The following is a 57,671-nucleotide window of genomic DNA, read 5'->3' on the forward strand; positions in this document are numbered from 1 at the left end:
AAGATGAAAAGAGCCAAGGGAACTTCTTTGGCGGCGTTAAAAACCCCTTCTTAGAAGCTAGTGAATGGGGCTGGGAAATCGACCCTGTTGGTTTACGCTTAGCTCTGTGTAACTTATATGGCCGTTACGGAGTGCCTTTATACATCTCAGAAAATGGTCTGGGAGCAATCGACACCCCTGATGCTGATTTCACTGTTAATGACGATTATCGAATTGATTATTTACGTAAACACATTGCCGAAATGGAAAAAGCCGTTACGATTGACGGTGTCGACCTCTTCGCTTATACTCCTTGGGGCTGTATTGACTTAGTGAGCGCCTCAACTGGGGAAATGTCAAAACGTTATGGCTTTATCTACGTTGATCTCGATGATGAAGGTCATGGTACGATGAACCGTTACAAGAAAAAATCATTTGACTGGTACAAACGAGTCATTGATACTAACGGAGACAACTTAACTGATATTTAAACAAATAGACCAGAATGTGGAACACTCTCCACATTCTGGTCTTTATCTATTTTAGTCAAAAATTAATAATTGAAGGGCATTTAACGTCTTTGCTTCTTCATCGACTTGCCAGTACTTTTTATTTTTGGCATTTTCACTGAGTGTTAACGTGACTTTTTGTTCTTTTTCCACGACTTCTAATTCATTAACAGCAGCGACAATCACATCTGTTAAGTTTTTGGAGTTACTTTGAAACTCCTCATTAATTTCTAAAATACGCTCATAATCCCCTTGTTTAGATAAGTTTGCTAAGTCATCTAAGGAGGTTACCCCTTCAATTCCCGCGGCTTTAATTAAAGCCAATAATTTCTCTTGCGATTTTTTCTCAACATTAGTAGTAAATTTCTTCATGTCAAAGCCTTGGACAGTTAATTCAATCACAGCTTGTTTTTTTTCTTCTGATAAAACTGTCGCTGTAATTTCTGTTTTTTCAGCCATAATTTCAATTAAAGCTTCAACAACTTGAGCTGAGTCGCCTTTCTCAATGCCGATTGCCGCCAAATCTTTAGCGATTTCTTCTTTAACTAAGCTTTCACTCTCAGCATCTACTTGAGAGCCAAAAGCCGTTTCATACTTATCGAAGTGCTTTAAATAGACTTCCGTATTAATAAAGGCATCTGCTGCCTCTTGACTACTGACCTTTTTAGCACATCCTCCTAAAGAGATTACTAATGTCACGATTGCCGCCATCACAACTAATTTCTTTTTCATCATTTCTCTCCATTTCGACTAATATAAATTAAATATACCATAATAAAATTAAAAACTCTGGTTATTTCATAATAAAAAACAATTAGTCTTGGGATTTTAAGACTAATTGCTCAATTTTATCTAAGGCGTTCTCAATCGGTAATTTATCCACCTCTTGATAATTAAATCTAAGGGGAACTTGGTTAATTTCTGGCTTAGTCCTCATTGAACTAGCCAGTCTTTGGCGAACTCGACGACCATCTGGCAACCGTTGAATGTTGCGATTGTCATCAATAGTTTTTAGTCGATCTAACAAAGTCTGCCGATCTATATCCATTGGTCGTTTTTTTCGATAACTTTTCTCACTATTTTTTTTATTTAAGTCTGCTAGCTCTTTGCCTAACTTTAAAAATAAACTTTCCTCCACTTGTCCACCCTCTCAAAACCTATGTTTATTGAACAACAATAGATAAAAAAGAAACACTCATAAATATATTTATACAAGTGTTTCTCCCCCCTATTTCTTGATGACATCTACATGAAATAAAATATGGATTTTATTCGGATCATCGATTTGAATCACTTTTTTGCCTTTATTGTAGTAAAACGGCACATCAAACTCGTTTAAATGAGTATTTAGGGCCTCTAACGTGGCTAAATCAGTGACTTTGAAAGAGATATAATCTAAACCAAAATTATCATCGTCATGGTCCCCTAGAGTCACTTGATTAAAGGTATTCATGGCTATATGCTGATGGTAATCAGCCACAGCTAGATATCTTAAACTTGGGAAAGCTTTACTCATTAAGTTCAAACCTAACATTTTCTCATAGAAATATTGACTCTTTTCTAAATCCACAACGTTTAAGTGGACGTGGCCGACGTAAGTTCCCCCAGGTAGCTTTTCAAAAACTTCTTGGCTCTCTTTTAGTAAACTTTCAGAATCTAAACGATTTAAAATACTATCCATCGACCCTTCAGTATGGTAGTCCCACTCAGATTGAGGTTTATCACAATAAATTTTGATGCCATTGTACTCACTGTCTTTAATAAAAATCGCTTCACTATGGCCTTGATCGCTAAGACCAACAATCGGATAATTTAATTTAAGTAAATGTTGATAAATTTCACTTAAATCTTTGCGACTAGGTACTAATAAGGCTAAATGATATAAGCCATTCCGTGAGTCTTCATTTACTTTGCCAGCTTCTTGCTCAATTAGGCATAATAAGGTTTTTTTAGTTGCTTTCACTCCCATAAAGGCCATACCGTTTTCTTCTCTTAAAATATCTAAGCCCAGGACCTCTTGATAAAATTTTATCTCATTTTCTAAATCCATTACTTTTAGCGCTACCATATCAACGTAACTACCTTTTGTCAGTTTAAAACTCATCTTATTCACTTCCTCATTACAACGTTTCAACGTTGTTTTTTCTAAATTAATCGTACCACTTTTTCCACACAAATGGTACTTTTATGAATTTATTAATATAAATAACCTACTATTAATGAAAATTAAGCTAAAATTGGTTTTTGGCACCCTTTCACTCACTAATTTTTTTAAAACTTACTTGCTGATTCTTCACTTTAAGTCCCTTATTAGGGGAATGAGTCTCCCAGAGAAACACTTAACTAGCTGACTGTTGTAAAATAATAATTGCTTCCTTTCCTTAAAAATAGTATGCTCAATTAATAACTAAATTTACTAGCAATCATAAAGGAGTTTTAATTAAATGAAAAAAACACTGTCTTTTGCTTCATATATTACGATAGGCTCAATGCTTTTTGGTTTGTTCTTTGGTGCAGGTAACTTAATATTCCCTGTACAAATGGGACAATTAGCCGGCTCAAATACCCCTTTAGCTACTTTAGGCTTTATCTTAACTGGAGTCGGGCTACCTTTTCTAGGGGTCTTAGCTATTGGCTTCTCCCAAAGTAACGGCCTTTATGATTTAGCCAAACGGGTTCATCCAGCTTTTGGTCTGTTCTTTACCGTCGCTTTATACTTAACGATTGGCCCCTTTTTCGCTTTACCCCGAACAGCAACTGTTTCTTTTGAAGTTGGGATTGCGCCTTACATTAGCGAAACTTGGCAAACACTCTGCCTGCTGCTTTTTTCCTTAACATTTTTTATTTTAGCTTGGGCCTTCTCTTTGAAACCAGCTAAAATCATGACTTGGATTGGTAAAATTTTAAATCCGTTATTTTTAATTTTTCTCTCATTCTTAATTATTAAAGCTTTCAGCCAGCCTATGGGAAAGATTGCTAATCAAGTCATTAGCCCCGCATACGTTGAAAGCCCCTTAATCACCGGCTTTATTGAAGGCTATAATACGATGGACGTCTTAGCCTCATTAGCTTTTGCCATTATTGTCATCAATAGTATTAAGAGGTTAGGTGTAACTAATCCCCTAGAGATTGCTAAAGACACTCTCAAGGCTGGGACAGTGACTTTGATTTTAATGACAGTCATCTACGGCAGTTTAGCCTACATGGGAGCAACTAGTCTCAGCCGCTTACCAATTGCTGAAAACGGTGGGCTAGCCCTTAATCAAATTGCTAATTTTTATTTTGGTCCGATCGGTAGTTTACTACTAGCAATTATTGTGACTCTTGCCTGCTTAAAAACAGCGATTGGTTTAATTACTGCTTGTAGCGAAACGTTTACTGAGCTTTTCCCTTTAATTAGTTATCGTAACTTTGTCCATCTCTTTAGTCTTTTTGGCTGCTTAATTGCCAATTTAGGCTTAACTTCCATCATTAAATTTTCTCTACCTGTCTTAATGTTTTTATACCCACTATCAATTGTTTTAGTTTTCTTAGCACTGCTCTCACCTTTATTCAAACATCAACCAATTGTTTACCAAATCACGATTGGCGTGACTTTTGTTTTAAGTATTTACGAAGGCCTGAAAGCTGGTCCTAGCTGGTTACAGCAACTACCACTAATCAAACCAATCATCACCTTTCTAGACACTCTCTTGCCCTTATCTGACTTGAATATGGGGTGGGTACTGCCGGCTATCTTAGCCTTTATTGTAAGTTTTATTTTAATGATTTTTACTAAAAAAAATATTTCCCCTTCTTGGTAGTCGGGGAAATATTTTTTATTACTTATTTTTTATTACGTTTAGCAATAATTGGTAAAATTAAACCTAAGGCAACTAAGACAATCGGTGTTAAGATGTTTAAAGTAAGTTCAAAGAACCAAGCTTTTGGATCAGCAGCAAATTCTTTTTTCGGTACCATTCCTAAGAAACATGCAAAGGCTGTAAAGGCAAAACACCATAAGCCAATTAAGTAACCAATTTTATTATTTTTAACAAATTTGTAATCAGATGGGAAACGTTCTGAATACTTATTGATCCACATAAAGGCTAAGAAGACCCATAAGTAACGTAACGGCATCACAACTGAGTTTAAGTTTAATAACCAACGGTAAAGCTCAGTCATATTACCCATTCCTAATGATGGAATAATAATTAAGATACTAACTAAGACACCTGTTAAGGCATAACCATTCGTTGGTGTGCCTTTTTTATTTAATTGTGATAATTTTTCTGGAATAAAATCAGGATCAGCATCAGCTAATAAGATTTTTAGTGGTGCATCAATTGAGAAGGCTAAGGCTGAAATTTGGGCCAAAGCATTAGCGACAGCGTAAAAGATTAAGAAGACATTTCCTACGCCGTAAAAAGCGCCTAAGCGTTGGAATGCTTCATAAGCACCATTAACCATTAAATCTTCAGGAATATTATTAGCATCAAATAGCATCCCCATAGCGATTGAACCTAGTAAGGCACACAGCGCAACCATTCCGGCTAAGACAATCATGCCTTTAGGGAATTCTTTAGCTGGATTTTTTGTATTGTTAACATAAGGGGAAATTTTTTCTGCTCCACCAACAGCAAAGACTAACATTGAAATTGTTGTTAAGTAAGCAAAGTTAAATTTAGGAATATACGTTGCCACACTTGTCATGTTTGGTGTTGCCACTTGAGCTCCTGTCATAGCTGGTGCTGAGACCGCTAAAATAATAAAGAGAATGGACATCACAAACATTGCCGTTCCAGCCATATTTCCAATCATCTTCAAGGTCGTTAAGCCTTTTGAGGCAATCCACAAGAAGAATAAGAAAATTACAAGACAGATCACTGAAATAATTTTGGCATCTACGGTATTAACGAAGGAGCCATTGCCTTTAAATAACCAACTTAAAGCAACTAAAATCCCCTGTGGCTTTTGAGCTAAATAAGGAATATGGACAACCCAATACGTCCAAGCGGCGTAATAAGCCAAACGTTTCGTTGAGGTAGCTTTAATCCAAGAGGAAACTCCACCGTTAGACTCTTTAAACGTTGAACCTAATTGACCGACACTTAATGCGTAAGGCACAAAATAAAGTAACATAATTAAAACCCATGAGACAACAACGGTTAAGCCTTGTTGTGCATAGTTATTCACAACATTACCTAAGCCCCAGACTGAGACAAAAGCCATCAACGAGATGTTATACCAACGTAACTGTTTTTCATTCATTCATTTTTTCTCCTTTAAAAATAAAATAGTTTAATAAGTTCCTCTCATAGCTTACTCTTTTGTCTTTAAACGGGTCAACCACTCTTTATGCTTTTTCATGAATATTTAATCAGACCACCTTGCTATTTTAATATTCAAAAAAAAAACGAGTAAGATAACAAACATTCTGTTATATTACTCGTTTTTCATCTCACAATATCAATGAATTGATTTTCTATGAACAATTCAACTTGTTTTCTCGTCACAATTGGACTGTCACCTAAGGTCGTATGGGATAGCACAGCACTGACTGTTGCTAATTCAACCATAGCTGCTTCTTGCCAGTCTTCTAGAACAGCCGTAATAATACCAGCTGCAAAGGCATCACCAGTCCCCACTCGATCAAAGACGTAGACTGGGTACTCAGGTGAATAATAGAGACCTTTCCCTGAGGCGACAAAACCAGTTAAGTAACGTTGATTCTCCCGGTTTGAGCGATTCGTTCCGACAAAATAAGCAACTTGATACTCTTTAATAAAGTTGGCAGAGAGGCTTTGAAAGTCGGCGCCTTCCACCCCTAAAAGTTCTCTAAGGTCCCGTTCCCCACCGATCACAATATCGGCAAAAGGGAGAATTTTCTCGTATTGCTCTCGGACCCAAGCAAGCTCGTTCGTTGTATTCAGACTTGGTCGGTAATTAAAATCAAAACAAACTTGTTTATTTTGCGCTTTCGCAAGCTTCGCCAAAGTGAAAGCCGCTTGCCGGGTCTCTTCTGTTATAACTAAAGAAATACCACAAATATGAACGAGATCAACTTCAGCAATGGCGGCTGCCATCTCAGCCTGACTCCACTGACTGATTCCGAAAGAACTATGAATTCGATCTAAGTAAGTCACTTCTGAGGGGCGATTACCAAAACCTTGTTCTAAAATATAAATCCCAAGATGATTACCAGCCTGTTTACAATAACGGTCTGAAATGCCTAATTTACGAATTTCAGCTTTAGCTGCTTCACCTAAACGGTTATCAGGTAATTGAGTCAAAAGTAAGGTCTCGTGACCAAAATGACTAATACCACTTAACACATTAAGGCCCGTACCAGTAAAGTTTAGACGGGCATCTTTCGTTTGTTCTAACATTTGATAATTATCCATCGCGATTCTTAACATGACTTCGCCAAAAGCTAAGACCCGTTTTTTCTTTTCCATCTCTGCTCATTCCTTTAGTTCTATTTTAAAATCTTTTTAACCGTTTCGTATAAGGTAACGACATCTGCTGGACGAGTATCACCTGTTTCAGAGTCAATGATTGAACTATAAATATGAGGGATAATTGTTTTAACTCCAGCATCGACTGCAATTTGCACAATCTTTTCAAAGTTTTCTAAATCAATCCCACCAGTTGGTTCTAGAGCAAAGTCATTTTTAGCACACGCTTCAGCTACGGCTTGGTATTCGGCTTTATGAGCTAAGCCATTCATTGGGAAAAATTTAATTGAGGTGCCACCCATGTCTTTTAACATGGCAATCGCTGTTTCGATAGGCACTTCCCCAGCGGTTGTTTGACTACTTAAAGGTCCTGTTGCGACGTTAACTAAGCCAACTTTGCCAGTTGGTGAAATTAAGCCATTAACAACCGTTTCAGATTGCCCTAATAAAGCTCTTGATGGGCCAACGCCAGTAAAGACTTGATTAACATGTTGAGGTTGCAGAACCCCTGAGAGACGACTAACCATTTGACTTTGATTAGGGTCGCCAGCTCCTAAGCCTACGGATAAGGCATTGTTAGTAGCAGCTTGATATAGTTTCATATCAGCAATTGCGGCTTCATCTGTCTCATAATTTTTAGAGAGCACCCCTAAAATAATATGACCTTCGGCAGCTTCATAACAGGCTTTAGCATTTTCAACTGAGTTTGCTAAGACATTTAAACTAATTTTTCCTTGATAATAATTTGGTGTCTTTTTCATAATTTTTCCTTCTTTCTATCCATTATGCCATAATTTCAGTCAAACGAGTCACGATTTGACCCATTTCAGTTTCGTTAACTGAACGAATATCAAATTCAATAATGCCATGATTGGCCCGATATTCCCGTGTGTAAATAGCTGGACTTTCAGCTTTTAATTGCTTGATGACTTCAAGAGCAGTCTGTTGCCCTTTAACTTGGACCTCAGCCCGATAAATTGCCCGACCAGCCCCATCTTGCACCTCTTGGGCCTGAATACCTGGGATTTGGTTTAAGTTCCTTAAAAAGGGCCCTAAGCGCCTTTGCATTGCTTCGCCAGTTTCTGATCCTTGACTTAGATAGTCTTCAATGGCTTGAGTAAAGCCTAAAATATTTTCTTTACCAATTTTCATTGACCGGCCAAGGCCTTTACTTTGCAGTCTCGTCCAAGCCACGTAAGCTTTTTTACCAATCACTAAGCCTGAACTTGGGCCTTCAATGGCTTTAGCACCGCTATAAATGACTAAATCGCCACCAAGCTGGACGTACTTTTGTAAATCTTCTTCCGCTGCTGCATCAATAATTAGCGGTAAATTATGTTTTTTAGCCACTTGGCTTGCTTCAGCCACTGTCAGCATACTTTTTTGAACTGTATGGTGACTTTTAATATATAAAATCGCCGCAGTTTGTTCAGTAATCATCATTTCTAACTGTTCAGGAGAACACATATTAGCGTACCCAGCTTCAACTAACTCGCCACCACCTTGGGCAATCATCACATCGACCCCTGTCCCGTAATCAACGTTATGACCTTTAGCTATGACAATTTCCCGTTTCTCTTGTCGCTTTTCGTAAGGATGATATAAATGATAGACATCCCCTTGGCCAATTATACCAGCAATCGACTGAGCAATTCCAGCTGAGGCACTGGCGACAATTACCGCATCTTCCACACCGATTAGCTTAGCAATGTAAGCCCCGGTTTTTTCGACTAAGTCAGCCATTTCAAAAAAGGTCTCACCTGCCTGAATTTGAGCCGCTTGAACAGCTTTAGAAACTTTTGACACTCCTAAAATCGTCATTCGCCCTGAAGCGTTAATCACTCTTTTTAAATGATATTTTTCATAACTACTTAATGACATAGACATTTCCTCCTACAATGGCTTGCTCTGGGATAACTTGCATTTTTCCAAGGCGTTGATTGCCGTTAGAATCGACTAATTGTCGCTCCCCATGCTCAACCTTGAAAATCGTGAGATCCCCGTCGTAATCAACTTTCAGTTGGCCTTTATTAGCTAACTTAAAAATAGCTGCTGGTTCTATCGTGATTTTGGAAATCAGCTCTTCTAAAGAGTAGCCAACTTCTAACATTTTTTCTAAGGTTGTTGCTAAATTATGAACTGGACCATTTTCACGGTTACGGTGATAAATATCTGTGCTAATTGTCCGAGGGACCATCTTCTCTTGTAAGGCTATCTCAGCTACATGGAAATTAAAACTATCTGTCCCGTGACCGATGTCGAAAACCACGCCCTTTTGATAGGCTTCCCAGACAAATGACTTAATACTATCAGTACTACCGAGGATGCCATTACTTTTGCCGTTAAAACAATGAGTCACTACATCCCCTGCTTCTAAGCAACTCAAAACAGCTGAAAGTTCCGGTGGGGCAGAACCAATGTGAACCATCAATGGTGGATTCTTTAGTTCCTTTTGAATCTTTTTAGCCATTTCTAAAGGAATGATATCATTTTGACCGACAACCGTTTTACTCATCCGCGCTTTCAGACCAACAATAAATTCCGGATAAGCTTGAAAGGCTTGATGAATCAATTGACTGTTAATTTTAGTTAAATCAGCTAACTCATTTTGAGCAACAATGCCCCATTCAGAAATATTTAAGAGGGCCAAGACATTCGTCCGACTGTTCCGACTACATTCATAAAAGTCACCAACATTAGCCGGTCCAGTTGAGCCAGCATCTATGACCGTCGTCACTCCTGTTTCGACACCGACTTTGTCTGGCTCGTCATAATACAATGTCATTTTTTCGAAACAATGAACATGACTGTCGATCCAACCGGCTGAAAGATAACTAGCTTGTGCCAGCTCAATCGTCTTTTTAGTTGTTCCTTGTAAATCAGTCCCAATTGCCACGATTTTCCCATTCCGAATAGCGAGATCAATCACTTCACCAGTTACTAATTTCCCTTCTTTAATTAACAAGTCATACATAAGTATTCATTCCTTTACACTAGTCGGAACTTACTCCAAGGTAAGATAAAATCTAACAATAATAATTCTTCTGCTTGGATATGCCCGACTAAATTTTTGCGCTCATCTTGATGAGGTTCTAAGACAATTTGTAACTCATTTTTATACTTACCAAACTCATCGTTTCCAATCACAACTGCCCCCCGTTGGAAAACCCCTTGTTGATCGTGAGGCGGATTAGCTAATGGTTGGTATTTTTTACGGACTTCCGTGGAACGAATCACTTGACTCGTAATATCCCCTCGACGGAAATGTTGTGGCTCAGTAACGATTCTTTTTTCAACAGTTGAACAAGTTGGTAAGAAATCTACAGCTAACTCCACTTGATAAGGATTGACAGCTGCCATGGCCGCTAGTTCTTCATCTGAAGCATAGGCATTGCCGATAATCACGTCGTCAATTAACCCTGTCCCAAACAAATGCTTCGTTTGGACTTCAACTGGTAAATGACGGTGAATTTCTAAAGTTGGTAAGCCATCATTAATGTCCCAAGGGCCAATTTGACCGACTTGTGAATTGACAAAGGCGGCTGTTCTTAAGCCTTGCTGTTTAAAGCGTTGACTACACTTAACAAAGAAATCGTATGGCAAGGCTGTTCCTGCTTGGGGGTAAAAGTTGTGACAACCGTATAAGAAAGGTTTATTTGCTTGATACGTGAGAATATTATCAAGATAAGCCACGTCATTACTCATGTTTAATTCAATTCCTAAATTATACTCGTTAAAGGTCAACATCGCTTCTTTATTACCATCAAAGCCCACATCTAACCGAATACCATCTGCTCCTAGCTCATGGAAGAAACTCAAATCATCGTAAGATATGGCTAATTCTTCAAAGATTGAAGGGGCAATATCTAGAATAACTTCGTAACCTAACTCCTTGCCTAAGCCGATAATTTTCTGAAATTTTTTCTTAACGGCTTCTTTGCCTTCAGTCACTTCCAGCATACTCATAAAAATTCGTGAAAAGCCTAAATTTGCTGCTTTAGTTAAATAATTAGCATCTTGCGTAAAATCGCTATGATCTGGATAAATTGATACACCTAATTGTCTTTTCATCGTTCCATTCTCCGATCGATTCCTTGGCGATACCTTACAACTAGATAACTAGCACAAAAAATCGTTCCTGCCCCACAAAATAATCTGAGGACTGGTAGCATCGCCCCTGTCAAACCTAAACCGCCAATTATAAAAACTGACACTATCATGACGAAAGGAAACTTTTTTTGATCTAATTTGTCAATCAGTACTAATTTTAGCGGCCGCTTTTCAATTAAATATAAGCTACTACTAAAGATAATTAACATAAATACAAAACTAGCACTAGTCATAAGTTACCTCCTTATTTATATTGAAGTGAATATTTTACAAAAAATCTATGTTTTATAAAGTTTATATTATTCATTATAACGTTTTTGTCTAATTTATACTAGATTTGCTGCTTCATTTTCAATTGCTAATTGTTGTTTTTCAAAGGCTTTGAAAAATGGGTAGTAGATAGCTAAACTAATTAAGAAGTTTACAATAACTAATCCCCCGGCTCGTAGACTATAATCAGTACTCATCCAAGCCGCAATAGGTGAAGGGATCGTGAAAGGCATCCGATTAACCATCATTGGAACAATGTTGGAAACAGTCAAGAAATAAGACAAGGTTGTCGTCACAAGTGGCGCAATAATGAAAGGAATCCCTAAAATTGGGTTCATGACAATCGGTGCACCAAAAATGACTGGCTCATTAATATTAAACAAGCCTGGTAAGAATGACAAACGACCTAAACTTCTTAAAGAATCAGATTTAGAAAACATCATTAAGATAACTAGAGCCAAGGTCATTCCTGCCCCACCAATCCAAACGTACCACTGTAAAAACTGCTCCGTAAAGATATTTGGCATATTATTAGCACTGGCTCCATCTAAAAAGGCTTCGGCATTTTCAGCAATTGAGATGTCCCAGAAAGGCCGAATGACTGGTCCCATAATGGCTGGCCCGTGAATTCCTAAAACCCAGAAGAAAGTAATTAAGAAAACCGTTAACAAACCGCCAAATAAACTGTTACCAGCGAGAATATCTTTAGCAGGTAATAATAAGTTACTTAAAAAAGCACTAATATCAAAGTTCAAGACGTAACGAATAAACCAGAAAAATAAAATCACGACAACTGTCGGTAATAAAGCAATAAACGAATTTGAGACTTCTGGTGGTACACCAGGAGGCATTTTAATCGTGATGTTGCGTTTTTTCATAAAATTAAATATTTCCACGGCAATAATAGCTGAAACCATTGCTCCAAATAAGCCAGCAGCACTTAAATTAGCCACATTCATGTAACGGCCAGCAGCCACTACACCAGGAATTTCTTCAGTAATATGAACTGGTTTAACTGAGGAAATCAAAAAGGCTAAAACTGCTAGAAAACCACTGGACATTGTATCTAATTGATAACTACTTGCTAAATTTGTTGCGATACCATAGGTTGCATATAAAGACATAATACCAACGGTGTATCTAAAAGGTGTATCTAACATCGGTTTGAAAGGCTCTATCCAGTCTGCAATTGCTGGAATTGGGAAATTTAAAAATATTGTAAAAAAAGACCCCACAATAATTAAAGGCATCGTTGCAATTAAACCTTTTCTAATTGCCATCATGTGCCGTTGAGAACCAATCACATTAGCAATTGGCATGACTTTCTCCTCCAAAAAATCCATTAACTTATTCATAAGTCTGCTCCTCTTCTATTTGTTTTATTTCCACTACAAATAGATTATAACATTATAATGTTTAATAGTAAATATTTATCATAAAGAAGTATCCTATCACTTGATTTGTAATATTTTAGTTATTAGAACTTATTGAACAGCTACAGTTGCGCCTTTTTGAACGGATTATTAGAGAAAAGTTCAGAAAAAAAGCAATGACAACTGTCACTGCTTCTTGGCTCTAATAGAGCTTTCCCTATATTTCAAACTCAATTTCATAAGGATACAAGTTAGTGTTATAGACTGAAACTGACACTTCAATCACCTGATTATCACGATTAAAGCCACGACGGACTCGTTTCATTCCATGACTCTCTGTGGTTTTTAGCACATTTTTTTCAGCTGCGCCAAGAACAGTTACCGAAAATTGGTCTTGAAAATGATCAACTAAAAAGTTCTCATCTGCTAAGATTCGGTACATAGACGTTGTCGCTAATCTTTCTTTGGTCTGTTGATAGACACTTCCTGGTAAATAATGATTAAAAATAATATAAGGTTGCTCATCAATATCATACATCCGTGTGATTTTAGTTACCGTTTCACCAAAATACTCATAATATTTATGCTCTTGATCGATTGCTAACTTATCAATCTCAACTAATCTTTTAGCAATCTTAAAGCCTTTTTTTTCTAATACTGTTGAAAATGAATCACCTTTTGAGAGTTTATTAAACAAACGATTACTTAAGACTGTTGTTCCTTTGCCGCTCTTTTTTTCAACGTAGCCTTGTAAAGATAAGACTTCGATCGCTTTGCGAATCGTAATTTTACTGACTTTAAACATCTCTTCAAACTCAGTTTCAGTTGGCAACATTTCCCCAACCAGATAAACATTATTTTGTATATCGTTCTTTATGCTCTCCGATATTTCCATGTATAAAACACTTTTTCTTTTCATTTTTTAGCCTCTCACTTTACCTGTAGTTTGTCTAATCCCTTCTATTATACAAAAAAAGAGAGAAATATTCTCTCTAAATGTGTTATATTTTAATTTTTTATTCAATTTCAGTTTGAACATGTTCATCAATAATTCGTTCTAGCATCTGATTTTCTGATTGAATCACATCAAAATAAGCAGCTTTTTCAACTAAATTTTCATAATCACCTGATAAAATAACAACACGAGGTTTCATCCATAAAAAGCCTTGACGAATTTTAACCCGATCATTAATCATTTTGCACTCGTCCATCATCACAAATAGTTCGATGTCTTTAGGGGATTGTTTTAAACGATTGACTCGTTCTCGTTCATACTTCATTTCACTTTCACCAATTGTTAAGCGCTCACTGATTACAATTAGCCGTTGATTTACTTGATAAGTGTGTTCTAAATATTTAGCTTTTTGATACAGTTGATCGTATTCGATTAAATCGATATGCTTTTTACGATACCAGTCTTCAGATCGTTCAACATAAGGAATTTCACCTTCAATAATATCAAGGCTATTTTCCATTACTTGACGTTCTAACCGACTAACTAAATGTTCAAGTTTTTCATTCGTTACTTTGATTCGCTCTTTAGCATCACGTTCCCGGCGTAAAGCTTCTTCATAATACAAAGCTTGCTTATTGAGAACTGTTGTATTACCAGAAACAGCTTCCTGACCATAAATTGCCATCCCTTGATTATTAAGCATCTCAATTTCTTTTTTTAATTGTTCATTTGTAGTTTTCAGACGTTCATTTTCAGCAGCTAATTGATTATCATTTAAAGCATAGCTGTCTGCTTGTACATCCTCCGAATATTTTGCTTCTTTAGTCTTTGGTTGAAACGACTTTGCTTCATCTGGAGCAACAACTGGTTCAGAAAAATTATAGATAAAAGATTCAGTTGTCCTTAGTGGTTCAACTACTTCATCGCCAACTTCGTCCATTTCCAAACCGCTCTTTAAATAATCTTCGACAATATAAAAAATTTCTTGTTCCCACGCAGAGACAGGATCTTCTTCACCAGGTACTCCTTGTTGAATTAAAGATTGAGATAAAATAGTCCCAAAGGGGAAACCTTGTTCATTTTCCACTAAAGGAATAAATTCAAAGGAATATTCTGAAATTTGTGAATCAATTTTTTTCACTTGTGTCCAAACCATTTGAGGATAATAGCGTTTTAATTTTTCTAATAAGTCTTCCCATTCAATGTCACTTTCTAAAAGTACAATGCTCAAACTTTTTTCTAATGAAACAGCTTGAAGAAGTTGAGTGAATTGACGCTCAACTTCTTCAGCTGGATAAGTGTAAATTGAATTTTTTTTCTCATATAACTTTCGACATTGCTCTAGTAGCGTCGCTAAGGGATTGACTTGAAAAACAAAATTGCCTTCCTCAAAGGTTGGATGTTGGTAAACTGATACTTCAATTTTGCCTTTCATCCACCTCGTCCTCTCACTTTAAATATATGTTATATAAGGACTCGTAGTTACTAATATTTGTCCTTCTGTTAATATCGTATCTTCTAAATTATTCCACTTAACTAATTGTTCCACAGGAATACCAACTTTATCAGCAATGTCACTAATATTTTCACCTTTAGTTACATAGTGAGTTTTATCAGTTTTGACTTGCTTGCCAGCAACCTTAAGGGTTTTAGCTTCAAATAAAGCTGAAGGTACTGCGTTTTTCATAGCATGACCTAGTTGACTAACTTTTAATAGGGCAACTTCTTTAGCTTCTTTAGTCACTAACTCTTTGTCAGTGGCTTTTTTTCGTTTACTTGCAGCTAAGCGATCTGTTTTCTCTTGAACTTTTTTGTCAGTCGATAATTTTTTCTTATCAGTAATTTCTTCAACGAGTTCACGTCTAACAACTATGGTTGTATTAGCTTTTAACAAAAACTCATCTTCCGACATTTTATTTAATTCTTTAAGTCGGTTGATTGTTGTTCCATAATGTTTACTAACGTCCCAAAGACTTTCACCTTCGGCAACTTTATGGCGAGTCACTTTAACCCGTTTTTTAACTTTTTTCACTTCATCAAACTGTTGTAAATCATAAGTCTCAATTAAGCCATTCAACTTCTGGTTGTAGCGAGAATCCGTCGCATAACGACCAGTTAAATAAGTCGTTGCGTCACGATAAGACTTAGTCTTACTTTTCCATGTCCCTTGATAAAAACTTGACGTTGAGTTAGTGCCACCTTTAATTAATAAGGCGTAATCTTCTAATGATTCTTTGTAACTTGGGTATTTTCTAAAGTTAGCGGTAATTGAATACATCTTACCTTTACCATTATCTTCTAGTGTCGGCATACCAACACTTTTCCCTTTATAACTACCTTTGATACCAAACAAGTTAAAGTTAGGGTCCCGGGCTAATGTACTATTCCCTGAAGCACTTTCTAAAATTGCTTGAGCAATCATTACTGAAGCATAAATATCATTTTTCTCACCAATCCGACTAGCTTGTGGGCCTATTTGATTGATGAACTCTTGAGTCGATTGGTTTTTACTATAAGTAATACTACCTTCATTCAAGAGTTCTTTGTCCGTTTGCTCTTTGTTACTACTAGAAGAGCTACTCGAACTTGAATTATTTGAGCTACTTGTGCTCGGTTTAGATGAACTTGAGCCTGGTTTAACGGTACTATTACTTGTCGTTGATGTGCCTGGTTTTGACGAGCTAGTACTTGGCTTAGTTCCACTAGAATTTGTGCTACTTGTTGACTCAACTGGCTTTGAACTACTTGAAACTGGTGGTTGACTCTCAGAAGACTGTTGGCTGCTACTAGAAGATTCAATAACATTACCTGACGACGTATCTATGGTCGGCTGAGGCACTTCTTCTAAGCTACTAGAAACTAGCGTATTACTAGTTCCACCAGTGGATGTCGAGCTAGCTTGTGATTTAGTTGTTTCGGCATATGCCAGTGTTTCTAAAATTGGTGTCGTTGCTGATACTAAGATCAACCCCGCACTTGCTTGGGCTCCTATCCGTCTTAGTAGTGCTCCTTTTGACTTTTTATTAGACATTCATCATTTCCTCTTTTCTAACTACCTATTCTTCCTCTGGACGTTCAACGTCAGAAAGGATTGTTAATTTTCTTAGTAGTTCTTCGAAAATCATTTCTGAATCACTCTTCGTCGCGTAAATCTTTTGATACAACGTCCGAGCATCTTGGGAGATATTTTCTAAATCTCTTTCAGCATCACTAACAATTCTTCTTGAATCATAGTTTGCTTGATCAACAATTTGACGAGCTTTTGATTTTGCTTCTAACATAACTTCTGCAATATCTTCTTTCGAAATCGCCCCTTCTTCAATTAAACGGCTATTCGTTGCTAATAATTCATCTTTAGCCGCTGTTAATTCTTGACGTAACTCACGTACTTGTTTTTTAAGTAATTCTTTTTCTTGCTCTGTTTCAGGATCTGGCAAGGCGGCTGTTTGAACATTCAACATTTTTTCAGTTAATTGATCTAATTCCGTTTGTTTTACATTAATTTCTCTTTGGAATTGTCGAGCACTTGCTTCAGCACGACTAACAACTTCCGTATTTTGTTGAATCTCTTGTGTCATACGAGTATTTTCTGAGCGTAAAGCTGCTAATTCAGCTTTCATTGCCGTTGAGTCTTCCTCTAATTGTTGATAGTGATTAGGTAAGGCTTGCACTGACGATAACTTCATAGCAAGTTCTTCTTTTTCACGTTTTAAGTTAGCTAATTCACGGTCTTTCTCTGATAAAAGACTGTCAAAATTATTTCCTTTAGGAGCAGCACTACTTTTAGGGGTTGAACCACTTGATTTAGTCTTTTCTGGCTCTTTATCCTCTTCGTAATACTCTTCATAATAGTAGTCATCATAATAATCGTCATCATCATAGTAATAGTCATCATAATAATCTTTGGCTTTTTTACTTTTTCTAAACACAGTTGTTCCACCTCTCTATGAAATACAGGGTATTTTCAATAATTAACTTTTGTCTACACAATAAAAGAACTTATAAAAGAACTTTTGTTAGTAAGCCTTGATAATAACCTGTTCGCTTGATTTCCAATTAAACAATTAGCTCTTATCTTTGTTAAAACCTACTCAAATATACACTCTAAATTATACCATATCCGTTTTAATATGCAACCTTTTTTGTTAAAACTCCCCTTTAATTACATAGCTTTTGTTCGTTAAATAACGAAGAAAAATATTTAGACACTGAGGTTCTTCACTTACGTTTTTTATATTTCATGGTATACCTTATAAACTTCTTGTTTTTTTATCCCTCTTATTTTAGCGACATTTTTAACTGCATCTTTTGATGATTCACCTGAGGCTATTAATTTTTCAACGTGTTCAAGAATTGATAAGTCTCGCCACAAGGCTTCTGTCTCAGCCTTGATAGCCGCTTGGCTTTTACCAGCCACTAGAATGCAGCACTCCCCTTTAATCTCATGATCTTCTAAATAGGCGATTATTTCATTTAAACTGCCTCTGATATATTCTTCATGAAGTTTCGTTAGTTCACGACAAAGAGCGCCTTGACGCTCACCACCAAAAACTTCAGCCATGTTTTTAAAGGTGCCTTTTAATCGCCGAGGCGATTCGTAAAATATCAACGTCTCTTCTTGACTTTCCAAAGGGGTTAACAAGGCTAATTGTTCGTTCTTTTTACGACCGATAAACCCATGAAAACTAAAGGTTTCAGCTGCTAAGCCTGAGGCAATCAAGGCCGTCACACCAGCCGTTGCTCCTGGCAATGAAATGACAGGTAAATCGGCTGCTAAACAAGCTAAAACTAGCTCATGTCCTGGATCACTAATTGAAGGCATACCAGCATCGCTCACTTGTGCAATATCAGCGCCAGCTTTTAACTTTCGAATTAATTCAGGTATCCGTTCATTATAATTATGTTCGTGAAAACTGATTTGGGGCGTAGTGATTTCAAAGTGATTGAGTAATTTTTGGGTGTTGCGGGTATCTTCACTAGCAATTAAGGTCGCTTCTTTCAAAGTCGTAATTGCTCGGAAGGTCATATCTTGTAAATTGCCAATCGGTGTAGGAACTAAATAAAGTCGCCCAGTCTCAATTGTCTTATCATAACTTTTTTGCTTTAGCATCGGTTTGACTCCTTATTTTAAGTAATTGTTCACAAGTAATACTAAAAAACTGGTAGGATTTCTCCGACCAGTTTACTTACGTTCGCCATAGATAACATCTAAACAAAAGGCACACTCTTCATCATTTTCACGGCGTGAACCGTAACAAACGTTACAGACATGAAAGCCTTCTTCATAAATTTTTTCTAAATTCAAACGAGATTTAGACAGTTCTTGTTTTTCATCAGAACTATTTTGAATCGCCTCTAGCTCCATTAAACGGGCTCGTAAATGGCGGTTTTCGATTTCTAAACTAACATTTTGCTCAGTTAACTTGTCGACTGCTTCTTTCATATCACTTAAGCGAGTTAAAATATTTTTGACTTCTGTTTCTAAATGACCAAATTCGTCATGTAGTGTTCGTTTATCCATCAGAATCTTCCTTTTTATCCGTTGTCACCTGAGCTAAGCCGTTCTTTTCAAACTCTTTTAGTTCATCGTAATCATAATCAACGGTCATTTCTTTACCAAAGAGGCGGACTTTAACTACTCGATCTAATAAATTTAAACCAATTACTTTGCCTAAGCCTTCTGGTGTTTTGATTTCTTTGCCATAATCGGGTAACTCACGACGAGCATCTTCATACATATCATTTTCATATTTCAAACAACACATTAAACGGCCACATAAGCCAGAAATTTTCGTTTGGTTCAATGACAAGTTTTGATCTTTAGCCATTTTTATTGAAACAGGAATAAAATCCCCTAAAAAAGTTGAACAACATAGTTGACGACCACAAGGACCAATTCCGCCTAAGATTTTAGCTTCATCTCGGACACCTATTTGGCGCAGTTCAATCCGCGTTTTGAAAATACTTGCTAGATCTTTGACTAATTCTCTAAAATCAATCCGACCTTCAGCTGTAAATTGAAAAATCATTTTTGAGCGGTCGTAAGCATATTCGACTTGAATAAGTTTCATCTCTAATTGATGTTCAGCGATTTTAGTCTTCGCAATCGTAAAGGCTACTGCAGCATCTTCGCGATTTTTATCTTCTTTTTTTATTTCGTCACTTGAGGCTGTTTTCAGAATCGGTTTTAAGTCATCTGGTAAATCCGCTGGTTCAACAATTTTCTTCGGAATTGCAACAGCCCCTAATTGTTTACTCTGTTGTGTTTCAACTAGTACTTTTTGATTGTATTTATATTCTTCTTTGCCTGGTGTAAAGTAATATATTTGTCCCGCTGGTCTAAATCTGACACCAACAACTTCTACCATAATAACCTCCTTATCCCTCCAACAGATGCAATGTAAACTGTTCACATACATTTTGGAAACTGACGTTTGCTTCGATTTTTTTACGACAATTCAGTGTTTCTTCAATCCCTTTTAACAATTTTTGCCGCGACCACTTAGTCGGAAACTGTTGAGATTTCTGACCTTTGATTGTCAGTGATAAAACACCTCTTAAATAAACTAATAACATATCAAAGAGAAGCCCTTGCTGCTCTTTTTCTTTAAAGACTTTAATGATCTTTTGTTGGACATAAACAAAAGAAAAGGGATTGTTTTCAAGGATATAGACTAACCACTTGTCCACAGTTTCCTTACTTTCATTAAACCACTCCTCTTGATAAATTTCAATAGCTTTATCAAGACTATGAGTCAATTGGGCCAGTAAGTCGCCGTCAATTTCAGAAATCCCTTGGCTTAACAACTCTGATTTTAAGTTTTTTTCTGATAATGGTAAAAAGTGTAACGCTTGGCAACGGGATTGAATCGTTGGCAAAATCCGGCCTTTAGCACTTGTTAGAAAAACAATCACAATCTTGCCTTCAGGTTCTTCAATAAATTTTAACAAGCTATTAGCAGCGCTAGCCGTCATCTTTTCGGCATCATGAATAATCAAAACTTTTTGCTGACTCTCCATCCCACTTTTAACGAATGTTTCTTTAATTTCACGTATTTGGTCAACTTTAATTCGTTGGCCGTCAGGTAAAATATTGATGACATCTGGGTGTTCTTCATTACTTATCCTTTGACAATTATGACAACTACCACAAGGTTGATCACTTGTTTCTAAACAAAAAATTCGTTGACTCAACCAGAGGGCCATTTCTTTTTTACCAGTTCCTTGCTCCCCTTCAAACAAATAAGCATGAGTTAAACGATTTTTAGCGACACTTGCGGCTAATTGTTGAAAGACAATCGGTTGTTTTTGTGAAATTCCCATCTTAATAGCGGTGGAAGCCTTCAACTGGCATCACGAAAACTGTGGCACCACCGACTTGAACTTCTACAGGATAAGCCATATGACTATCGACAGCCGCATCTAAACTAACTGGGGCAGTCACGTATTGTTCCCGGGCTTGGCAAATGTCTTTAATAATGTCTAAGGCGCCTTGAACACGCTCATCTTCAATCCCGATAATAAAGGTTGTATTACCGGCTTTCAAAAAGCCTCCTGTTGTCGACAATTTAGTCGCTCTAATGTTAGCGTCGATAAACTCGTTAGATAGACGGTTACTATCTTTGTCTTGGACTATAGCTAAAATTAATTTCATACATAACTCCACCTTTCTTTAATTGAATAACTCAGGGAACTGTTCACTGATTGCTGCAAAACAATGCTCAATAACAACTTCTAAAGATTCTCGAGCATCGATCATTACGATTCTTTCAGGATTTTCTTCCGCTAACTTCAAGTAAGCATGTCGCACTCGTTGATGAAAGACTGGACTTTCCACGTCTAAACGATCTAGCTCAGCTAATGAACGACCTTGTTGAATGCGACTTAAACCAGTGTCAGAATCGACATCTAAATACAATGTTAAGTCTGGCGTAACTGATTCAATGGCAAATTCGTTAATTGAAGCAACTTCAGCCATACCAATTCGGCGACCGGCACCTTGATAAGCTAATGAACTATCGACGAAACGGTCACATAATATCAATTTTCCAGCTTCGATAGCTGGTAGAATCTTTTCTACTAAGTGTTGACGGCGGGCCGCTGCGTAAAGCAATGCTTCGGTTCGTTCATCCATCTCTGTATTTTTAGGATCAAGAATAATATTCCTGATTTTTTCGGCAATCGGGATGCCTCCTGGTTCTCTCGTCAATACTAAGGGACGATTCAATTCATTTGCCAGTTTTGGTCCTAATTCTTTAATGACACTTGTTTTTCCAGCACCATCTGGACCTTCGATTGTTATAAAAATACCTTTCACTTCAACTGCCTCCAATGTCTTTCATATCTTTATTTTACTTGATTACGTAGTGACTGTCTATTTAGACGACTAAATTTCGCGGCGACCTTCAACAGCTTTTAATAAGGTAATTTCATCTGCGTACTCGATATCGCTACCGACAGACAAACCGTGAGCTAAACGAGTCACTTTGATTCCCGCTGGTTTAATTAAGCGGGAAAGATACATCGCTGTCGCTTCACCTTCTGTTGTAGCATTAGTTGCAATGATCACTTCCGTAATCTTATCATCGTGAAGTCGTTTAATTAATGGCGCAATGTTAATATCATCAGGACCCGTTCCATCCATTGGTGATAAAACTCCATGTAACACATGATATTGACCTTTATACTCCCGCATCTTCTCCATGGACATCACGTCTTTTGGTTCCTCGACAACTAAGACAACACTCTTATCACGAGTTGTTTCTTGGCAAATCTCACACGTTTCTTCTTCAGCGATATTGCCACAAATCGCACAATAATGTAAATCTCTTTTAACACTAATTAACGCTTTGGCAAATTCATTAACATCTTCTTCACGCATGTCTAAAGTGAAGAAAGCTAAACGGGCGGCAGTCTTCGCCCCAATTCCTGGCAAACGCATATAACTTTCGATCAATTTTGCGATTGGTGTTGGATAATGCATCCTATCCCCTACTTTCTAAAAAAGGGCTGTGACATTAGTCACCGGCCCCTTTTTTTGATGAACGTTGTTTGATACATGGGTTCCAAAAGTCAAAGACTTGTATTTAAAGGACTATTGTCACCCCTTCTTCGATCTCATCAATCAATTAAAATCCTGGCATACCTTTAGTGTATTTACCCATTGTTGCTTCTGTTTCTTTTTCAATCTTAACTAAGGCATCATTAACTGCCGTTAAAATTAAGTCTTGCATCATATCAACATCTTCTGGATCAACGACTTCTGGTTTAATTGTTAGATCAACCATTTTACGATCACCAGTAAAGGTTACTGTCACTAAATCATTTGTTGCTACTCCTGTAAATTCTTTAATGTTTAAGGCGTCTTGAGCAACCACCATTTCTTTTTGCATTTTTTGTACTTGTTTCATCATGCCTTGCATATTTCCCATACCACGCATCATTTTACATCACTCCTATATATAATTTTATTAAATTGATTAATCATTAACAACTTCGACAACGGCTTCACCAAAGAGTTCTAAAGCTTCATCAACGACTTTATTTTCGTCTTCGGCTGGTTCTTCACCATCAAACTCATTGATTGGCAAGGCATCATTAGTCGACGCCTTGGCCATCTCTGTTTGATGACTGTTCAAAAAGTCTTTCCGCAAGCCAGACCAACTGTCACTTGGAATACAGACTAAGTTTGGTTCGTATTGAATGAGGCGCGCTAAACCTTTCGTCACATTTTCTTGTAATTCCAGGTCTTCACTAGCCCGTTGACAAACAATTTCGTAACTGAATGAAATGACTAAACCGCCATCACTAGCAGCGACTGGCTCACTAGCTTTTAACATCGCTCGTTGAGTCACAGTTAACAACTGTAAAAGTTCTTCCCAAGCATCTTGCAATTGCTGCAAGCGCCCGCGAGTCGCGTCTCTTAAGACTTGATAGACTCGCTCTGTTGGCAAACGATACGTGGAAGGTTTAGGCGTAGGTTTATTAGCACCTTGGCTTTCTTGGACACTACCAGTATTTTTGACTTTCGCCAACTCTTTAGTTAATTCCGCCACTTGCTCTTGTAACTGGCTAAAGGCTGCAGATTCCACCGGCTCAGCTGTTGAACTAACTACTCCTTGATCCGCAGCTACTGGCCGTAATGTGCTTAAGCGGACAGTTGCCACTTCCAAATAAATATTCGGGTGATTCGTATAACGAATGTCATTTTGGGTATCACTTAATAATTTTATGTATTGATAAATAACTATTGGTGACAAGCTCGTCCCTAATTCTTTAAAAGCTGCCGTTAACTGACCACTCTGGTTAGCTAACAAGTTAGGGGCTTGTTGAAACATCAAAAGATCTCGACAATAAAGCAGTAAATCTTCTAAAAAGCGGCTACCCTCTTTGCCTTCGTCTAATAAATTAGCTAAGACGACTAAAGCTTCTTCCGTTTCTTGCTGAGCACAATGGCTCATAAACTGGTCCATCATTTCAAACGTTAGACTGCCGGTGACTTGTAGGGCATCATTTAACATTAACCCCTCTTCACCAAAAGATAAGGCTTGATCGAGAATACTTAAAGCATCTCGCATCCCCCCTTCAGCGGCTCGGGCTACTACGTATAGACCTTGTTTTTCAAAAGGTAAGGCCATTTCTTCTAAAATATGTCCTAAGTGATTAACAATATCTTCCGTACTAATCCGTTTGAAATCAAAACGTTGGGTCCGAGAAATAATCGTCAGCGGAATCTTATGAGGTTCCGTCGTTGCTAAAATAAATAAGACATTTTTAGGTGGCTCTTCTAAGGTTTTTAACAAGGCATTAAACGCCCCTGTCGATAACATATGAACTTCATCAATAATATAAACTTTATGTTCTGCTTGAGTCGGTGCGTATTTGACTTTCTCACGAATGTCACGAATTTCTTCAACACCGTTATTACTGGCAGCATCAATTTCAATTACGTCATTTAAGCGGCCTTCGGTAATCGACTGACAAATGTCACATTCATTACAAGGTTCACCATCTTGGTTATTCGGACAGTTGATCGCTTTAGCAAATATTTTAGCCGCACTCGTCTTTCCTGTCCCCCGTGGACCTGTAAATAAATAGGCATGGGAGGTTTTATTTTGGATAATCGCATTTTTCAATGTTTGCGTCACCGTTTGCTGGCCGACAATCGTATCAAACCGTTGGGAACGCCAGACTCGGTATAAAGCTTGGTAGCTCATTTATTCTCCCTCACTTTCAAAAAAATCGCTAGTTATTATTATACGTTAGAATGGGCAAAATTTCCACTCTTAAAAAGTCATCTGGCTTTTAGTTTGAAGTTATCTTGACTAATTACAAAAGTCAGCCCCTCTCTCTTAAGCTCTATGAGTCAAAATAAAAAAACGACTCAAGATTAGTCTTGAGTCGTTGAAAGTTTTAAATTATAAAGGCACATGGTGACACTTGTTAGTGCTGCTTCCTTCCGGACCTGACACGCTTGGCAAGCTCACCATTGCCCTAGCCTTGCGGCAAGACCTATTGTACCTTATTTTTTTTATTATAGCTAGTCTTTTTCACGAAAAGTTTCTCTCACTACCATTTTCGCGTTTTTTCGAAATGTTGGGCGCGGTTTTCTGCCTCAGCAATAATGCTTTTCGGATAAGCCATGACACTTAAAAGCTGAATAGCATTGCGACTTTTAGCTGGCCCATGGCGTAAGACATAATCAAAGGTCACCCCTTGATCCTCAGTAACTGTTTCAGAAAAATGGATATTTTCACAGTGATCTTTTAGCAATTCCGTTAATTCAATGTCATGGGTAGCAATGAAGGCTAAACTTTGACTTGCCCTTAACCAGTTGACAATGGCGGAAGAAGCGGAAATTCGCTCAACAGTGTTTGTGCCTCTTAAGATTTCATCAACAAAACAATAACAAGTTTCTTGACCTTTAACTTTCTCAATGATGCGTTTAACCGACTTAATTTCCGCGACAAAATAACTATCGCCTTCAAATAAACTGTCTTCTAAAGCCATCGAACTAAGAACGGCACCTGGTTTCATTTGCCAACTACGACTACAAGTGAGACCTATGGTTTGAGCTAAAATCCCATTAATGGCGACAGCTTTGAGATAAGTTGACTTGCCGGAAGCATTTGAACCCGTTACAAGCGTCGTTTTATGCCACTGGACCTCATTCGCAACGGCTTGGCTTAATAGCGGATGGTACATCCCTTGGCTACTAATGCCGCCTTCCGTAGCAAAACTCGGCGGACTCGTATAAGGCATGATTTTCTTGAAATTTAAAACCGCAATGGCACTGTCCGTTTTCCCTAAGATTTCCGCTAAGCGCAAAGCTTCATTTTGGAAAGTACTAATTTTATTGATTACGACATTATAGGAGATTAAAGGCACCATAAAGAGAATATTAAGGTATTCTAAAAACATCTCCGATTCCGATCCTGACTTAAAGCGAAATATAAAGCCTAGCTTCCCAACGGTTTTTAGCTTTTTGCTTAACTCCTTCAACTCCCCTTGGCAAGGGTGAGACACTTGACTTGCCTCTTTAGCTAAGGCAATCATATTGACTAAGTAACTCATACTCAACAACTCTCGTTCTAACTGTTGTTTTTTGATTAAATAGACGATACTATTCGTGACCACATTGGCAATTAGCCCTAATAAAAAGAGGCTATTCTGAGAAATAATCAAGGCCCCTAGCAACACAAGTGGGGCAACGCCTAAGCAGTAATACAACCAGGGATTGCCTAACTTGTTGGCTTGGGGTTGATTTAAGTAAACCGTTAACTGGTTACGATCCCGTTTGCCAATTTTAGCTAGAACGTATTGAATCTTACTGCGAGCCTGATCATCCCCTTCGTAAAAATCAAGATACTCTTGAAATTCAGCAACCCCCTTGGAATCATTAGCAAAACTTCGTAACAATCGGTAGAGATTTTCTGCGCCCAAACTAGATTTTGTATTATTTAATAATTCAAAAACCCTTGCCATATCTAAATCATTCCAAGTAATGTCATCAATTTTAAAGTCACTCGGATGTTGTTCCTCATAATTTAGCCACGCCGCTTTTAGACTCTCTTCTTTATCAAAGCGGCTTCCTCTAGGATGAATCCCCCACTCTTTCCTAATCTTTTCTTTTAATTTACGTTTTTCCCAACTCTGTATCCCTAGATATAAACAAAGACTTAATAGTAACATGCTAGTAATTAGCAACCATTGTTTACTCATCAGCGAGTCGCCTTTTTTCAGCTTTTTTACGGGCCCGTAAGTCTTTAAAAAATTGGGTTAATAATTGCCCACATTCAACCTCTAAAATGCCAGCTTCCACATATGCTTGATGATTAAAGCGTTGATCTGTCAATAAATTCATCAAAGTTCCAGCTGTTCCCCCTTTAGGGTCAGGGGCACCGTAATAAACTTCTTCAATCCGAGCCAAAATAATCGCACCGCTGCACATCGGGCATGGTTCTAAAGTCACGAAAAGCTGTGAGTTTGCGATACGCCAACTATCTAAACCGGCGCAAGCTTCTTGAATGGCACTCATTTCAGCATGAGTTGTCGGATCGCCAGAAACTTCTCGACGATTATGGCCCCGGCCGATAATTTGACCCTCTTGCACAATGATTGCCCCAATTGGCACTTCACCAATCCTTTCGGCTTTCAACGCTTCTTGATAGGCTTCTTTCATAAATGCTTCTTTTTCCGCTAAAGTAAAACTTGTCACTTTTTCCATTATCGTTCCTCACTTTTAATCAATCTTACCAAAATCACTGATTGGCCAATACTTAAATTTCGCTTCTCCACTAATCGCTTTTTTCGATATTAGACCAAATTCATTGCTGTCAAAAGAATGGGGGCGATTGTCTCCTAAGACAAAATAATAACCTTGGGGAATGTCACTAATATTTAAATGGCTCTCTAAACTATAATCTTCGGTAAAGAGCTGACCTGGATCTAACTGGCTTTTGTAATTCTCTAAATAAGGCTCTGGGATTTCTTCGCCATTGATGTACAATAAATCAGCTTTATAAGCCACATGATCGCCTGGCAAACCGATTACTCGTTTGATGTACGTTTTAGTAGGATCAACTGGGGATTTAAAGCTGATAATATCAAAACGCTCAATCTTACTTTGTTTCACAGCCCAAAGTCGTTCGCCTGTGGCAAGAGTTGGCGCCATTGAAATACCTTCCACTCTCAAGGGAGTAAATAAAAAGACTCTAATTAACAAGACTACTAAGGCAATAATGATAAATTGAAGCAAATCGCCTTTAGTTAACTTCCCTTCAATACCTTTCTTCTTCATTAATTTTCCTCTTTTCTCTGATTTGTTTTTTGTTCTGCCATTAAGTATACTATGAATAAATAGAATTTTACATAATTAATAGAGAGATAAATGGTGATGAGAATGGAAAAACAACAGTTACAGGAAATTTACAGTTTTGGTAACATGCTCCCGGCTCCAAAAGATCCCTCCCTTTATTTAAATATCCCGATTGAAAATCAGTGGTTTGTTTTAGCTTTGGCAGAGTTAAGTGAGTCAGAAGTTAAACTTTTAACTCATTTATACGCTAATCAAAAAACCCTTACTGTTAATGAGCAACAACACCCTTGGTATCGTTTTTTGTTTGAACAAAAGCCTTTGGAACAACCCACTGGTACTTACCGAATTATCCAATTTAATTTAATGAATCATGTCTCAAAAGTGGATCGTCAGGAGTGGCTAGAAGCCTTTGCTAGTATGTTTACCCATTTAGCAGACTACTTTTTCGTCACTGAAACTTACGGCCTCTTAGTTGAAGAAAAACAAGAAAACAACTACTCTTTAGAAGAGTTGGAAGGTATTTTACTGACCTTAGAAAGTGACTTTTTATGGAAAGGTAAAGCTTTTCTCGGTAGCTATTTAACTGTTAGTGATGGCTTCCCCCGTTTTTTCCAAGAAGAGAAAAATATCTTCTTAACTGAATTGCCAACGATTAAAAGTCAATCAGCTTTTTCTTTGTCCCAAGTCGCCTTACATTATTTCACTAAAGAAGCCTTAGATCAAAGTCTAATTATGCAAATCTTTAGTAAAAAATTAACGATTGACGTTGAAATGACTGAAATTATTACAGTCCTTTGGCGAAACCAAGGAAATATTAGTTCGACAGCTAAAGAACTTTTTATGCATCGGAACACCCTCCAGTACCGCTTAGAGAAATACCATGAGCAGACTGGTTTATCTTTAAAAAATATGGATGACTTAGTTCTTAGTTACTTATTAGTTGCCTAAAAAAAAAGAGTCGCCTCGAGGCAACTCTTTTTTTTAGGCGAAGGATTCCACAAAATTAGCTAACATTCTTTTGACTTCTTCCGTCCCCTCCCGCACTGGATTACTAGTGACAGAAATTTTTTTCCGGCCTTCTTTAACTTTTCTTAAAATACTAACGACTGATTGAACTTCCGAATCTGATAAATCATCAACTATGTTCAATAACTTTTCACTGCCATCAAATTTTTCGTTAACAAATTGCTTCACAGTTTGACGATTTTTCGCTTGCTTAATTGTTTCAATTAACTTATCCGAGACAGTCAAAGCGACTGCACTGCCAATAATAGTTGCGGTACCGATTCCAAGTATGACTTTCATTGATTTTTTCATTTTCTCAGCTCCTCTAATTTATCTAGTTTTAGTATAACATTATTAGTCTTAATTACCCATTAATCCCGTCTATTTCCAAAAATAATGATCAATCTTAACAATTGTAAAAAGACTGAAATTGCTGAGGCCACATAAGTTAAGGCAGCGGCAATCAAAACTTTTCGAGCCATGCCTAACTCTTCACTGTCTAAAACATTTTTCTCTTTTAAGATATTCAAGGCCCGACTTGAGGCATTAAATTCAACAGGTAATGTCACTAATTGAAAAATCAAGGCCAAAGAGAAACAGACAATCCCAATATTGATTAAAAACTGCCCAAAGAAAACACCCGCCATAATTAAGGGGAAAGAAATTGTTGCCCCAATATTTGCCGCCGGCACTAAAAGCGAGCGTAACTTCAGTGGGAAATAATTAACTTGATCTTGAACTGCATGACCACACTCGTGAGCAGCCACTCCGATTGCGGCAACAGACTGAGACTGAGCAGTGGCTTGAGATAGATTTAACGTTTTATTGCCTGAGTTGTAATTATCAGTTAAATCGCCACCGATTTCTTGAACCCGGACATCTCTAATCCCTGATTCAGCCAAAATAATATTTGCAACATCTGTTCCTGTATAGCCTTTTTTATTAGCGTATTCATCGTATTTCTTAAAAGTCGTTTTAACATAGTTTGAGGCTAAAAAAGACAACCCCATTCCGATAATAATTAAAATATACGTTGAGTCCCAGAATAAATTCATTGGTCCAAACATTGTTACTCCCCCCATTTCTAATAATCGACTTCTCGTCTGATACTTTTAATTTTACCATGAGAATCTAACAATTACTTGAATAAAGTATGAAGCATTTAAGATTAAAAAAAAGACTAAAAACTAACTATGGATACTAATCTGAAGTCTGGCTCTGATTATTATTCCTTGGTAAGTTTTTAGTCACTTTTCAACTAAATATTTAGATTTTTTTGACGAATTCTGATTTAAGTTTCATTTGCCCAAATCCGTCAATCCGACAATCAATGTCATGATCGGCATTATCTTTAGGATCAATTAAACGAATGTTTTTAATCGTTGTCCCTTGTTTAATCGCCGCTAAAAAGCCTTTAACTTTTAAGTCTTTGACGACTGAAACAGTATCACCTTCAGTTAAAACATTACCGTTAGTGTCTTTAACAACTAACCCAACTTCTTCTTCTAGTACTTCTTCACCAGACCATTCGTGGGCACATTCGGGACAAACGAATAAGTTACGATCCTCATAAGTATAAGTTGACTGACATTCTGGACAGCTTGGAATTGACATTTTTTTGCTCCTATCATTATATATTTCACTAAACATAGATTAGCATATTCAAAATAAAAAGCAAACACATTCTTGTTATTATATTACCCTTTATATAATAATCGACGGTTTGACTTCTTTCAAATAAAGAACTTTTAATAATTTTCCAACTTATTACTAATGTGTTCATCGTTAATTTCACTTATTTAATCACTTTTAACAAGATAAGTATCCTTAAAAACTTTTAAAACAGTTATTTTCTAGAAATTGATTTCTTTTTTCATAATATGGTTATTTAACACTTAAGCAACCATTTGAAATAATAATAAACAGTTCATTTAAAGTTTAATTTTAACATTTTAGTTAAAAATGCTATACTAGTTAAGTAACTGTTAAAGGAGGTCCAAATGAGAGAACTTTTAGACTCATCTACCAAAAGACGTTTAGAGATATTAGAACAACTAAACAGGTCTGCTGACTGGTTAAGTTCAAATGAACTTGCCAATACAAACAAAGCATCCCTAAGAACAATTAATAGTGATGTCCATTATTTAAAAGAAAATTGGTTTCCCCATCTAATCATTGAGACTTCAAAGAAGAACGGTGTTCGTTTAAGTACGCCACCAAGTAGTCATGCATCGGTTGTATACAATAGTGTTATTGAAAATTCTGAAGCATTTCAACTATTAGAGAAAATATTTTTCAATCCTCATACAAACATTGAAGACTGGGAAGACGAAATGTTTATTAGTGAATCTTCCTTATACCGAATTGCTAATCAACTGACTAGTTCATTAACACACTATGGTTTAAATTTACAAAAACGACCATGTCGCGTCTCAAATCAAAACGAAATTTATGTTCGTTACTTTTATACAACCTTTTTCTCAGAAGTCTACGGCATTCATGACTGGCCCTTTGCCCTTGATCGAAGAAAAACGGTTATTTTAGCGCGGGATATTTTCGTTAAATCTGGCTATCAAGTCGATGAAGTCTTAATTATGAACCTAGCTTACGTTATGGCAGTGAGTCTGGAACGGATTAGTCAAGGTTTTTATTCAGAAATCTCTCATCCAGAGCGGATTACTAAAGAAATGCGCGACCCTTTTTACGAATTTGAAGAACAAATAAATTCTTTGATTTCAGTCTTAGACTTGTCTTTAAACGATAAGCTCTTAGATGATTTGATTAACTCTATTTATTTCGTTAAGGCAATTATTATTGACCACGTTGATATTATTGCTTTAAAAAGTAAGTTAGCTGATTTTATTGAGTTAATCAAAGTTGCTTTAGATTTAGAAATTGATGATTTAAGCCGCCAAAACATTAAGAATGTTCTCACATTCATTTATCTCGAACATCTGACTTATCCTTTCGATGATTATATGTTGTTTAATCGCTACGAATTTAACGGTACAGCCATTCGTAAAAATTTTCCTTCCTTCACTAAAGTCGTTGAAAAAGGCTTAGGGACGATGGAAGCAGAAATGGCTTTCCCTTGGCTATCCACTTTTAAAAATGAAGTGATTTACTGGGTCATGGTTAAATGGCGTCGCTTGCCAACAATTCTCGAAAATAAAAAAGAAAAAGCTTCCATGTTAGTCCTCAGCGATCTCGGTGAAGAACATGCTAACTTATTAGCAGAAATGATTGTTAAAAACTTCGGCACGAAAGTTAAAGTTGTTGCCTACCAAGAATCGGTTATCTTTTTAGAAGAGGCTGATCCAGCTATTTTTGAAGGTTACGACTATTACGTTACGACCTTCTTTAAAGATATCATCCCTGAAGATAAGATCATCGTCGTTGACGCCATTCCTTCTGATCAAGATTGGGGTAAAATCCGTCGGGCAATTAATAAAATTAATCAAATTGACCCTGCCCTCTTAGATTATCTGAAAAAAAACAGTTAACACTTTTAAGGAGGTCATCTCTTGATAAACTTAAGTAAGTATCTAACGATGGTTAATGCTGGTGTTATTAATATCTCAATAATTATTGGCACCATCTTAACCTTTTATTTTATTTCCCTGTATTTAGCGACTAATAAAAATCGCACCAACTTATCTTTTGTTCCTAGTCATTTAGTTCAACCGAAACGCCTAAGAACTGTGATTTTAGTGGGGTTCCTTCTTGGTTTTATTAGTTTTATCTTATCAATCAACCGAATTCCAATTTTAGGGGCTTCTAACGGTGTTGACATGCGTTACGTCATGATTTACTTTGCTGTAATATATGGCTCAGAATTATTAGGGGTTACGACGGCTAGTAGTTTAGTCATTCTAAAATACTTAAGCTACTTCGCTTCAACAAGTCCTATTCCTTTAATCGAATACATCAATAACGCTCTTTTTACTTTTTTGATTCTAATCTTAGGGATTTATATTAAACGAAAAAAATTTCCAATATTTAAAACTCACATATTATTTTTAAGTGGCTTTATGATCACGCGTTTCTTAATGTTCAGTATTTATTTTCACCCATTTTTACAGACAACTAAACTAACTGAATTTTTCTTGTATGTCCTGATTTATTCAGGGATCTTCTTACTGTCTACGTACATCATCAATGTAGCTATCTCAGTTTCCCAGTCTGTTCACGTTTATCGAACAGCTGCGGTCTATGACAGCTTAACGAATGTTTATAATAAAGAATCTTTTCATTTTTTCCTTGACTACGTCGCTAATACTAAGTCAACTTCAGCTAATTTATCTTTGTCCGTCATTGATATCGATGATTTCAAAGACATTAATGATAATTATGGACACCCGACTGGTGATGCCGCTTTATCTTACTTGAGTACTGTTTTAAAAAAATACCAAAGTGACTTTAAGCACTATATTTGTCGCATTGGCGGTGATGAATTTGCGATCATCCATAATGAAAGTCCGACTGAAGCAGAAGACTACTATCGCAAAGTCTTTTACGACATTAATAATTCGCCTTTAATAAAGAACGAGGAAGAAATTTTCTTAGAACTATCCGTTGGTTTAACTCACTTTAAAACCCAAGACAAACCTGTGGATAGTGAATTCGCTTTAAAGATGGCGGACGATGCTCTCTATCAAGCAAAAAAACGGGGAAAACGCCAATTAGTTATTACCCGAGCCTAAAAAAGCTTAAATCCTTGAGGATTTAAGCTTTTTAATTATCTTTCTTGTGTATATTTATAGGCTGTTCCTAAAGAAATATTACATTCTTCAGCAATTTGACGTAGTGTGTATTTGTTGTTGTGGTATAAGAATTGAATTCTTTCAACTGTTTCTTCTGAAATTCTTGGACGTCCACCAATTCGACCATTACGACGAGCTTCTTCTAAACCACGAGAAGTTCTTTCACGAATAATCGCTTTTTCCATTTGTGCCATGTTTTTAATCATCGCTGTGTACGTTGCGTCATCAATTGAAGCCACGTCTGCTTCTTTTTCTAAAACAATTAAATCAATGCCTTTTTCATCTAACTCAGTAATAAACTCAGCTAATTGAATAATTGATTTACCTAAACATACTAATTCAAAAATTACTAATTTATCACCAGCTTCCATTGTTTCAATAGCAGCTTCTAATTCAACGTGTGGGTGTGTGACTGTTTTCAAACCATCTGTTTCTAAAACAATTTTGTCACAGCCGTGCTTGCCTAATTTTTCTAGTTGTGATGATAAGTACCCTTTGTCTTCTGTTGTATATGCATATCCTACGATTGTCATAATATTTCCCCCTGTTGTGTTTTTATCTTTTGTTTAAAAAACGTCTGATTTATTTTTCCTGGCTACATTAAGAAGTATATAAAACCTATGAATTTATTACTATGCCACACTTTGCATATGAGTATGAAATATTTGAATATATAGGACAATAAACAAACAAACAAGCTGTTAAAGCAAGCTTTTCAAGGTTTCTTGAGATTTTATTCAAATTTTGCGTATAGATACGCATCTTTTGAATAATCTACCTTTTAACAAAAATAAAGAAAGACTAGCTTTACTTACTTACATATAGTAATATAGTTAAGTGTTTAAAAAAATCGCTGGAGGTATCATCATGTCAAACGTTTTAGTCATTAAAGCCCATCCATTGACTGGGGAAGAGTCATCATCAATGAAACTAATGGAGCAATTTATTCAAACTTATTCAGAAAAACACGGTCAAGAGTCTGTTAAGGTTCTTGATTTATATAGTAGTTACATTCCAGAAGTTGACGAAACTTTGTTAACTGCTTGGAACTCATTAAAAGCTGGTGCTGAATTTACTTCGCTATCACCTGAGCAACAAACTGCTGTTAGCCGTTTTAACGAGTTAACAGAACAATTTCTAGCTGCTGACAAAATTGTCATCGCTAATGCTTTATGGAACTTAAACGTGCCAACTCGTTTAAAAGCTTGGATCGATACGGTCAACGTCGCTGGCAAAACCTTTAAATATACTGCAACAGGTCCCGTTCCTTTAACTGAAGGCAAAAAAGTCTTACATATCCAATCAAATGGTGGCAGCTACGATGGCCAAGATTTCTCTTCCCAATTTGTAAAAGGTATCTTAAACTTTGTCGGTGTCGAAGACTTTCACCAATTATTCGTTGAAGGCGTTGATCACTACCCTGAACGTCGTGATGACATTTTAGGAACTGCCTTAGCTAAAGCTTCGGCTTTTGCAACAGACTTCTAAAAAATAAAAACAATGATTCACACTGCTCTAGCGAGACAGTTGAGAATCATTGTTTTTTTATTCGCTTTCTTTAAGGTCAATCTCTGTTTCTTCATATAAGTTAGAAACATCTTTATACCATTCAAATAAGTGAGTAACTAAGACTTTTAAGGCGGCGTAACCAGGAATCCCGATTATCACTCCTACGACCCCAAAGAGCTTCCCAGCCGTTAAGAGGACGAAGATAATCGTCACTGGATGCATTTTTAATTGACTTCCTAAGACTAAAGGCGAGACAAAACGTCCTTCGACAACTTGCTCAATTCCAAAAACAATTAAGACTTTAACAAACATCGCCGGCCCACTGACTAAACCTAGTAGTAAGGCAGGAATAGTTGCTAAAGCTGAACCTAGATAAGGAATAAGATTTAAAAAACCTGCTAATATTCCTAAAGTAATACTGTAATCTAAACCAATGAGGCTAAAGCCGATCACAAACATTACGGCAACAGCAAAAGCCACTGTGACTTGCCCACGAATGTATTGGGAGACTTGTTTGTTAATATCTTCTAAGACTTTTCTCGTTGGTTTACGCGCTTTCGTTGGTAAGAATTTTAAGAAGTACGTCGTCATCTCTTTACCATCTTTTAACATATAAAATAAAATGAATGGTGTCGTAATAACTGTCACAAAGACATTAGCGACTGTACCGATAAAACTTCCAATACCTTGAAAAGTATTTTTTGAAAAGCCCTTAACTACGGTTGTAATACTATCAAAAACTGAATCACTAAATTTTTCAAGTTGTTCAGAATATTGATCCAGTAAAGGATGACTCAATAACTCTGTCGTTTTTGTTTGGATTGTTGCCCAATAATCCGGCCAATTATTGATAAAACTTAATGTTTGGTCTTGAATTTTAGGAACAACTATCACGATGCCCCATGTCATTAAAGCTATAATTCCGACAAAGACAATCGCTATTGACCAAACCCGTTTGACACCTTTTTTCTCGATTAAATTAACTAAGGGATTTAAGAAATAAAATAAAATACCGGCAAAGACAATCGGAAATCCAACAATCCCAAAAAATTGCCAAATCGGCGTAAATAAATATGAAACTTTAGTAAAAAGTAAAATAATCAGCAAGCACAACAATAGAACTAACAAGGCTGTGACGACTTGATTATTTAAAAACCATTTCCAAAACCAAGAAAACTTACTTTCTTCAGCACGTTTTTTTTCCATTGCGACCTCCTATTTAATTGTATTTAATAATCGTTCCTGTTTTAATTTCAGGTAAAATAAAAGGTTCAACGTAGATTGCATTAACTAAGGCATCTTCCGATGGCACTTCACTAAAAATAACTGTCACATGACCGATTTCGTTTAATTGACTTTCAGCTAAACGACCTAAATGAGTCATTGTGTAACGCTGCTCATCAAATGATAAATGACCACCTAAACCTAGTTTAATCGGACCTTTTGATTTATCAATTGTCTGGATAACTGAAACTTTCTTTAATTCCGGCGTTGCACTTTCGCCAAATAAAATAATCATCTGGTCGCCAGCGTCAACAGCCTGCTCACCAATCTCTATTACTTTTCCTTGTATCATGTCACTACTCCTAACATTATTTACTCTATGTTAATTGTACCACAAAGACCTTTTTTTTCCTCAATAAGCTCTTCTTCTTACTACTTTCTTTGTTTTTAAAGAAAAAACAGTACTTTTTTTCAAAGCTTTCTAAGATTCTCTGACTTTTTTTATGCTATACTTTGATTATAATATTTGAAAGGATGAGTAGAATGTTAGAAAAAATACTATTAGGTACTTACACAAAAAGAGAGAGTAAAGGTATTTACGAAATCTCTTTAGATACTGAAAAAAAAGCGTTAGTTGATTTTAAAGAATTAATTGCTGAAACAAACCCAACTTATGTCGGAGTTTCTGCTGATAAAAATCTATATTCAATGACGATTGTTGATGGCAAAGGTGGCATGGCAGCATACGCTCCCGCTGAAAATGGTGGCTATACCTTATTAAATACCGTCACTGAAGAAGGAGCTCCTCCTTGTTACGTTGGGATTGATAATCAACGTGGCCTAATTTTTGGGGCAAACTATCACCGTGGTCAAGTTACTTCGTATAAGATCCAAGTAGATGGCTCAATTAAGCAAGTGGACATGATTCAGCACCTTGGTAGTGGTCCTCATGCCAATCAAACAAGTCCTCACGCCCACTACGCAGACTTAACACCTGATAACCGCTTAGTCGTCTGTGACTTAGGGACTGATGGAGTTTACACTTACGACGTCACAGCAGAGGGCGCGTTAACTGAAGTTGCCTGTTATCAAGCCACACCAGGAACTGGTCCCCGTCATTTAGTTTTCCATCCTAATAATCAAGTTGCTTACCTTTTCGGCGAGTTAGCTAACACTGTAGTAGTCATGAGCTACGATGCTACGACTGGTACATTTGAAACATTACAAACATTATCGACTTTACCAGCTGACTTTACTGATTTTAGTGGTGGGGCTGCGATTCGCATTTCTCAAGATGGCAAACATGTTTACTTATCAAATCGTGGACATAACTCGATCGCTGTTTTTGAAACTAGTCATGATGGCCAAGAATTAGCTTTAATTCAATTAATTCCTTCTGAAGGAAACTTTCCAAGAGATTTCGATCTTAACAGTACGGATGAATTTTTAGTTGTGGCTCATCAAGAGTCTGACAACTTAACATTATTTAGCCGTGACACTAAGACCGGCTTGCTGAGCTTAATCTCTAAAGACACTTACGCACCTGAATGTGTCTGTACTTACTTTGTAAAATAAAAAAATAAATAAGCAAGCTAGTCCTCGAGTAACACGGATTAGCTTGCTTATTTTTATTTAGCTAGACGGATTTTTACCACTCGTCATCGTTTAAATCGTCACAGTCATTACTTCGTCACCTTTTTCGACTAAACTTGTTTTAACTACTGTTACTGCTTTAAAATCATCTGTATTAGAGACTACTAAAGGGGTTGTCAGGTCATAGCCGGCTTTAGTAATTGCTGCAATATCAAAGCGCATGAGTAAGTCCCCTTGTTTAATGATCTGACCTTGTTCAACTAAAGATTCAAAGCCCTGGCCTTTTAATTCGACTGTATCCATACCAATGTGAATTAATAGTTCAAGCCCTTCATTTGTTAAGATTCCGATCGCGTGTTTCGTCGGAAAGACCATCATCACTTCCCCATCAGCTGGGGCGTAAAGTTCACCTTTTTCTGGGTAAATTGCTAAGCCCTTTCCCATTGCCATTGATGCGAAAACTTGATCAGTGACCTCTTCTAAAGGTCTGACTTCACCAACTAAAGGACTAACAACCACTACTTCTTGACTTTGAGAAGCGCCTTTACTTTTTTCTGCTGAAATATTAGTCTCCTTAACTGCTGCAACGACTGGTAGTTCTTCTTTAAAGCCCATTAGATATGCGAAAACAAAACCTAAAACCAAACCAACTGCCGCTGCCACAAATGCTCCGTAAAAAGCGGTGTCCATTCCTGTTTCAGGGTTAATATAGCTTGGAAATGAAAAAATTCCTAAGCCGCCATTAATGTATTGTTTTGTGCCGAAAAAGCCTAAAACCCCACCACCGACGCCGGCTGCTAAACAACTAGCATAAAAAGGTCTTTTCAACGGCAAAGTGACACCATAAATAGCTGGCTCGGTAATTCCAAATAAACCAGAAATAAAAGCCGGAATCGCTAATGTTTTTGTTTTGCTATTTTTAGTTTTCAGATAAACTGCCGCCACTGCACCAATTTGTGAGAACGAACATGCTAAAGTTAAAACGACAATCATGTCATAACCTAAAACTTGCAAGTTGCTCATCATCACTGGAATTAAGCCCCAATGAAGCCCAAACATGACAAAGACTTGCCAGAAAAGACCCATAAAAATTCCGGTGACAATTGGGCTAATATTATAAAGACCTTCAGTCATTGCCCCTAAAAGATTTCCTGCCCAAGTCGCAATCGGCCCAATTACTAAGAAGGTTAAAGGAATCATCACTAACAGCGTAAAAAATGGCACGAAGAAGGTTCGGACAACACTTGGAATAACTTTAGTAAAAGCTTTTTCAACTTTCGCCGCTACAAATGTGGCTAAAATAATTGGAATGACCGAGGAAGCATAACTCATCATTATGACTGGTAACCCTAAAAAGGTCACATAAATCGGGGCTTCAAACAAGGTATTACTAAATAACGTATATAACGGTTCCGCTCCTGAGCCAGCCATTACTAAAGGCGCTAAACCTGAAATTGCAGGGTATAACATTGCTCCAGCAATAGTCATGGCTATAAATGGATTGCTCCGGAATTTTTTAGCCGCATTATAACCTAAGAAGACTGGTAGGAAGTGAAACATGGCATCTCCTGTCGCATTTAAAATTAAATGGGTACCAGTCCCTTCGACTAAGACATTCATTTGTAATAAGATAGCCACTAAGCCTTTCAACATCCCTGAAGCTGCTAAAACCCCTAAAGTTGGCGTGAAAATACCTGAAATTAAATCAATAAACCGATCAAAGAGATTGCCTTTGGGCTCCTCTGCATCAGAAATATCCATCTCTTCGGTTTTTATCTTGCCAACTTTAACGACTGCCGCAAAAACTTCTGACACATGGTTCCCAATGACGACTTGGTATTGCCCGCCACTTTCCATTACCGTAACGATGCCTTCTAATGTTTTTAATCCTTCTGTATCAGCTTTTTGCGGATTTTTCAACTTAAACCGTAAGCGAGTCATACAATGAAAAAGTGAGCTGACATTCTCCTCGCCCCCAACCCCTGCAATAATTTGTGTTGCTAATTCTTCGTACTTCATCTTCTTCAATCCCTTCTTAATTTAAAATATGAACACAAAAAAACCTAAACCAACATAAATAGAGAGAACCTCTCGACTTATGTTAGTTTAGGTTATGCCCACTTAAGGTAACAGTCCTAACTTCGACCTCTTTATTTTATCAAAAAACATTCATTATGTATACGCTATTTTTCACTTTTATTGATTAAATCTGTCACTCGCCAGACATGAATCGTCAAATAAAGAACTTCATTACTAGTAATTTCCCAGCCTTCTTCTCGTCTAACTTTTTCACTGATACCTAAAGCCACTTCATAAGCCCGCTGATATTTAGCTTTAATCATGGTCATTAAGTCATTATCAAGCATCGAGTCTTGCAACCTTTCCTGATTGATTTGGCGAATAATAAAATAGCGGAGGTGAGTCACGAAACGAATGTAATTAGTGGACTCTTCATCTAATTCCAACTGGTATTCGGTAGCCACAAAGAGCATAATCCCACGGACGATTTGATTGATTCTCTCCGTTTGACTTAGTTTTTCTAGATTACTTTGAGCATTCACAAAGTGCATCGTAATAAAAGTTTCTTCACTTTTAGGTAAAGTAATTCCTAGGCGTTGATTTAAAAAACTGATTGCTTGAAGGGCTGCTTGATATTCTTGAGGATACAAACGGCGAGTTTCCCACTTAAATGAGGTTGAGTAATCTAAGCCTTCAGTACTTCTTTTTATTGCAAAATGAATATGATCTAGTAAAGTTATGTAATTAGTTTCTTTCAATTGTAACTTTAATTGCCCTTCAGCTTCGGTAATCATGTCATTAACAGCTTCAATCACTTCTGCTGGCAGACTAAAAATCGTTTGAACAATGTAAGAAAAAGCTCGGGAAGGCTCCGCTAAAAAACGTCTTTCGACTTCACTTACATAGACATGATCATTCGCTTTTTTACCAAAACTAATGCCTTTACCGATGACAATCCATTCTTTTCCTTCACTATCTTTAACCATTGCTACGTTATTATTAAACTTTTTAATATATTTCATTGATCAACCTCGTCTTTATAAAATTTCATACGTTATTATAGCTTATCTTTTAGACTTTTTCTAAGTTTTTTTTCTTTAGAAAAAAAAGACAACTCAAAATCGAGTTATCTTTTAGTCACTTTAGTGAAGAATGTGTCCTTCTTGCAGATTTGTATTAAGTTTTTTGAAGAATCCTCTAATTTTAGGGAATAAGTATAAGCCAAGACTAAAGAATAAAATCGCAATAAAGATTAATATCACAATTGCTTTGAGTGCATTTGGCCAGTAAATCCCACCGACTGGTTCCCGTAATAAGTTAACAGCATGAGTAAAGGGAATAAAGGGATGAATGATTTGGAAGAATTTCCCAGACATTTCAATCGGATAATTCCCCCCACCAGCTGAGATTGACAAGACTAAAATAATCACGGCTGCCCCTTTTCCTAAGTTACCAAACAAGGCAACTAAAACGTAAACCATCATCATAAAGGTGAAACCAACTAAGAGCGAAAAGAGAATACTTAATCCTGGATTAACAGCATAGGTTCCTAGTAACACAAGATTTCCCACACTGACAATTAAAGCTTGGAAGAAACCAACGACTAAGAAAGTTCCCATCCGCCCTAAAAATTGGGCCCGTTTAGAATATTTTTTATGTTCGTCTTCCGACAAGTGAAACTCAGTTGTAGCAATACTTGAAAAGAGGACTGCCCCTACCCATAAACAAAGAGCGGTGTAGAAAGGGGCACTCGCTGATCCATTATTAGGCACAGGGTAAACATCTTTTTGATCAATTAAGACTGGGTTAGAAATAAAATCACTTTCTGATGCCGCATCACTTTTAAGTAATTTAACTAATTCATTTAAATCAATGTCTTTTTCCCCTTTATGGATCAAATCAGCCGCTTTATGGATATTTTTGCGAATACTCGGCCAATCTTCTTCAATCAAAGTACTAGCTGAACTTAAGGCTGTTTCCACAGCTGGTAATTTTTCGTTAACCATACTTAAAGTTTTTTGAATATCTGTTTCTAATTTTGGTAAATCACTTGTTACAAAAGCCGCAGCTTTATTCATTTTTTCTTCTAAGACAGGTAAATCATTTTGATACAGCTCTGCCCCTTGATTAATGCCATTAATAATTGTTGGCATGTTGTCATTTAAAATCGTATTGGCACTATGAATTTCCGTTTTGATAGCCGGTAATTCGCCTTGGTATTTTTCTAAAAAAGCAATCGCTTGACTAATCGTACCAGAAGTCGATGTCAATAAACTACCAATCTGGCTAATTAAGCCTTCATCAATAATTGTTCCCGTAATTTTTCCAGCAGAAGCTAACATACTTCCCGCTTCTGTAAGTAACTGATTAACATGTTGACTTATGGCTGTGACATCAATCCCATTGATCGTATTAGCTAATTGATTAGCTAATTGACTAATTGTTGACAACTTAGCTTTCAGCTCTTGAGCGGACAAGTGATCCACATTATTAATTACCTCTTGGTTCAAGCCAATTAACTTAGCAATGGTATTTTGTGCATCACTTAGTTTGTTAATGACTCCTGTTAGTTGGTCTGAGCCAGTTAATTCTTGTAGTTTTAGTAAAGTATCAATCGTTGATCCAATCATTTGATTCATACTATTAAGACTATGATTCAACTCGCTTAATGCGGCTTTAAGCTGAGCTTTATCAGCTTCTGTCAATTCTTTGTCACCAATCAAATTAGCAACTTCACTAGCTTTATTGGCAACGTCGGTGGCGACTAAACTAATAATCGTCAAACCCGAATCAACTCCTTGGGAAATGTTTGGTAAAGCTGTTTGAATTTTATCAAGATCCCCTTGTAGTGTTGGAATAACCTTATTAGCTGTTTTAGCTAATTTTTTGACTTCTGGGATAACTTTTTGAGCTTCTGCAATGATTCCTAAGCCTTTTTTTGCTTCCCCAATCGCATCATTCATCATTTTGGCTAATTCATCAAAGTCTTCATCAATCATCTTGATTTGTTTGCCAGCATTTTGAATCTCCGGTATTTTTTCTTGGACGGTTAAAATGATTTTTCCTGATTCTTTGATTTGTGGCATCATGCCATTCACTTCGATAAGCTTATCGCCCATCTTGTTAACTTCCGGAATATATTTAATAAACTCATTGGCCTTGTCGAGTTTTTTCTTGTAATCTGGCATTTTTTTATTTAATTCTGTGACTTCTTTTGTATAACCGTCAATTTTATCTAAGTTGTCATCAACTGTTAAAATTTTGCTTTTTAACTTATTAATACTTGGGAGATTAGCATCTAAATCATAGCCAAGTTCATTAAAAGTTGTTAATAAGGTTTCACTGACCGTATTCACAAACTCGGTACTAATCGTATCTTTAATTGCCCCGGCGCCTTTATCAGTAATTTTAGGAGCGATAGCGTTAATTTTTTGATTAACGCTGTATTTAATTTCTGGTTTCTTGATATCACCACTAACAAAGCTAACAAGGTTTTCTGAAAAGTCTTCCGGCAAGTAAATGCCACCATAAAACTTACCACTTCTCACGCCCTTATCTAGTTCTGCTTTAGAATCGACAAAGACCCAACCGACAGTGTCATTGTCTTTCAAATTAGTAATGATTTTATCACCGATGTTAATGTCTTTCTCTAACACATTCGCCGTTTTATCATCGGAATAAACCGCAATCGCAATGTCTTTCGTATTAGAATAAGGGTCCCACAAGGCGGCAATATTAAACCACGCATATAAAGATGGGATAATCATTAAGGCAATAATCAAGAGGAAGGTTAATTTATTTTTAAAAATTCGTTGCCAATCTAATTTAAATAGCTCGAAGGCTTGTTTCATCGTTTTTTTCACTACACGTCAACTTCTTTCACTTTAATTCTGGTTCCAATCTTTCGTTGGAATCATCTGTTCTTTTTCAAAGACGGCTTCTAACACTTCCTGAATTGAGATGGTTTTTAGTTTTTCTTCCCAGGCCCGATCAGCTTCTGAGAAAAAAGCTGAGACGATGTTATGACCGTTTTGGGCAAATTCATCAAACTCAGAAAAAGCCCGTTGCAGGACCCCCATATTAGGGAAAGTTTCCAGTGGCCCTTCAATTGCTTCAACAATTTCTAGTAAGGTAATATCGGAAGTCTTTTTTTCCAAATAAAAACCGCCATTGTTCCCGGAAACTCCGCCGATTAATTTCGAAACGACTAGTTTTCGTAAGAGTTTTCTAACATATGATTGAGAAACTGATAATTTAGTATAAATACTTTCTGATGAGACCGGAACATCCGTTCTTTGGATAGATAAAATTGCCATAATAGCTAATGCTTGCTCAGTGGCATTGGTTAATTTCACTTAAGTCATCTCCTTTTCACTACTTTCAAAATCGATTATAGACTTTTATTGTCCACTATGCAATAACTTTGCATTATTTTTCAGATTTTTTTCATAATTAATAGCAAAATAGAGGTGATGGCAAGTGCCATAACCTCTATTGACTGATCCTTAAAATTAACTTTTTACTAATCTTTGATTCTCCAAACGGTAGACGTGATGAAACATTGCTAAAAATTCTGCATTGTCTGAATGAGTTACAACAATGATAATTTTATTTTCAATCTTTGAAATAATGTTAGCAATTAATGATTCATTCAGTTTGTCTACGCCGGAAGTTGGCTCGTCAAAAATTAATAGTTCTGCTTCCCCATACAAACCACGAGCAATATCTAAGCGCCGCTCCTCACCACCACTTAACTGAGTCTCAGCAGATAACTGATAATTAAGCCCTGCCTCTCCAGCTAAAGCATATTTTTCCAAACCAACTTCTTTGAGAGCTTGGGACATTCTTTCATCATCTGCCTCTTGAAATAGGCTAAGATTTTCCCGGATACTGCCTTCAAAGATTGCGGTTTTTTGTGGTATGTAAGCGACTTTTGCATAGAGGCTAGCTTTATTTATCCCTCTTAATTCTTCCTTGCCAAAATAAATCTCACCTGTGGTTGGTTCTCTAATTCCTAAAAGTAAGTCTAGTAACGTACTTTTTCCACTGCCACTACTACCGGTGATGCCGTAGCGTTGCCCTTTCTCAAAGCTTAAATTTAAGTCCTTGAAAAGTAACGCCTGATAACCAAAGGCAACTTGACTTAAATGGATGTTTCCTAAAGACTCTAACGCCACTTGAGGTTGGTTTAAGGGGTTTGACGGCGGTTTAACTAAGGCTAAAATCTTAGTGACAATTGGTTGGCTAGCAGTGATTTCAGTATAACAATTTGAAAAAGCTTGAATTGGTCCCGCAATCGTTCCCATTAAAGTTGTCATAGCGATAACTTCTGGCAAGGTAATCCGATTCATCAAAATGAAATAACCTCCAACAATCCACGTACCCGAATAAACAATATTATCTAAGGCGTAAATAATCGTAATCGTCAGCCCTTGAGAGACTTGAAAATCAGTGGCTCGTTCTTTAGTTGCTTGATTGCTCCCCTTTAATCTCCTAGTAAAACTCTGACTAGCATGACTTAACTTAATAAAGGCTAAGTGGCTAGAAAATTCCTCAAACTGCTTTAAATAGCGATTTTTTTGAGTTTGCCACTGCTCCCGCTTATTGGCTAACATCCATTTGCTAAAGAAGGGACTGAGAAAAGGCACTAAGGCTAAGGCAATCATGATTGTGGCAAACATCCCATTTAAAATAAAGGCTCCTAGAACGGCAAAAATAAAAACCCCGATAACTTGAACCGAAAAGACTAGACGATCTAAATAAATAGTTTCAATTAAGTCTAAATCATTCGTAAGATGAGCAATTCGTCTGGCACTTTTTTGCTGTTGGTTGGCTAAAATACTTTCCCTTAAATAATGGCTTGTTAAATCATTTCTAAGAGACTGAACAATTGTTTGAATTAGCAGACTGGCTGTCTTCCGAGGTAAAAAATCTGAGACAGCTTCAACTACAAAATAGCCAACTGCTAATATAGACAAGCGCATAAAATGACTGAGATCCCCTTGAGTCGCTGAATTAGCTAAACTCTGATAAACAAAGGCAATACCAACAGTCATGAAAGCGGCGAAAATAGCTGAAGCGATATAGAGTCCTGTCAACATTTGATGTTTCTTAAAATAATAAGTCATCGCTTTCTCCTTTTAGTGCTTTAAGCAACAGGGAGCCACGTTAACTTGAATCATGTCTGCCACACCACCTTTTTGCTTATATCTTAAAGGATTCACCTTAATAACACAACAAAAACCCCACTAAACAGTACGTCTAGTGGGGTTACTTTTAAATGATTGGTAAAATTATGCTTTACCTTTTGAACCGAACCATTCGATTCTTTGTTTAACTAGTTCAGTTACAGCAGTTGTACCTGGTTCTAGTAATTTACGAGGGTCAAAACCTTTACCTTCAAGATCTTTTCCTTCTTCGATGTATTTACGTGTTGCTGCTGCAAAGACTTCTTGACATTCAGTGTTCACGTTAATTTTAGAAACACCTAGAGAAATTGCTTTTTGAACTTGCTCTAAAGGAATACCTGATCCACCGTGTAATACTAGCGGTTTGCCATCAGTTACATCAGCAATTGCTTGTAATGTATCAAAGCTTAAACCAGTCCAGTTTTCTGGGTAAGAACCGTGGATGTTACCAATACCAGCAGCTAGGAAATCAATTCCTGTATCTGACATTTGTTTACATTCAGCTGGATCTGCTAATTCACCAGAACCGATAATTCCGTCTTCTTCGCCGCCGATGCTGCCAACTTCACATTCTACTGAAACGCCAGCAGCGTGAGCTTTCGCAACAACTTGTTTTGCTTCTTCTAAGTTTTTATCAAATGGATGATGAGAACCATCATACATCACTGATGTATAGCCTAATTCGATACATTTTAATGCATCTTCGTATTCACCATGGTCTAAATGTAGAGCTACTGGTACAGTAATTCCCATTGAGTCGATTAAATCTTGAACCATGTGGACACACATTTGGTAGCCACCCATGTATTTCGCAGCGCCCATTGAAGTTTGAATCATTACTGGAGATTTAGATTCTTCAGCACCTTTAAGAATAGCTTTCGTCCATTCTAAGTTGTTCGTGTTAAAAGCTCCGATTGCGTATTGACCTTCACGTGCTTTTTGTAACATTTCTGTTGCTGATACTAATGCCATTTAAAATTCCTCCTATTATTGGAAAACTATTTTGTTAAGTCATACTTAACTGACATACATATTTTATCAGAAATAAGAGTACATTTCTACCTATATTGCTAAAATTGTCAGTTAATTTGAAAATTCTTTCACATTTTCATGGAATTACCATCTAATATCGTGAATTAGTGAACTAAACTCGCAGCGATAAATGCAGCGAAGAGTTTTTGTGGACGATTAGGTCGTGAAATAAGTTCAGGATGAAATTGGGCTGCAACGAAAAATGGGTGATTATTCAGCTCAATAATTTCAACTAAACGATTATCTGGTGACGTTCCTGAAAAAACGAACCCTTTGTCTGCCATTATTTGACGGTAGTCATTATTAAACTCGTAACGGTGACGGTGACGCTCTTGAACTTCCGCAACTTCCCCATAAGCTTGCCACGCTAGACTACCAGGTTTCAAGACACAAGGGTATAAACCTAAACGTAAAGTTCCCCCTAAATTAGCCACATCCACTTGATCTGCCATCAAATCAATAATGTTATGTTCTAAGTTAGCCTCATTTTCAGCTGATCCTGCCTTAGCTAAGCCTAGCACATTACGTGCAAACTCAATACATGCCAGTTGCATTCCTAAACAAATTCCTAAGAAAGGCACTTGCTGCTCACGGGCATATTTAATCGCTGTGATTTTACCTTCTAAGCCTCGGTCACCAAAGCCTCCTGGTACAATAATCCCCTGGGCACTAGCTAGTTTCTCGGCTACGTTGTCCTCTGTTAAACTAGCTGAATCGACCCAGTCAATCTCAATGTCGCTGTCATGGGCAAAGCCAGCATGTTTTAAGGCTTCGACTACTGATAAATAGGCATCTTGTAATTCTACGTACTTACCCACTAAGGCAATCCGGGTTTTTTTGCTTAAATTTAAGACTTTTTGTTCTAAAGCTAACCATTCAGTCATGTCCGCTTCAGGGGTTTCTAAACCTAAATGCTGACAAACAATTTCGTCCATCCCTTGTTTTTTCAAGTTCAATGGAATTGAGTACAACGTATTAACATCCAGAGATTCAATCACGGCTTCTGTTTCCACATCACAAAAGAGCGCTAACTTCTCTTTCATACTTTCAGAAATGGGTTCTTCTGTCCGAACTACTAAAATATTTGGTTGAATTCCTAAACTTCTTAATTCTTTGACACTGTGTTGGGTTGGTTTAGTTTTCATTTCCCCAGCTGCTTTCAAATAAGGAATTAAAGTCGTATGAATGTACATCACATTATCAGAGCCAACATCTCGCTTCATTTGTCTTAAGGCTTCTAAAAATGGTAATGACTCAATATCCCCAACAGTTCCGCCGACTTCCGTTATAATAACATCGGCATTCGTCGTTTCCGCCGCCCGCATAATTCGGCTTTTTAATTCATCAGTGACATGAGGGATCACTTGGACAGTCGCTCCTAAGTACTCCCCTTTCCGTTCTTTCCGCAAGACTTCTGAATATATTTTACCAGTTGTGACATTTGAGTATTGATTTAAGTTAATATCAATAAACCGCTCATAGTGACCTAAATCTAAATCTGTTTCCGCACCATCATCCGTGACGAAAACTTCACCATGTTGATAAGGACTCATTGTTCCTGGATCAATGTTGATATAAGGATCGAATTTTTGAATTGTTACATTTAATCCGCGATTTTTCAGCAATCTACCTAAAGATGCTGCGACAATTCCTTTGCCAATCGATGAAACAACCCCACCTGTTACAAAAATATACTTCGTCATTCAAAAAACCCCTTTTCAACTATTTTTTGGGAACAACACTGCTTTTTAAGCGAACTCATAAAAATTAAAAAACTCCCTATTCATAGCTGAATAGGGAGCGAAAGTTATAATTTTGGCTACTCATTTTCAAGAGTGCCCAATAAAAATAATACAAGTAAATGGGACCTAAGTCAATCATAACTTTTGTTTTTTTTAATAAAAACCAGAACCTTTTTGATTCGTATCAATCATAATATTTTTCGTTTGACTGTAAGCATCTAACATTGATTTATACGTTTCCCGGCCAATTCCTGATTGCTTGTACCCGCCAAAAGGTGCCCCAGCTGGAATCGCATTATACGTATTAACCCAGACTCGACCTGTTTCTAAACGGCGCCCGACTTCTAAAGCGGTGTTAAGATTTTCCGTCCAAACTCCGCCACCTAAACCGTAAATTGAATCGTTAGCCATCGCTACTACATCATCAATCTCATTAAATTTAATGACAACAGCTACTGGTCCAAAGATTTCTTCTTGTGCCACTCGCATGTCGTTCGTCACATTAGTTAATAAGGTTGGTTCTAAGAAGTAACCTTTTTCTCGTCCTTGATCCAGTAATCGTTGACCGCCAGCTTGTAAGTGGGCGCCTTCAGCTTGACCGACTTTAATCATCTCTAAAATTTGATTCATTTGTTTTTCCGAAACTTGGGCACCCATTTGCGTTTCTAGGTCAATTGGTGAGCCGACTTTGACTTTATTAAAGGCGATAGTTAAAGCTGCGACAAATTTATCGTAAATGCCGGCTTGAACAAAGATTCGTGAACCAGCACTACAAACTTGACCTTGGTTAAATAAAATTCCCATTTGAGCCCCATCAATGGCTTTTTCAAATGGCATATCGTCAAAGAAAATATTGGCTGACTTGCCACCTAGTTCTAAAGTCGCTGGGACTAAACGTTTAGCAGCGGCAATCCCGACATTGCGCCCGACTTCGGTAGAACCGGTAAAGGCTAATTTATGAATGCCTTCGTGATGTAACATGTACTCGCCTGATTTAGAACCTTTACCAGTAATAATGTTTAAGACGCCTTTTGGTAAGACGCCGTCAATAATCTTAGCGAACTCAAGTAAACTTAGTGAAGTACTTGATGAGGGATGAATAATCACCGTATTACCTGCAGCTAAGGCTGGGGCAATTTTCCAAGCAGCCATTAAAAATGGGAAATTCCAAGGAATAATTTGCCCAACAACACCGATTGGTTCCTTGATAACAATACTCATTAAATTATTAGTTAAATTTTGAGCGGCCCCTTCTTCACTACGAACAACCCCAGCAAAGTATCTAAAATGATCCGCGGCACTTGGCACATCGACATTTAAAGTTTCCCGAATCGGTTTACCATTATCTAAAGTTTCCACTAAAGCTAAATGTTCTTGATTCTCTTCAATTAAATCAGCAATTTTTAATAATAAGTTGCTACGTTCTGTCAAAGTTGTTTGACGCCAAGTTTTTAAGGCTTGATTCGCTGCTAAGACGGCTTGATCAACATCTTGATCAGTAGCATCAACAAATGTCGCTAACTCTTCTCCAGTTGCCGGGTTAGTCGCAGTAATCACTTTTCCACCTGTACCATTTGACCATTTACCATCAATATATAAGCCGTATTGCTCTTGTAAGTTTAGTTCTAACATAAAATATCTTCCTCCAATAATTGTTTTTGTATGACTTAACGACTATTTTACCGCTTTCATTTTTAAAAGCAAGTAATTTGTTTTCAACTGTAGACATCGACTTACAAAGCTATACCAATTTATAAAAAAACGTAAAAAAAAAACGAATAGACTGGAAATATTAACTAGTCTGATTCGCATTGGAAATTTTTATTTAATTTTCTACTCTATTTATTGATTCTTTCAACTTTTTTTATAACTTCTTTAGATTTACTTAATCGCTCAATACTCACATCATAATGCCTAGATGCATAGGCTGAAAATAGGATGTCTACGGTAAATAGTTGAACTAACATTGACGTCGTTCCAGAGCTCCGTAGCACTGCTTCACCACCACTTGCTGTCAATAGAACCGCATCCGCTAATCGAGCTAATCTCGAACTCCCATCCTTCGTTACAACAATGACTTTAATTTTTTGTTCTCTAGCAATTTTAGCTAAATGAATGACTTCGAGCTTTTCTCCAGAATTAGATACAGCTATAAAAACACCTTTTTTAGGATTAGTTACTAATGAAGTTGCTAACAAATGGTAGTCTTTTGTGAATAATACATTTTTACCGATTCTAGTTAACTTTTGGAACACATCCTCAGCTACCAGCCCTGAGGATCCAATACCATAAGTATATTGAACTTCGGAATCTTCGATAAAATCAAGGCTTTTTTCTATCATACTATCATCTAGTTTATGTATTGTTTCGTTAAAAGAACTCGCAATTTTATAATTAAGTTTCTTTTTAATTTGTAAGATTTCTTCATTCTTCACAATATCCGTGTGTAATTTCTCTTCAATTTCAGGTAAAACTTTTGAAATATTTAATTTCAAATCAGTAAACCCTTCTAGTCCTAAAGAATAGCATAATCGGACAATTGTTGCAGGGCTTGATGAAGCAGCCTTCGCTAATGTCGTAACATTCATATGAATGACTTTTGTTGAATTGGATAAAATCCATTCCGCTAATTTTTTTTCAGCTTTTGGTAAATTTGCAAGCTCTTCTTGAATTAGAAATAAGATATTTTTTGGCATTTTGCTCACCTCCTCCTTATCATACAACGATTAAAAAAGACATACAATCATTAATTCAATTGTATGTCTCTTATTTATTCTAAAGATGCTTCGGAATTTCTAATAAACCTTCAATTTTGGCGGTTGCACGAGACTGGTCTACACCATAGCGTAAATCTTGAATTGCTAATGTTTCAATATCCGCCTCCATAGCCGCTGTGATGCCATGGGCTGAATCTTCAATCACTAAACATTCCTCAGCAGATAAGTTCAACTGTGACAATGTATATAAATATATCTCAGGATGTGGTTTAGATTTGTCAAACCATCTACCGCTAACAACTGTATCAAAATAGTTAACTATCTCTAGTTCTTTCAACACCGTCATAATACCAACTTCACTTCCAGAAGAAGCTACTGCTAGTTTTAAACCTCGTTTCTGAAGTATCTTTAATGTTTCAAAAAGACCTGGTTGAATAATTTCACGATAATTGAGTTTAAACTGTTGACCATACTCCTGATAAGCTTGTTTTAACCGTAATTGTTTTTCTTTTTCATCTGGAAATAGATGTAAAAACATATCATCTGGATTTGAACCAATAAATAAACGTTGTTCTTCATCCGTTAATTTAATTCCTTGTTCTTCAAAAAAGTGCTGGCGACGGTTGCGATAGTGTGGTTCTGAATCAATCAACACCCCATCTAAATCGAATATAACAGCTTTTTTCATCTTATCCTAAGCGCATTTCTTCAGTTGTCCCAAAGAAGTAAGTTGCTAGGAACCCACCTGCATAACCCGCTAGTAACCCTAGAACATACCCTAACCATTTGCCATCAGCAATTAAGAAAATTAAGGCTACACCACTTGGTCCAACTGAAGTGGCTCCAATATTTCCAATTAATCCTAAAACGGCACCACCAATACCACCACCGATACAGGCAGTTAAGAAGGGGCGACCTAAAGGTAACGTCACACCATAAATTAGTGGCTCACCAATTCCTAAGATCCCAACTGGTAAAGCACCTTTAATTAATTCAGTTAACTCTTGATTTTTTTTACATCTAACCCATAAAGCAATTGCAGCTCCAACTTGTCCTGCACCTGCCATCGCTAAAATTGGTAATAGTAACGTCCGACCTGTTTGTTCAATCATTTCTAAGTGAACTGGTGTTAAAATTTGGTGTAAACCAAACATTACCATCGGTAAGAAAGTTAAGCCTAAAACAAAACCGGAGAAGGCTCCGCCAACACTTAAGATCCAGTTTAAAACACCAACTAATGAATTAGAGACTGCACCAGCAATTGGCATAATTAAGAAAATTGTTGCTAGGCCCATGACTAACAATGTAATCGTTGGAGTAACAATAATATCGATTGAATCAGGTACAACTTTTCTTAGTTTTTTCTCAACAAATGACATAATCCAAACCGCAAAGATAACACCAATAACTCCACCTTGCCCTGCGCTTAAGTTACCACCTGTAAAGATATTCGGTAACGGAGCTTCCGGGTTCATACCTGTCAGCATCGTCACACCACCAATAACGCCACCTAAACTTGGTGAAGCGCCAAATTCTTTGGCACTGTTAATCCCAACATATAAAACTAGGTATGCAAACACACCATTTTTAATAATATTCATCACTGTAACAATATTGGCCCAACTCTCACCAGTAATCGTTCCAGCTACTAACATATTTCCTAATACGGAAGCAAATCCACCAATAATCCCGGCACCAACAAAGGCAGGAATTAAAGGTACAAAGATATTAGAGATTGCTTTCAAGGCCTTTGACCACGGTTTTTGGTTCTTTCTTTTAACTTCTGCCTTCATTGCAGCTGCTTTTTCTTCAACAGCATCTTTGCTATTTTTAGTTGTCGTTGGAAATTCATCACCTAAATTAACTCCAGCCATTTCAACCATCTCTTGAGCAACTTTATTAACCGTACCAGGTCCAATGACAACTTGTAAGGTTTCATCTTCGACAACACCAAGAACACCAGCAACTGCTTTCAAACCGACTAAATCAACTTTATCGTAATCTTTAATCCCCATTCTAACTCTAGTCATACAATGTACTACCTTACTAACATTTCCCATGCCACCAACATTATCATAAATTCCTGAAGCGATATTTTTAATTTTATCAGTCATTTTTCTTCCTCCTCTTAAAGTGTTCCACGTACAAAGCCATTACTATCTGTTAATTTATTAATAGCTTCAGCTTTTTCAACATTAGTTAATACCATGACAATTGCCACCTTAACATTTTGATCAGCCTTTTCGAAGTTTAATGTTGCCACTTCATAAGAACAATCTGTCGCTTCCATGATGATGCGTTTAGCTCGTTCAACTAATTTTTCATTTGTTGGCTTCACATCAACCATTAAATTTTTATAAGCTTTCCCTATTCTAATCATTGAGGCAGTTGATAACATATTTAATACTAACTTTTGGGCTGTTCCTGATTTCAGACGGGTTGAACCTGTTAGAATTTCTGGTCCAACTTCAACTTCAATCGGGTACATTGCGTGTTTACTAATTTCAGCATTTGCGTTACATGCAATCGTTGCCGTTGTGGCATTTACTTCTCTAGCGTAGTCGAGACCACCAATTACGTAAGGTGTCCGACCACTAGCAGCAATCCCAACAACAATATCTTTACTTGATAAATTTATTGCGATTAAGTCTTCTCGTCCTAACTCTTTTGAGTCTTCAGCTCCTTCAACAGCCACCGTCATCGCACTCATGCCACCAGCAATTAATCCTTGAACCATTTCAGGCTCAGTTCCAAAAGTTGGTACACATTCAGCCGCATCTAAAATACCTAAACGACCACTTGTGCCCGCTCCTGTGTATATTAATCTTCCGCCGTCATTAAAAGCTTCGACAATTTTGTCAACGACTAAACCAATTTGCGGTAACTCTTTCTCGATTGCAAGTGGTACATTTCGATCCTCATTATTCATCATTTGAATAATTTCAGTTGAACTCATTGTATCTAAAGTCATTGTTTTTTGATTACGTGTTTCTGTTGTAAGTTCATTTAAATTCATTTTTTGATTTTTTCCTTTCTATTGGCGAAACTCAAATTTAGTTCCAGGTTTAATAAATTGAATTAAAGCCTCATCCTTGGCTTTTATTTGGGCAACAACATTTACTCTAGAATCTGCTAATAATGTTTGCTTAGCTACTTGTAATTCACCCATATAACGACCATAGAGCTGATTATCTAAAGTTATTGCACCACAATTTCTAATAATGCTATTTTCTTGCTGAATCTGGGGTAATTTTTTGAAACGTGCTTCTTGACTTCGAATAACATCTCTGGCATCGTCGACTCGATTAGTATGACATCCTATGAATAAATCTTTATATGTATCAGAATAAATAGTAACGTAAAATAATAATTTCATCTCTAATTCATAAGTCATAAATTGTAGAGCCAATTCTTGACTGAGCTCTTCATCCCCAATGTACACATCTTCTACATAGCAAGCTTGTTTTAATTCTAAGGCACAAGCTAGGGGGTGTAGATTGCGATGTTTTTCTAAAGTTGGTAAGTGATTATATAAAGGACCTCTTAATTTTTTATCCCCAGGAGCAAAGGCCACGACTTTTAATCCTTTGCCAATCAACCATTGATTGGTAGCAATAAAACTAGTCTTCGCTAATCCCGTATTTTCTCGAGGATAATAATTATGCCAAAGTTCCATCTGACTAAAATCAGCATTATTCTTTGTTAACTGGGCAAATTCTTGCTCAGTTAATGTACTAGCATTAAGACCAACAGTCATTATTCGAGAAACTTTAGCTATTAGTGCCATCTCAATCCCATAGTCCATCCTTATTCCAGTAATTCCATATTCCTTTAAGCGTAAAAGATCATCTCTTGATTCAATATCAATAGAAATCGCTTCCAAAGCTTTAGCAGAAATATCTACCATTAGTGTTAAGTCTAGCTCTTTAGTCAACTTCCCTAAAGAAATAAGTCTTTCTAAATACAAGGAACTATCGTCTTCTGGTATATGCAGTGATGTAAAAACACCCTTAAAACCATGTTCTTTCATCATTTTGATATAAGCTTTTTTTTTTTCTGAAAGAACTTCACCTACAAATATTGAAAAACCGTTAATTTTTTCCACCTCCCTTAATCCGCTTTCATTATACAACTAAAGAAATATTATTTCAAGTATTTTAAAAAATAATAAAAAATAAGGAATAACATTCCACAAAAAAAGACGAGCGACTCTAAAATAAGAGGCGCTCGTCTTTTCACATTTCCTAGTTAATTTTTTTCCAAATAATCTAAAGCATCATGAACGGTTTTAACAGGAACAACTTTCATCTTCGTTTTAATTTCCTTAGCCGCAATCACTGCTTCTTGGTAATTTGTCAACAAATCTGGATTGTCTTTCATAATTTCTTCGCTGTATTCTTCCTCTGGTGCGAAGAAGATTGTCGCACCTGCCCGGTCAGCTGCGACAATTTTTTTATCGATGCCACCAATGCTCCCTACTGTGCCATCTTCATTGATGGTTCCTGTTCCAGCAATCTCACGGCCCCTACGGCTGTCTTTACTTGCAAGTAAGTCGTAAAGCTCAAGGGTAAACATTAGACCAGCTGAGGGTCCACCAATGTCTTCTGTCTTGATATTGACCTCTCTTTGGGTTTCTAGTTCACTATGATCGACTAAAGTAATCCCAATCCCGGCTCGCTTTTGCCCTTCTAATTCAATCAAAGCGCCCGTTGCTGATTTTTCAACACCATCTCGGCGAAACTTAATCGTTAATTCTTCCCCAGCTTTTTTACTAGAAACGTAATCCATAAACTCTTGAGAATTTTTAAACTGCTGCTCATCTACTTGATAAACAATGTCTCCCATTTTTAATTCCTTAGCAAATTTGGACTGACTTAAGACGTTTAAAACATAGACTCCTTTGTATTGAAATTCATAAGGCTCCTTAGCTAAATCTAAAGCAACCTTTTTAGCCATATTTTCTGATGATGTCATTTGGAATTTCGAAATCTCGTCAAACTCTTCGTCAGTAGATTCTCCCATCAAGTCTTGTTTACTAACAATTTCTTGAAACGGCAAAAATTTGGCTGCGATTAAACTAACAAGAGTTCCTTGACGAATTCCAACAGTTGTTAACATATAAGAGCCTTCTTCATTATTTCGTTGGCCATCAACTGAGACAAAGTCTCGAACGTTTTCCGCTGAGCCAGGGACTTCGATATAGTATGGCAAACGAATCACCACACTGGCAATGACCATCACACTTAAAACAATCATCAAAATTGATTTAAGCAATTCTCTTTTATTATTTTTCATCTTTCACTCTAATCCAACTACTAAAAGTAGCTAATTTTATTTTTTATACTTAGTAATAATTGCTTGATTAACACAGGTCGGGACAAAAGGTGAGACGTCACCGTGAAACTTTGCAATTTCTTTAATGATGCTTGAACTGACATTGCTATATTTTTCATCTGCTAAAAGAAAAACCGTTTCTACCCGCTCATTTAATTTCGTATTCATAAAGGCAATATTTTTTTCATATTCATAGTCAGTAATATTACGAATCCCTCTAATTAAAAATTTAGCCCCTAAAGACTCAGCAATATCAACAGTCAGCCCATCTAGTTGGGAGATGACTTTAACATTTGGCAACTCTTTCACTGCTTCTTCAGCTAAGGCGATTTTTTCAGCCGTTGTAAATAAGCCTTTTTTAGTCGTATTTGTAAAAATACCGATAATAACTTCATCAAACAAAGCCGCTGAACGCTCCACTGTATTTAAGTGCCCACTTGTAAAGGGATCAAAACTACCAGGGAAAAGAGCAATTTTTTTTGTCATTTTTACTCCGACCTTTCATAAATAACGATTTCAGTACTGCCATATTTTTGGCGTTTTTTTAACTTGTAACCTGGTACTTCTGAAGGCAAGTCTGCCCGTTTATCTGTTT

Annotated in this window: 56 protein-coding genes and 1 other RNA gene (2 of these 57 cut by a window edge); 7 read left to right on the forward strand and 50 right to left on the reverse strand. The window is 36.9% G+C overall.

Annotated elements, in window-relative coordinates; translation table 11 throughout:
• Positions 1 to 470: the 3' portion of a glycoside hydrolase family 1 protein gene (locus tag CBF35_RS04435; protein WP_126778785.1), read on the forward strand. Its footprint begins 967 nt before the window's first position; 470 of the gene's 1,437 nt are visible here — the last part of the coding sequence; its start codon lies beyond the left edge, outside the window; the stop codon is at positions 468 to 470.
• A 51-nt stretch (positions 471 to 521) separates the two neighbouring features.
• Here CBF35_RS04435 and CBF35_RS04440 read toward each other — a convergent pair whose 3' ends face one another.
• The 3 genes from CBF35_RS04440 to CBF35_RS04450 all read right to left on the reverse strand — a co-directional run bounded on the left by CBF35_RS04440 (position 522) and on the right by CBF35_RS04450 (position 2,592).
• Positions 522 to 1,220: a DUF5105 domain-containing protein gene (locus tag CBF35_RS04440; protein WP_170174711.1), complete on the reverse strand. Its 699-nt coding sequence runs from the start codon at positions 1,218 to 1,220 to the stop codon at positions 522 to 524.
• Positions 1,221 to 1,302: 82 nt separating this feature from the next.
• Positions 1,303 to 1,626 (reverse strand): hypothetical protein, encoded by a 324-nt coding sequence (locus CBF35_RS04445; RefSeq protein WP_126778787.1) that lies wholly within the window; start codon positions 1,624 to 1,626, stop codon positions 1,303 to 1,305.
• Positions 1,627 to 1,716: 90 nt separating this feature from the next.
• Positions 1,717 to 2,592, reverse strand: a complete 876-nt coding sequence (locus CBF35_RS04450; RefSeq protein ID WP_126778788.1) for a VOC family protein — start codon at positions 2,590 to 2,592, stop codon at positions 1,717 to 1,719.
• 340 nt (positions 2,593 to 2,932) lie between these two features.
• Here CBF35_RS04450 and brnQ point away from each other — a divergent pair, with 340 nt between their 5' ends.
• Positions 2,933 to 4,291, forward strand: coding sequence for a branched-chain amino acid transport system II carrier protein (gene brnQ / locus CBF35_RS04455; protein WP_126778789.1), 1,359 nt, complete (start codon positions 2,933 to 2,935; stop codon positions 4,289 to 4,291).
• Positions 4,292 to 4,313: 22 nt separating this feature from the next.
• Here brnQ and CBF35_RS04460 read toward each other — a convergent pair whose 3' ends face one another.
• The 25 genes from CBF35_RS04460 to lepB form a co-directional block, all read right to left on the reverse strand.
• A complete protein-coding gene (locus CBF35_RS04460) occupies positions 4,314 to 5,738 on the reverse strand; it encodes an APC family permease (RefSeq protein WP_126778790.1) in 1,425 nt (474 codons plus the stop codon).
• Positions 5,739 to 5,923: 185 nt separating this feature from the next.
• The gene (locus CBF35_RS04465) at positions 5,924 to 6,925 is read right to left on the reverse strand and encodes a sugar kinase (RefSeq protein ID WP_126778791.1); all 1,002 of its coding nucleotides are present in this window, start codon (positions 6,923 to 6,925) and stop codon (positions 5,924 to 5,926) included.
• Positions 6,926 to 6,945: 20 nt separating this feature from the next.
• Complete coding sequence (gene dagF / locus CBF35_RS04470) at positions 6,946 to 7,686, reverse strand: 2-dehydro-3-deoxy-phosphogluconate aldolase (RefSeq protein ID WP_126778792.1); 741 nt, start codon at positions 7,684 to 7,686, stop codon at positions 6,946 to 6,948.
• Positions 7,687 to 7,708: 22 nt separating this feature from the next.
• Complete coding sequence (locus CBF35_RS04475) at positions 7,709 to 8,806, reverse strand: DgaE family pyridoxal phosphate-dependent ammonia lyase (protein ID WP_126778793.1); 1,098 nt, start codon at positions 8,804 to 8,806, stop codon at positions 7,709 to 7,711.
• On the reverse strand, positions 8,793 to 9,899 hold the full coding sequence (locus tag CBF35_RS04480) for an amidohydrolase/deacetylase family metallohydrolase (protein WP_126778794.1): 1,107 nt from the start codon (positions 9,897 to 9,899) through the stop codon (positions 8,793 to 8,795). The genes CBF35_RS04475 and CBF35_RS04480 overlap by 14 nt, the downstream gene beginning before the upstream one ends.
• 14 nt (positions 9,900 to 9,913) lie before the next feature.
• Entirely contained in the window at positions 9,914 to 10,996 is a 1,083-nt protein-coding gene (locus CBF35_RS04485; RefSeq protein WP_126778795.1) for a DUF871 domain-containing protein, read from the reverse strand.
• The gene (locus tag CBF35_RS04490; protein ID WP_126778796.1) at positions 10,993 to 11,268 is read right to left on the reverse strand and encodes a hypothetical protein; all 276 of its coding nucleotides are present in this window, start codon (positions 11,266 to 11,268) and stop codon (positions 10,993 to 10,995) included. Before CBF35_RS04490 ends, CBF35_RS04485 begins: the two co-directional genes overlap by 4 nt.
• Before the next feature lie 93 nt (positions 11,269 to 11,361).
• A complete protein-coding gene (locus CBF35_RS04495; protein ID WP_126778797.1) occupies positions 11,362 to 12,660 on the reverse strand; it encodes a PTS sugar transporter subunit IIC in 1,299 nt (432 codons plus the stop codon).
• Positions 12,661 to 12,895: 235 nt separating this feature from the next.
• The gene (locus CBF35_RS04500) at positions 12,896 to 13,597 is read right to left on the reverse strand and encodes a GntR family transcriptional regulator (protein ID WP_126778798.1); all 702 of its coding nucleotides are present in this window, start codon (positions 13,595 to 13,597) and stop codon (positions 12,896 to 12,898) included.
• Between the two features lie 97 nt (positions 13,598 to 13,694).
• Entirely contained in the window at positions 13,695 to 15,068 is a 1,374-nt protein-coding gene (locus CBF35_RS04505; protein WP_126778799.1) for a hypothetical protein, read from the reverse strand.
• A gap of 18 nt (positions 15,069 to 15,086) precedes the next feature.
• Positions 15,087 to 16,664, reverse strand: coding sequence for a glucosaminidase domain-containing protein (locus tag CBF35_RS04510; RefSeq protein ID WP_126778800.1), 1,578 nt, complete (start codon positions 16,662 to 16,664; stop codon positions 15,087 to 15,089).
• 25 nt (positions 16,665 to 16,689) lie between these two features.
• A complete protein-coding gene (locus CBF35_RS04515) occupies positions 16,690 to 17,562 on the reverse strand; it encodes a hypothetical protein (RefSeq protein ID WP_126778801.1) in 873 nt (290 codons plus the stop codon).
• A gap of 302 nt (positions 17,563 to 17,864) precedes the next feature.
• A complete protein-coding gene (rsmI, locus tag CBF35_RS04520) occupies positions 17,865 to 18,743 on the reverse strand; it encodes a 16S rRNA (cytidine(1402)-2'-O)-methyltransferase (RefSeq protein WP_126778802.1) in 879 nt (292 codons plus the stop codon).
• A 72-nt stretch (positions 18,744 to 18,815) separates the two neighbouring features.
• The gene (locus CBF35_RS04525) at positions 18,816 to 19,154 is read right to left on the reverse strand and encodes a DNA replication initiation control protein YabA (protein WP_126778803.1); all 339 of its coding nucleotides are present in this window, start codon (positions 19,152 to 19,154) and stop codon (positions 18,816 to 18,818) included.
• Entirely contained in the window at positions 19,147 to 20,001 is an 855-nt protein-coding gene (locus CBF35_RS04530; protein WP_126778804.1) for a PSP1 domain-containing protein, read from the reverse strand. The genes CBF35_RS04525 and CBF35_RS04530 overlap by 8 nt, the downstream gene beginning before the upstream one ends.
• A 10-nt stretch (positions 20,002 to 20,011) precedes the next feature.
• Positions 20,012 to 20,956: a DNA polymerase III subunit delta' gene (gene holB, locus CBF35_RS04535; RefSeq protein ID WP_126778805.1), complete on the reverse strand. Its 945-nt coding sequence runs from the start codon at positions 20,954 to 20,956 to the stop codon at positions 20,012 to 20,014.
• Between the two features lies 1 nt (position 20,957).
• Positions 20,958 to 21,287 (reverse strand): cyclic-di-AMP receptor, encoded by a 330-nt coding sequence (locus CBF35_RS04540; protein WP_126778806.1) that lies wholly within the window; start codon positions 21,285 to 21,287, stop codon positions 20,958 to 20,960.
• 18 nt (positions 21,288 to 21,305) lie between these two features.
• The gene (tmk, locus tag CBF35_RS04545) at positions 21,306 to 21,950 is read right to left on the reverse strand and encodes a dTMP kinase (protein WP_126778807.1); all 645 of its coding nucleotides are present in this window, start codon (positions 21,948 to 21,950) and stop codon (positions 21,306 to 21,308) included.
• Between the two features lie 69 nt (positions 21,951 to 22,019).
• Entirely contained in the window at positions 22,020 to 22,616 is a 597-nt protein-coding gene (recR, locus tag CBF35_RS04550) for a recombination mediator RecR (protein WP_126778808.1), read from the reverse strand.
• Between the two features lie 145 nt (positions 22,617 to 22,761).
• Entirely contained in the window at positions 22,762 to 23,076 is a 315-nt protein-coding gene (locus CBF35_RS04555; protein WP_126778809.1) for a YbaB/EbfC family nucleoid-associated protein, read from the reverse strand.
• Between the two features lie 36 nt (positions 23,077 to 23,112).
• On the reverse strand, positions 23,113 to 24,849 hold the full coding sequence (dnaX, locus tag CBF35_RS04560; RefSeq protein ID WP_126778810.1) for a DNA polymerase III subunit gamma/tau: 1,737 nt from the start codon (positions 24,847 to 24,849) through the stop codon (positions 23,113 to 23,115).
• A gap of 197 nt (positions 24,850 to 25,046) precedes the next feature.
• Positions 25,047 to 25,133, reverse strand: an RNA gene (ffs, locus tag CBF35_RS04565) — signal recognition particle sRNA small type.
• A 68-nt stretch (positions 25,134 to 25,201) separates the two neighbouring features.
• The gene (locus CBF35_RS04570) at positions 25,202 to 26,854 is read right to left on the reverse strand and encodes a MutS-related protein (protein WP_244922560.1); all 1,653 of its coding nucleotides are present in this window, start codon (positions 26,852 to 26,854) and stop codon (positions 25,202 to 25,204) included.
• Positions 26,847 to 27,359: a tRNA adenosine(34) deaminase TadA gene (gene tadA / locus CBF35_RS04575; protein ID WP_126778812.1), complete on the reverse strand. Its 513-nt coding sequence runs from the start codon at positions 27,357 to 27,359 to the stop codon at positions 26,847 to 26,849. The genes CBF35_RS04570 and tadA overlap by 8 nt, the downstream gene beginning before the upstream one ends.
• A gap of 15 nt (positions 27,360 to 27,374) precedes the next feature.
• On the reverse strand, positions 27,375 to 27,932 hold the full coding sequence (gene lepB, locus CBF35_RS04580; RefSeq protein WP_126778813.1) for a signal peptidase I: 558 nt from the start codon (positions 27,930 to 27,932) through the stop codon (positions 27,375 to 27,377).
• Between the two features lie 102 nt (positions 27,933 to 28,034).
• Here lepB and CBF35_RS04585 point away from each other — a divergent pair, with 102 nt between their 5' ends.
• Positions 28,035 to 28,898 (forward strand): helix-turn-helix domain-containing protein, encoded by an 864-nt coding sequence (locus tag CBF35_RS04585; protein ID WP_170174712.1) that lies wholly within the window; start codon positions 28,035 to 28,037, stop codon positions 28,896 to 28,898.
• A 33-nt stretch (positions 28,899 to 28,931) separates the two neighbouring features.
• Here CBF35_RS04585 and CBF35_RS04590 read toward each other — a convergent pair whose 3' ends face one another.
• The 3 genes from CBF35_RS04590 to CBF35_RS04600 all read right to left on the reverse strand — a co-directional run bounded on the left by CBF35_RS04590 (position 28,932) and on the right by CBF35_RS04600 (position 30,569).
• On the reverse strand, positions 28,932 to 29,267 hold the full coding sequence (locus CBF35_RS04590; RefSeq protein ID WP_126778815.1) for a hypothetical protein: 336 nt from the start codon (positions 29,265 to 29,267) through the stop codon (positions 28,932 to 28,934).
• A 59-nt stretch (positions 29,268 to 29,326) separates the two neighbouring features.
• Positions 29,327 to 30,022, reverse strand: a complete 696-nt coding sequence (locus CBF35_RS04595; protein ID WP_126778816.1) for a zinc metallopeptidase — start codon at positions 30,020 to 30,022, stop codon at positions 29,327 to 29,329.
• 199 nt (positions 30,023 to 30,221) lie between these two features.
• The gene (locus CBF35_RS04600) at positions 30,222 to 30,569 is read right to left on the reverse strand and encodes a zinc ribbon domain-containing protein YjdM (RefSeq protein WP_126778817.1); all 348 of its coding nucleotides are present in this window, start codon (positions 30,567 to 30,569) and stop codon (positions 30,222 to 30,224) included.
• A gap of 386 nt (positions 30,570 to 30,955) precedes the next feature.
• Here CBF35_RS04600 and CBF35_RS04605 point away from each other — a divergent pair, with 386 nt between their 5' ends.
• On the forward strand, positions 30,956 to 32,458 hold the full coding sequence (locus CBF35_RS04605; RefSeq protein WP_126778818.1) for an AcpB/EbpR/MafR family transcriptional regulator: 1,503 nt from the start codon (positions 30,956 to 30,958) through the stop codon (positions 32,456 to 32,458).
• Positions 32,459 to 32,479: 21 nt separating this feature from the next.
• Complete coding sequence (locus CBF35_RS04610) at positions 32,480 to 33,658, forward strand: GGDEF domain-containing protein (protein ID WP_126778819.1); 1,179 nt, start codon at positions 32,480 to 32,482, stop codon at positions 33,656 to 33,658.
• Between the two features lie 35 nt (positions 33,659 to 33,693).
• Here CBF35_RS04610 and CBF35_RS04615 read toward each other — a convergent pair whose 3' ends face one another.
• A complete protein-coding gene (locus CBF35_RS04615; protein WP_126778820.1) occupies positions 33,694 to 34,251 on the reverse strand; it encodes a recombinase family protein in 558 nt (185 codons plus the stop codon).
• Positions 34,252 to 34,585: 334 nt separating this feature from the next.
• Here CBF35_RS04615 and CBF35_RS04620 point away from each other — a divergent pair, with 334 nt between their 5' ends.
• On the forward strand, positions 34,586 to 35,206 hold the full coding sequence (locus CBF35_RS04620) for an FMN-dependent NADH-azoreductase (protein ID WP_126778821.1): 621 nt from the start codon (positions 34,586 to 34,588) through the stop codon (positions 35,204 to 35,206).
• Between the two features lie 57 nt (positions 35,207 to 35,263).
• Here the strand turns inward: CBF35_RS04620 and CBF35_RS04625 are convergent, their stop codons facing one another.
• Both CBF35_RS04625 and CBF35_RS04630 read right to left on the reverse strand, forming a co-directional pair.
• Positions 35,264 to 36,433, reverse strand: a complete 1,170-nt coding sequence (locus CBF35_RS04625; RefSeq protein WP_126778822.1) for an AI-2E family transporter — start codon at positions 36,431 to 36,433, stop codon at positions 35,264 to 35,266.
• Between the two features lie 13 nt (positions 36,434 to 36,446).
• Positions 36,447 to 36,803 (reverse strand): PTS glucitol/sorbitol transporter subunit IIA, encoded by a 357-nt coding sequence (locus tag CBF35_RS04630; protein ID WP_244922561.1) that lies wholly within the window; start codon positions 36,801 to 36,803, stop codon positions 36,447 to 36,449.
• Between the two features lie 191 nt (positions 36,804 to 36,994).
• Here CBF35_RS04630 and CBF35_RS04635 point away from each other — a divergent pair, with 191 nt between their 5' ends.
• Positions 36,995 to 38,026, forward strand: coding sequence for a lactonase family protein (locus CBF35_RS04635; RefSeq protein WP_126778823.1), 1,032 nt, complete (start codon positions 36,995 to 36,997; stop codon positions 38,024 to 38,026).
• Between the two features lie 90 nt (positions 38,027 to 38,116).
• On the opposite strand, the gene CBF35_RS04640 is transcribed toward CBF35_RS04635, so the two are convergent.
• From CBF35_RS04640 to rsmD, 16 genes are all read right to left on the reverse strand, one after another.
• Positions 38,117 to 40,063, reverse strand: a complete 1,947-nt coding sequence (locus CBF35_RS04640; protein WP_126778824.1) for a beta-glucoside-specific PTS transporter subunit IIABC — start codon at positions 40,061 to 40,063, stop codon at positions 38,117 to 38,119.
• 164 nt (positions 40,064 to 40,227) lie between these two features.
• The gene (locus tag CBF35_RS04645; protein ID WP_126778825.1) at positions 40,228 to 41,085 is read right to left on the reverse strand and encodes a PRD domain-containing protein; all 858 of its coding nucleotides are present in this window, start codon (positions 41,083 to 41,085) and stop codon (positions 40,228 to 40,230) included.
• A 120-nt stretch (positions 41,086 to 41,205) separates the two neighbouring features.
• Complete coding sequence (locus CBF35_RS04650) at positions 41,206 to 43,914, reverse strand: YhgE/Pip domain-containing protein (RefSeq protein WP_126778869.1); 2,709 nt, start codon at positions 43,912 to 43,914, stop codon at positions 41,206 to 41,208.
• 33 nt (positions 43,915 to 43,947) lie between these two features.
• Entirely contained in the window at positions 43,948 to 44,418 is a 471-nt protein-coding gene (locus CBF35_RS04655; protein WP_126778826.1) for an RrF2 family transcriptional regulator, read from the reverse strand.
• Positions 44,419 to 44,574: 156 nt separating this feature from the next.
• A complete protein-coding gene (locus CBF35_RS04660) occupies positions 44,575 to 46,191 on the reverse strand; it encodes an ATP-binding cassette domain-containing protein (RefSeq protein ID WP_126778827.1) in 1,617 nt (538 codons plus the stop codon).
• A 165-nt stretch (positions 46,192 to 46,356) separates the two neighbouring features.
• The gene (locus tag CBF35_RS04665; RefSeq protein ID WP_126778828.1) at positions 46,357 to 47,223 is read right to left on the reverse strand and encodes a class II fructose-bisphosphate aldolase; all 867 of its coding nucleotides are present in this window, start codon (positions 47,221 to 47,223) and stop codon (positions 46,357 to 46,359) included.
• Between the two features lie 164 nt (positions 47,224 to 47,387).
• Positions 47,388 to 48,986, reverse strand: coding sequence for a CTP synthase (locus CBF35_RS04670; protein WP_126778829.1), 1,599 nt, complete (start codon positions 48,984 to 48,986; stop codon positions 47,388 to 47,390).
• Positions 48,987 to 49,178: 192 nt separating this feature from the next.
• Entirely contained in the window at positions 49,179 to 50,657 is a 1,479-nt protein-coding gene (locus CBF35_RS04675) for an aldehyde dehydrogenase family protein (RefSeq protein ID WP_126778830.1), read from the reverse strand.
• A gap of 206 nt (positions 50,658 to 50,863) precedes the next feature.
• Positions 50,864 to 51,721: a MurR/RpiR family transcriptional regulator gene (locus CBF35_RS04680; protein ID WP_126778831.1), complete on the reverse strand. Its 858-nt coding sequence runs from the start codon at positions 51,719 to 51,721 to the stop codon at positions 50,864 to 50,866.
• A gap of 79 nt (positions 51,722 to 51,800) precedes the next feature.
• Entirely contained in the window at positions 51,801 to 52,430 is a 630-nt protein-coding gene (locus CBF35_RS04685; protein WP_126778832.1) for an HAD family hydrolase, read from the reverse strand.
• 1 nt (position 52,431) lies between these two features.
• Entirely contained in the window at positions 52,432 to 53,856 is a 1,425-nt protein-coding gene (locus CBF35_RS04690) for a PTS transporter subunit EIIC (RefSeq protein WP_126778833.1), read from the reverse strand.
• A 14-nt stretch (positions 53,857 to 53,870) separates the two neighbouring features.
• Positions 53,871 to 54,758, reverse strand: coding sequence for an N-acetylmuramic acid 6-phosphate etherase (gene murQ / locus CBF35_RS04695; protein WP_126778834.1), 888 nt, complete (start codon positions 54,756 to 54,758; stop codon positions 53,871 to 53,873).
• Between the two features lie 18 nt (positions 54,759 to 54,776).
• On the reverse strand, positions 54,777 to 55,847 hold the full coding sequence (locus tag CBF35_RS04700; RefSeq protein WP_244922563.1) for a DUF871 domain-containing protein: 1,071 nt from the start codon (positions 55,845 to 55,847) through the stop codon (positions 54,777 to 54,779).
• Positions 55,848 to 55,990: 143 nt separating this feature from the next.
• Positions 55,991 to 57,037, reverse strand: coding sequence for a SepM family pheromone-processing serine protease (locus tag CBF35_RS04705; RefSeq protein ID WP_126778835.1), 1,047 nt, complete (start codon positions 57,035 to 57,037; stop codon positions 55,991 to 55,993).
• Positions 57,038 to 57,073: 36 nt separating this feature from the next.
• Positions 57,074 to 57,562: a pantetheine-phosphate adenylyltransferase gene (gene coaD / locus CBF35_RS04710; protein WP_126778836.1), complete on the reverse strand. Its 489-nt coding sequence runs from the start codon at positions 57,560 to 57,562 to the stop codon at positions 57,074 to 57,076.
• A gap of 2 nt (positions 57,563 to 57,564) precedes the next feature.
• Positions 57,565 to 57,671: the final stretch of a 16S rRNA (guanine(966)-N(2))-methyltransferase RsmD gene (rsmD, locus tag CBF35_RS04715; protein ID WP_126778837.1), read on the reverse strand. Its footprint extends 448 nt past the window's final position; 107 of the gene's 555 nt are visible here — the last part of the coding sequence; its start codon lies beyond the right edge, outside the window — the gene reads right to left on this strand; it ends in the stop codon at positions 57,565 to 57,567.

It is taken from the genome of Vagococcus salmoninarum, from assembly GCF_003987495.1.
Taxonomy (GTDB): Bacteria; Bacillota; Bacilli; order Lactobacillales; family Vagococcaceae; genus Vagococcus_D; species Vagococcus_D salmoninarum.

Coding starts and splice junctions, on each gene's coding strand:
- CBF35_RS04685 (WP_126778832.1), bottom strand. CDS start 52,430: ATGAAAAAAGCTGTTATATTCGATTTAGATGGGGTGTTGATTGATTCA.
- CBF35_RS04625 (WP_126778822.1), bottom strand. CDS start 36,433: ATGGAAAAAAAACGTGCTGAAGAAAGTAAGTTTTCTTGGTTTTGGAAA.
- CBF35_RS04600 (WP_126778817.1), bottom strand. CDS start 30,569: ATGTCAATTCCAAGCTGTCCAGAATGTCAGTCAACTTATACTTATGAG.
- CBF35_RS04495 (WP_126778797.1), bottom strand. CDS start 12,660: ATGAATAAGTTAATGGATTTTTTGGAGGAGAAAGTCATGCCAATTGCT.
- CBF35_RS04505 (WP_126778799.1), bottom strand. CDS start 15,068: ATGAAAGGCAAAATTGAAGTATCAGTTTACCAACATCCAACCTTTGAG.
- tadA (WP_126778812.1), bottom strand. CDS start 27,359: ATGGAAAAAGTGACAAGTTTTACTTTAGCGGAAAAAGAAGCATTTATG.
- CBF35_RS04460 (WP_126778790.1), bottom strand. CDS start 5,738: ATGAATGAAAAACAGTTACGTTGGTATAACATCTCGTTGATGGCTTTT.
- lepB (WP_126778813.1), bottom strand. CDS start 27,932: ATGAAGAAGAAAGGTATTGAAGGGAAGTTAACTAAAGGCGATTTGCTT.
- CBF35_RS04670 (WP_126778829.1), bottom strand. CDS start 48,986: ATGACGAAGTATATTTTTGTAACAGGTGGGGTTGTTTCATCGATTGGC.
- CBF35_RS04525 (WP_126778803.1), bottom strand. CDS start 19,154: ATGGATAAACGAACACTACATGACGAATTTGGTCATTTAGAAACAGAA.
- CBF35_RS04440 (WP_170174711.1), bottom strand. CDS start 1,220: ATGAAAAAGAAATTAGTTGTGATGGCGGCAATCGTGACATTAGTAATC.
- CBF35_RS04680 (WP_126778831.1), bottom strand. CDS start 51,721: ATGCCAAAAAATATCTTATTTCTAATTCAAGAAGAGCTTGCAAATTTA.
- CBF35_RS04650 (WP_126778869.1), bottom strand. CDS start 43,914: ATGAAACAAGCCTTCGAGCTATTTAAATTAGATTGGCAACGAATTTTT.
- CBF35_RS04690 (WP_126778833.1), bottom strand. CDS start 53,856: ATGACTGATAAAATTAAAAATATCGCTTCAGGAATTTATGATAATGTT.
- CBF35_RS04615 (WP_126778820.1), bottom strand. CDS start 34,251: ATGACAATCGTAGGATATGCATATACAACAGAAGACAAAGGGTACTTA.
- CBF35_RS04510 (WP_126778800.1), bottom strand. CDS start 16,664: ATGTCTAATAAAAAGTCAAAAGGAGCACTACTAAGACGGATAGGAGCC.
- CBF35_RS04675 (WP_126778830.1), bottom strand. CDS start 50,657: ATGTTAGAACTAAACTTACAAGAGCAATACGGCTTATATATTGATGGT.
- CBF35_RS04665 (WP_126778828.1), bottom strand. CDS start 47,223: ATGGCATTAGTATCAGCAACAGAAATGTTACAAAAAGCACGTGAAGGT.
- rsmI (WP_126778802.1), bottom strand. CDS start 18,743: ATGCTAAAGCAAAAAAGTTATGATAAGACAATTGAGACTGGGCGACTT.
- coaD (WP_126778836.1), bottom strand. CDS start 57,562: ATGACAAAAAAAATTGCTCTTTTCCCTGGTAGTTTTGATCCCTTTACA.
- CBF35_RS04540 (WP_126778806.1), bottom strand. CDS start 21,287: ATGAAATTAATTTTAGCTATAGTCCAAGACAAAGATAGTAACCGTCTA.
- CBF35_RS04490 (WP_126778796.1), bottom strand. CDS start 11,268: ATGACTAGTGCTAGTTTTGTATTTATGTTAATTATCTTTAGTAGTAGC.
- CBF35_RS04705 (WP_126778835.1), bottom strand. CDS start 57,037: ATGAAAAATAATAAAAGAGAATTGCTTAAATCAATTTTGATGATTGTT.
- CBF35_RS04450 (WP_126778788.1), bottom strand. CDS start 2,592: ATGAGTTTTAAACTGACAAAAGGTAGTTACGTTGATATGGTAGCGCTA.
- CBF35_RS04605 (WP_126778818.1), top strand. CDS start 30,956: ATGAGAGAACTTTTAGACTCATCTACCAAAAGACGTTTAGAGATATTA.
- CBF35_RS04475 (WP_126778793.1), bottom strand. CDS start 8,806: ATGTCATTAAGTAGTTATGAAAAATATCATTTAAAAAGAGTGATTAAC.
- recR (WP_126778808.1), bottom strand. CDS start 22,616: ATGCATTATCCAACACCAATCGCAAAATTGATCGAAAGTTATATGCGT.
- dnaX (WP_126778810.1), bottom strand. CDS start 24,849: ATGAGCTACCAAGCTTTATACCGAGTCTGGCGTTCCCAACGGTTTGAT.
- CBF35_RS04485 (WP_126778795.1), bottom strand. CDS start 10,996: ATGAAAAGACAATTAGGTGTATCAATTTATCCAGATCATAGCGATTTT.
- CBF35_RS04585 (WP_170174712.1), top strand. CDS start 28,035: ATGGAAAAACAACAGTTACAGGAAATTTACAGTTTTGGTAACATGCTC.
- brnQ (WP_126778789.1), top strand. CDS start 2,933: ATGAAAAAAACACTGTCTTTTGCTTCATATATTACGATAGGCTCAATG.
- murQ (WP_126778834.1), bottom strand. CDS start 54,758: ATGAATTTAAATGAACTTACAACAGAAACACGTAATCAAAAAACAATG.
- CBF35_RS04630 (WP_244922561.1), bottom strand. CDS start 36,803: ATGATACAAGGAAAAGTAATAGAGATTGGTGAGCAGGCTGTTGACGCT.
- CBF35_RS04590 (WP_126778815.1), bottom strand. CDS start 29,267: ATGAAAAAATCAATGAAAGTCATACTTGGAATCGGTACCGCAACTATT.
- CBF35_RS04660 (WP_126778827.1), bottom strand. CDS start 46,191: ATGACTTATTATTTTAAGAAACATCAAATGTTGACAGGACTCTATATC.
- dagF (WP_126778792.1), bottom strand. CDS start 7,686: ATGAAAAAGACACCAAATTATTATCAAGGAAAAATTAGTTTAAATGTC.
- CBF35_RS04480 (WP_126778794.1), bottom strand. CDS start 9,899: ATGTATGACTTGTTAATTAAAGAAGGGAAATTAGTAACTGGTGAAGTG.
- CBF35_RS04640 (WP_126778824.1), bottom strand. CDS start 40,063: ATGAAGTACGAAGAATTAGCAACACAAATTATTGCAGGGGTTGGGGGC.
- CBF35_RS04530 (WP_126778804.1), bottom strand. CDS start 20,001: ATGGTAGAAGTTGTTGGTGTCAGATTTAGACCAGCGGGACAAATATAT.
- CBF35_RS04635 (WP_126778823.1), top strand. CDS start 36,995: ATGTTAGAAAAAATACTATTAGGTACTTACACAAAAAGAGAGAGTAAA.
- CBF35_RS04595 (WP_126778816.1), bottom strand. CDS start 30,022: ATGTTTGGACCAATGAATTTATTCTGGGACTCAACGTATATTTTAATT.
- holB (WP_126778805.1), bottom strand. CDS start 20,956: ATGGGAATTTCACAAAAACAACCGATTGTCTTTCAACAATTAGCCGCA.
- CBF35_RS04570 (WP_244922560.1), bottom strand. CDS start 26,854: ATGAGTAAACAATGGTTGCTAATTACTAGCATGTTACTATTAAGTCTT.
- CBF35_RS04465 (WP_126778791.1), bottom strand. CDS start 6,925: ATGGAAAAGAAAAAACGGGTCTTAGCTTTTGGCGAAGTCATGTTAAGA.
- CBF35_RS04620 (WP_126778821.1), top strand. CDS start 34,586: ATGTCAAACGTTTTAGTCATTAAAGCCCATCCATTGACTGGGGAAGAG.
- CBF35_RS04500 (WP_126778798.1), bottom strand. CDS start 13,597: ATGAAAAGAAAAAGTGTTTTATACATGGAAATATCGGAGAGCATAAAG.
- CBF35_RS04645 (WP_126778825.1), bottom strand. CDS start 41,085: ATGAAATATATTAAAAAGTTTAATAATAACGTAGCAATGGTTAAAGAT.
- CBF35_RS04555 (WP_126778809.1), bottom strand. CDS start 23,076: ATGATGCGTGGTATGGGAAATATGCAAGGCATGATGAAACAAGTACAA.